This window comes from Mesorhizobium sp. WSM2240 (assembly GCF_040438645.1).
In the GTDB taxonomy this organism is placed as follows: Bacteria; Pseudomonadota; Alphaproteobacteria; order Rhizobiales; family Rhizobiaceae; genus Allomesorhizobium.
Map to the genome: position 1 here is coordinate 4174226 of NZ_CP159253.1, position 56930 is coordinate 4231155.

The window sequence follows — 56930 nt, forward strand, 5'->3', positions numbered from 1 at the left end:
AACTCTTGCCGGACGAGGTCCATCTGAAGGCGCTGCGCCTCAAGGTCGGCATGATCTTCCAGCAGTTCAACCTGTTCCCGCATCTGACCGCCGGCGGAAACGTCATGCTGTCGCAGATGGTGGTGAAGAAGACGCCCAAGCCCGAAGCCGAGGCCATGGCGAGGAAGATGCTCGACCGCGTCGGACTCGCCCACAAGTTCGAGGCCTTTCCCGAACAACTCTCCGGTGGTCAGCAGCAGCGCGTCGCGATCGCGCGCGCTCTCGCCATGCAACCGATCGCGCTCCTGTGCGACGAGATCACGTCGGCGCTCGACCCCGAACTCGTCGCCGAGGTGCTGGCCGTGGTCAAGGAACTCGCGGCCGACGGCATGACGCTATTGATGGTCACCCACGAGATGCGCTTCGCCCGCGACGTCTGCTCGCGCCTCGTCTTCATGCACCAGGGCCGGGTCCACGAAATCGGCCCGCCGCAAGAGGTCTTCACCACGCCAAAGACTCCGGAACTGCGCCAGTTCATCGGCGCGCAGTGACGGCGGTGGTCATCGGCGCTTTCCCCTCGCAAGCCTGCCACAAGCTTGTTGAGTCATTCTGCGGACCAGGAAACCCATAATAAGGTCGGCTTGTGGCGATTTCTCCACCCAGCGACATCGTTCTGGACGTGGCGCGGGCCGTAGAGCCCGCCGGCATCGAGGCGGCGCGCGCGCAGCTGGCGCGGCGCGGCGGCGCGGTCGGTGGAACGGCGGCCGCCTTTTCGCTCGGCGACATGCGAAATGCCGCCGCGCCAGATCGGGGCAAGTCTCCGGATACGTTCAAGCGCTTCGAGGCGATGGTGCTGGAAACCTTCATCCAGAACATGCTGCCGAAGAACGCCGAAAACGTCTACGGCAAGGGCGTCGCCGGCGACATGTGGAAATCCATGCTCGCGGGAAAGCTGGCCGACGCCATGGCCGAGCGCGGCGGCATCGGCATTTCGGACCGCATCCTCGGCGATCATTATGTCGAGGGCGAAAAGATGCTGCCGGTCGGCCCCGTTTCGGGAGGGCCGGAGCAGGCCGAAGCCGACCAGCAGGCGATGCTGTCGACGGCGCTGGTGCAGGAGATGCAGCGCAATGTCGCCCGCTCGCTTTTTGAAGACCGGGCCGACCCCGCCGAAACGAAATCCTGAACACGGGACCAATGATGTCGGACTACACGCAATTCGTTCAGAACCTGCCGGCCCGCACTGCTGCGCCGGAACCCGCACCCGCGCGGCCGGGGAATTTTTCCGCGCTGATCGGCCGCATCGAGGAAGCAGTCGAGGAGGAGACGGCGGCGATCCGCACCGATATCGGCTTCGACATCAAATCGTCGAACGCCCGCAAGAGCCGCTATCTCTACGAACTCACCCGCGCCATGAAGGGCGTCGGCGAAAGCGATTTCCTGGCCGAGCACCGCGACGGCATCAAGCGCCTGCGCGAAAAGCTCGCAACCAACGAAGCCGCGATCCGCGCGCATCTGAACGCGGTCAGTGAGGTCGCCAATCTGATGCAGAACGCCATCCAGCGCTCCGAGGCCGACGGCACCTACTCGGCCGGCGAATTCGGGTGGGCGCGTTGATAAAATTCATTGCCGCCGCGATCTGGATCTGCGTCGTCACTATCGGCGCCGTCATCTATTCGTTCCAGGCATCCGGCGCCAAATCCGAGGCAGGGCCGGCTCTCTTCGGCGGCCTCGACTATGTCAAAACCGACGTAATATCCGTCCCCATACTCAGGAATTCGAAGATCAACGGCTATTTCCTGGCGCGACTGGTCTATGTCGTGGACCCGGCCAAGCTCAAGCTGCTTTCAGTCCCAGCCGAAGCGATCCTGGTCGACGAGGTCTATTCCTATCTCTATTCCAACCCGCAGCTCGATTTCTCCGCCAACGAGACGCTCGATCTCGAGGCGTTCCGGGCTGGCATCCGCGACGCCATCAACGCCCGCGTTCAGGATGCGCTGATCGACGACATTCTGGTCGAGCAGATCGACTTCCTGTCCAAGGACGAGATCCGCGACAACTCGGTGCGCCGGCGAACCAAGGCGATCGAGGCGGGGAACAAAGCCGAGTTGCCCGCAGCTGCGCACTGACGGCTGCTACTTGTCGGTTCTGGCGCACACCAATCCGGCCAGCTTGCGTTGACGTAAACGTAAATGCAACGCTATAGGGAGGCGATTGCCGGTCGCGTTGGCTTGTGCCTTGGGCGGCTCTGGCGCACAACGAAACAGGCGCGTCGCGCGTATCGCAAACGAGGAGCAGATCATGGGCGTTCAGGAAATTGCCGACACGATGAAGCCGCGTGTCGAAGCCTCGAGCTTCGACCGCTCGGTCAAGTTCGACACCGGCTCGGACGGCGTGATCGTCATCGATGGCTCCACGATCTCGACGACCGACGCGCCCACCGACTGCACCATCAAGCTGTCGCTCGAAGATCTGGAATCGCTGGTCGCCGGCGATCTGAACCCGACCTCGGCCTTCATGACCGGCAAGATCAAGGTCGAAGGCGACATGTCGGTCGCCATGGCGCTCAGCCAGCTGTTGTAATCTGGATCGGGAGAACCGTTTGCCGGTTCTCCCGAATACGTTCAGGCGGCGAGCAGCGTCCGGCCGGATTTGAGCTTCCGGCCAGCTGCCCGCAAGGTTCCGGCCGCTCCGTCCAGCGCCCCTTCGCGGAGCTCGAGCGCCAGGAAGCGATGCTGCTCATACGGGCCAGGCATCGCCAGCCGACCTGTCTTCCCGGCCGAAAAGCCGAACCGTCCATAATAGGGTTCGTCGCCAACCAGAAGGATGATCCCGTGGCCGAGCCGCCTGGCTTCGGCAACGGCATGACGCATCAGCGCCGAACCGATGCCGGCGCTTTTCTGCGACGGGCAGACGGCCAGCGGCCCCAGCAAAAGGGCTGCCTCACCGCCCTCGCCCAACGCCACATCCCAAAGCCTGACTGTGCCGACCACCGTTCCCGCCGCATCGCGTGCGACCAAGGCCAGCCCTTCCGACGGGCGACGGCCGCGACGCAGCTTTTCCGACGATTTTTTCCGGCGCTTCGGCCCCATCGCGCGGTCGAGCAGAGCCTCGCGCGCGGGGATGTCCGCGGCAGATTCGGCAACGATGGCGAAGGCGTTGACGCTGCCTATCTCCCTTGTGGGGGAGATCAACCAATCACCGACAGCCCGGCCTTCAACAAAAGAATTAGAGAATTCCATTTCCGCAGTCCTTCACGAGCAGAAACTGTTCCACAAGCGAGCCCGCCGCCGGACAAAGCCGGCGACAGGGTGATCCGACAGGCGTGAGCCCGTCAGATCACGTAGGATCGGAGAGGCTCGAAGCCGTTGAAGGCGACCGAGGCGTAGGTCGTGGTGTAGGCGCCGGTTCCCTCGATCAGCACCTCGTCGCCGATGGTCAGCGACAGCGGCAGCGGATACGGCGTCTTCTCGTACATCACGTCGGCCGAATCGCAGGTCGGGCCGGCGAGCACGCAGGGCGCCACCTCGCCGCCGTCACGCGGCGTCACGATCGGGTAGCGGATCGCCTCGTCCATCGTCTCGGCCAAGCCGCCGAACTTGCCGATGTCGAGAAATACCCAACGCACATTGTCGTTGTCGGCCTTCTTCGAGATCAGCACGACTTCCGACTTGATGACGCCGGCATTGCCGACCATGCCGCGACCCGGCTCGATGATGGTTTCCGGGATGTTGTTGCCGAAATGCTTGCGCAGCGCCGAGAAGATTGCCTCGCCATACGCGCGGGCGACGGGAACATCCTTCAAATAGCGGGTCGGAAAACCGCCGCCCATATTGACCATCTTCAGGACGATGCCTTCGGCGGCGAGCGTCGCGAAAACCTGCTTGGCGTCGCCCAGCGCGCGGTCCCAGGCCGACAGGTCCGTCTGCTGCGAGCCGACATGGAAAGACACGCCATAGGCCTCGAGGCCGAGTTCGCGGGCGCGGCGCAGCACGTCGACCGCCATCGCCGGCACGCAGCCGAACTTGCGCGACAGCGGCCATTCGGCGCCCTCGCCGTCGGTCAAGACGCGGCAGAACACCCGTGCGCCCGGAGCGACGCGGGCGATCTTCTCGACCTCTTCGACGCAGTCCACGGCGAACAGCCGGATGCCCAGCTCATACGCGCGAAGAATGTCGCGCTCCTTCTTGATGGTGTTGCCGAAGGAGATACGCTCAGCAGGCGCACCGGCGTCCATCGCCATCTCGACTTCGGCAACCGACGCGGTGTCAAAGGACGAGCCTATCGAGGCAAGGAGGCGCAGGATCTCCGGCGCCGGGTTTGCCTTCACCGCGTAGTAGATCTTGGAATCGGGAAGTGCCTTCTCGAAGGCGCGGAAATTATCGCGCACGACGTCGAGGTCGACGACGAGGCAGGGGCCGTTCGGACGTCGGGTGGCGAGAAAGTCGAGGATGCGCTGCGTGGCCATAAGTCTCTCCAATCACGCCTTCCGGCGTGTGCAAGGGCTGCGGGACGCGGGCCTGCGGCCCAGCGAACACGCTGGTCAAACAAAGGCGGGACGGAAATTCATGGAACCAGCCGGTGGAGACCCCGGACCCATGAAACGCCGTCTCGCGGCGGTGAACCTTGGCCTTGCCCGGCTTTGGTTCGCTTTGTCTGCCTTGGCTTGGATTGGGAGAGACCCGCTCCGCACTGCCGGCAATGAAGGTGTGCCTCTTCAGTAACCCCGGTCTTTGGACAACCGGAAGAGAACCAGAAAGGCCCGCACCGTCGTTGCTTCAAGATGTCCTCGGTTTGGCGGTTGGCCGCTGAACCGACTGGAGGGGTTAGCTCCAGTTACCTTACCGATATCCCTCGCCATTCGAGGATCGGCGGACACCCACAGGCACGTGCGACTTTGGGCAAAGCGGATATATGAAACGCGTCTGTCACAATCAATAAAAATCGCGTTGCAGCTTGTAAAAATTTAAGGGTCGAACAATGCTGAACGGATTGTATTCCGACGGTGAACGATGACTGCCGCGCCTGATCCCTTCAACGCTTTCCTCGATCTGCCGCAAGTGCCTGTTCCGCATGCGAAATCCGGCTCCTTGGCGGGATTGCGGCTGGCGGTGAAAGACATTTTCGACGTCGCCGGTTACCGGACCGGCTGCGGCAACCCGCAGCGGCACGAGGAGGCCGCTCCTGCGGAAAAAACCGCGTCCGCCGTGCAGGTGATTCTCGACGCCGGCGCCGAATTCGTCGGCAAGACGCAGACCGACGAGCTCGCCTTCTCGCTGATGGGCCAGAACGCGCATTTTTCGCATCCGGTGAACCCGGCGGCGCCCGATCGTGTCACCGGCGGTTCGTCCTCGGGCTCGGCGGCGGCGGTCGCCGGCGGCCTCACCGACATCGCCACCGGCTCCGATACGGGCGGCTCGATCCGCGCACCGGCGAGCTTTTGCGGGCTGATCGGCCTGCGCACCACGCACGGCCGCATACCGCTCGACGGCACGATGCCGCTCGCTCCGAGCCTCGATACGTTCGGCTGGTTCGCGCGGGACATCGGGATTTACGAGAGGGTGGCGGAGGTGGTGCTGGGCTCGACTCCCTCCTCCTTTGCGGGGAGGGAGGGGCGTCAAGCCTTGGAACGCCCGCTCCGCCTCTCCGCTCTCGACTCCCTCGTCCTCGGCCCGGCCGAAGCCGACGAATACGGCCGCATGGAGGGGATCGTAGCAGCCGTCATCGGCGAGCCGGCGACCGTCCCTGCCCCCTCCCATTCCGTCGACGATCTCTACTGGTGCTTCCGCAAGCTCCAGGCCTATGAGGCCTGGGCGGCGCATGGCGACTGGATTTCGGCGTTGGATCGCAGGCTCGGTCCGGGCGTCAGGGACCGCTTCGAGTTCGGTGCGACGCTGGGCAGCGAAGTCGCCGCCGCCGAGACGCAGCGCCGAACTGCGTTTCGCGCCGAACTGGGTCGCCTGCTCGGGGATGACGGTCTTCTGGTCATGCCGACCGTTCCCGGCGCAGCCCCGCTCAAGAACTCCTCGCAGGAGGAGTTTCAGGCTTACCGCGAACGCGCGCTAAAACTGCTCTGCCTTTCCGGCCTTTCCGGCTTCCCGCAGATCACGCTGCCGATCGGCGAGGTTCACGGCGCACCTTTCGGAATTTCGCTGCTCGGGCCTGCCGGCAGCGATCTTGCCCTGATTAGGCTCGGCCGCGAAATCCTCGAAGCTGCAGGAAAGGCCTGAGTCAATGGACACGCTGACCCGCATGCGCGCTTTCATCGACGTCGTCGAGGCCGAAGGCTTCTCGGCCGCCGGCCGCAAAATCGGCCGTTCCAAGGCGCTCCTGTCCAAGTATGTCCGCGAACTGGAAGACGAACTCGGCGCGTTGCTGCTCAACCGTACGACCAGGCAGTTTTCGCTGACCGAGGCCGGCCACACCTATTACAAGCGGGCCTCCGAGATCGTCCGCGAGATCGACAATCTGGCCGACGTGGTACGCGAATCGTCTGGCGACGTGCGCGGCCGGATAAAGCTGTCGGCGCCGCGCACCTTTGCCGACGCGCCGATCGGGCAGTCGCTGATCGACTTCGCCAAAGAGCATCCGGACATCACTCTGGACATCAACCTCGACGACCGGTTTGTCGACCTTGTCGAGGAAGGATTCGACCTTGCGGTCCGCATCACGCGGCTGGAAAGTTCGTCGCTGATCGCGCGCCGGCTCGCGCCCTTTTCGGTGTGTCTCTGCGCCTCGCCCGAACTGATCGAGAAGCGTGGCAAGCCTAGCCGGCCGCAAGATCTGGCCAACCTGCCCTGCATCATCGACACCAATGGCCGCTGGCTGTCCAACTGGCCGTTCCTGGGCGATGGCGGCGAGGTGATGAGCGTCTCGGTTTCCGGGCCCATCGAAGTCAACAGCCCGATGGCGGCGCGCGCGGCCGCGATCGCAGGCCTCGGCTTCGTGATCCTGCCCGATTTCATCGCCGCGCCCGACATCGCCGACGGCAAGCTGGTCGCCATGCTTGGCGACCGCATCCTGCCGGGCGGTGGCATTTTCGCCGTCTATCCGCATCGCCGCTATCTCCCGGCAAAGGTCCGCGTCTTTGTCGATTTCCTGGTGCAGTGGTTCAAGACCCGGGATCGCGACTGAAGATTTTGCCCGGCGCCGGTCCCAATTTCGCCGGGTTTATGATAACTCTCCGGGGCTCTATCTTCACGGGAATCTGACGGACAATGCATCTGACAAAGCGAGCAGCGATTCTGGCTTCGGCGCTTGCCTTGGTTCTCGGCTCTTCAGCGCCCGCCCGCGTCCATCCGCATGTCTTCGCCGAAGCGCGGCTGGATGTGATGTTGAACCCCGACAAGACCGTCAAGTCGCTTCGCCATCTCTGGCGCTTCGACGATCTGTTCTCCTCGACCGTGCTGATGGAGTTCGACAAGAACGCCGATCTGAAGCTCGACGATGCCGAGCTGCAGGACGTGTCCAATACGGTTTACGCCTCGCTGGCCGAATACGATTACTTCCAGCTCGTCACCGCCGACGGCAAGGACGTCACGATGAAGCCGCCGCCCGTGCTGATTGCAAATTACGAGGCCGACCAGTTGATCATCCTGTTCGAATCCGAGCCGAAAGAACAGCTGAAGCTCGAGGGCAAGGTCGATTTCGGCATTTACGACCCGACCTTCTACACGGCGATTGACTTTGTCGAGGACGAGAACATGGCGGTGAGCGATCTGCCCCCGACCTGCACGCGCAGCGTCATCCGCCCCGACCCGGACGAGGCGATCGCCCAAAACCAGAGCAATCTCACAGACGCCTTCTTCAATGACCCTTCCGGCACCGATCTCAGCAAGATCTTCGCCACGAGGCTCGAACTCGACTGCCAAGGATGATCTCGTGAACAAGACCGCGACGCGCATCGTTTTCGCAATTCTCGCTCTGATCTATGTCCTCACCCATTTCCTCGGCCATGCCCACGCGCAAAGCTCGCTCGGCATCGGCGCCAACGAGGCGGTGGCGCCGTCGACCGGCCTGTTCGCCGGCTGGATGAACTGGATCAACGTCCAGCAGCAGGGTTTTTACCGCTCGCTGACGGGCGCGCTGAAGGGAATGCGTGAGGATGGCGGCCAAATCTGGCTACTTGTCGGCTTGTCTTTCGCCTACGGCATTTTCCACGCCGCCGGCCCCGGCCACGGCAAGGCGGTGATCTCGTCCTACATGCTGGCCAATGAAGTGGCTCTCCGGCGCGGCATCATGCTGTCCTTCGTGTCCGCCTTCCTGCAGGCGCTGACCGCCATCATGGTGATGATACTTGTCTTTCTGGTCCTGCGCGGCACGGCCGTGTCGATGACGGACGCGACGTGGTTCCTGGAAGTCGCCAGCTATGCGCTGATCACCCTCTTCGGCGCATGGCTCCTGTGGCGCAAGGCGGGGCCGCGGATCTTCGGCCTGTTCGGCGGCAATCCGGTGCGCAGCCTTTCCGCAGCCCATGCGCACGCGCATTCAGGCAAGGAACACGTCCACGACCATACCTGCTCGCATGATCACGATCATGCACATCACGGTCACGCGCACCATGATCATCACGACCACGCCCATCACAACCATGCCGCTCATTCGCATGCGGCGGGTGAGGTCTGCGCAACGTGCGGCCACTCGCACGCGCCCGACCCGGCAATGATCTCGGGCGACCGTTTCAACTGGAAAACTGCCTGGTCGGCTGTCGCCGCCGTCGGCCTGCGGCCCTGCTCCGGCGCACTGATCGTGCTCTCCTTCGCTTTCCTGAACGGGCTTTGGGCCGGTGGAGTACTGTCTGTGTTCGCCATGGCGCTCGGAACCGCGATCACCGTATCGGTCCTCGCCACCATCGCCGTGACCGCCAAGAACTGGGCGGTCGCAATCGCCGGCGACGGCCGCGCGGGAAACCGCGTCCACGCCACGATCGAGATCGCCGGCGCGGCCATGGTGTTCCTGCTAGGCCTTGCCTTGCTCGGCGCCAGCCTGAGCGCGTAGTTTCTCCGGCGCTTCGGCGGCGATTGGCAGAACCGTTCCTCCAATCGTCATACCGGCCAATGAGCGAAAACTGCCCCGTCATCCCGGGCCAGCGAAGCGAGGGCAGACCCGGGACCTATTGGCCCGAACATCGTCGAGCACGGCCCGGCCTTCACAGGCCGCTTTCTTCACGCCGCCCTGGCCGCGCTGTTCAATTTCTTTCCGCGGAAGGACGGCGGCAGTCGAGAGGTTGGCGCGGGCGGAAAAAAGTAAACCGTCCCCTGCTATCTGGGCGTGGCGATGATGGAGCGCGCCAGCGCCCCTCGATCTCAGCCGCCCAGTTCGTCCTCGATATGCGCGCGGATGATGTCGTCGAAACTCTGCTCCGCCGTGAATCCGAGTTCGCGCGCCCGCCGCGCCTCGAAGCGCGTCGGCCAGTTCTGGACGATGGCCCAGGTCGCCTCGTCCGGCACTTCGCGGATGAGCTTCGTCACCTCACTCCCTGCCACGCGTTCCAGTGCCTCGATCTGCTCGCCGACGGTCACGCCCACGCCCGGCATGGTCAAATTGCGACGCGGACCAATCAGCGCACCGTCGATGCCGGCCGCGCGGATCAGGAACTCCACGGCCGAACGCGGGCTGGCATGTGTGTGCACAACCGAACGCGGCACCGGCAGCACTGCCTCCTGCCCGCTCAATGGCTCGCGGATGATACTGGAGAAGAAGCCGGAAGCCGCTTTGTTGGGCTTGCCCGGGCGCACGCAGATCGTCGGCAGCCGGATGCCGACGCCGTCGAAGAAGCCGCGCCGCGTATAGTCGGCAAGCAGCGCCTCGGCCATCAGCTTCTGCGTACCGTAGGAGGTCATCGGCGTCGGGTGGAACTCATCGGGGATGACGTCCGGGAATGGCGCGCCGAAAACCGCGATCGACGAGGTAAAGACCACGCGCGGCTTGTAGCCGGCCAACCGGATGGCGTCGAACAAAGCGCGCGAACCGTCGAGATTGACGCGGTAGCCGAGATCGAAATTCGTTTCCGCCTCGCCCGAAACGACGCCCGCCAGATGGAAGATCATGTCCGGACGGTCGGCGATCAGCGCTTCGGAAGCGCCAGCCTCAGCAAGGTCGCCGGTGAAGGCGCGGACGAAAATCCCGTCCGACTGCGGCGTCTCCGGCGCGACGATGTCGTGAAGGTCGAGTGCGGCGATCGTCCGCCCGGCGATCTGCCGATCCTGCATAAGCCGCGTTACGAGCTTGCGTCCGACCATGCCGGCCGCACCGGTAATCAATATGCGCATTCAGTCACCTTTTCTCTGCTGGCTGCGGCCGCGCAGCCAGAACACCATGAAGAAAGCGGCGACGAACAGGATCGCCACCGCTCCCGCCGCGATCGTCGACACCTCGCCCACCGCCAGCATTATGCTCGGCAGGTAAAACGCCGTCAGGCCGAAGGCGAGCATTATGATTGCCGCCGCGACCAGCGTATTGCGGTTCTTGGGATCCATCATCGCGCTGCCGTCCGGCCGTGACGATGGTCGTGAATATGGTCGGCGTCGTGGGGACGATGCGCGTCGGCGCAGTGGCCGTATTCCGGCTCGACTGTCGCGTGGCTGATGCCGTGACTGCCGGCGAGGCGCTGTTTGATGGCGCTGACCGCCGCGTGGGCGTCCGCCCCCTCATCGAGGCAGGCGTGCAGCGTCGCGATGTTCTTCGAGCCGTCGAGCGACCAGACATGCATGTGATGGATTTCGCGGACGCCCGGGACGTGCGCCGCGATATCCCTGGCGATGTCGTCGCGGTCGAGGCTCGCGGGAACGCCTTCGAGAAGCAGATGTCCGACCTCGCGCACCAGCGACCATGCGCTCCGGAACAGGATCAGCGCGACCATCACCGAAAGAATCGGATCGATCGTGTACCAGCCCGTCATGAGAATGACGGTGGCTGCAACAAGTGCCGCCACCGAGCCGAGCAGGTCGCCCATGACATGCAGTATGGCGCCGCGCATGTTGAGGCTTTCGCGGTCGCCGCCATGCAGCACGAAGAAAGCCGCTATGTTGACCGCCAGCCCGACCAGTGCGACGACGAGCATCGGACCGCCGAGCACCGGCGAAGGCTCGTTGAGCCGGTGCCAGGCCTCGTAGACGATCCAGAGCGCGATCGCGAAAATGGCCAGCCCGTTGGTATAAGCAACCAGCGTCTTCACCCGGTCGAAGCCATAGGTCATGCGCGCCGTTGCGGCGCGGGTGGCGAGGTGGAAGGCATACCAGGCCAGCAGCAGCGACACCGAATCGGCGAGCATGTGGCCGGCATCGGCAAGCAGCGCCAGCGAACCGGTGAGCACGCCGCCGATCGCCTCGGCGACCATGAAGCCGGCCGTAAGAATGGCCGCGATCAGCACACGCGACTTGTCAGAGCCGTCCGCATGTGCGCCGGCATGGCTATGGCCGTGATCGTGATTGCCGCTCATACATTCGTCATCTGTTGTGCCACCGCTTCGGCGCAAAGCTCTTCGAGCCGCCGCTTCTGCCGGCCCTCGATGTCGAAGTTAGCCGGATCGAGCCATTCCTGATAGGCGCGTTTCAACGCAGGCCATTCCTTGTCGATGATCGAATACCACGCCGTGTCCCGGTTCTCGCCCTTCACGATAAGATGCTGTCGGAAGACGCCCTCGAACTGGAAGCCGAAGCGTTCGGCCGCCCGCTTCGACGGCTCGTTGGCATTGTTGCATTTCCATTCGTAGCGCCGATAGCCGAGATCGTCGAACGCGTATTTCATGAACAGGAACTGCGCCTCCGTCGCGGCGGGTTTGCGCGACACGAGCGGCCCCCAGTAGATGTTGCCGATCTCGATCACGCCGTAGGCCGGATCAATGCGCATCAGCGTCTGCCGCCCGGCGACCTTGCCACTGGACTTATCGATAACAGCGAAGAACAGCGGGTCCTCGCTCGCCGCCGACTTTTCCAGCCAGGGCTGGAAGGCGGCGCGGCTTTCCGGCGGATAATCGAACAGCCAGCGGAATCGATCCGCCGCATCCGGTACCGACGACGCCTCATAAAGCCCGTCGCCGTGTCTGGCGACATCGAGCGGCTCGAGCCGGACATAGCTGCCCTCCAGCACCCGCCGCTCGGGGCGCGGCCGCGGTCGCCAATTCTTCAGATCGTCCGACAAGGGCTGCTCCATTCCGTTGACATTTTCGGCGGGACGTTCACAAAAGCCCATTCGCGGCATAAGCACCAGATGGATGTGAGACATGCTCCAAACGATTGCGGCCTTCGACCGTCTCGGCGAGGAAAACGCCTTCGCCGTACTGGCGCGGGCGACGGCGCTGGCAAGCCAGGGCCGCGACATTATCAACCTTGGCATCGGCCAGCCGGATTTCCGCACACCGGAGCACATCGTCGAGGCGGCGATCAAGGCGCTGCGCGACGGGCATCACGGCTATACACCGGCCAACGGGCTCCTGGCGACGCGCGAAGCCGTGGTACGCCGCACCTTGGCTATGACCGGCATTGAGGTCTCGCCGGAATCGGTGATGATTCTGCCCGGCGGCAAGCCGACAATGTTCGCGGCCATAATGATGTTCGGCGAACCGGGCGCCGATATCCTCTATCCGGACCCGGGATTTCCGATCTACCGCTCGATGATCGAATTTACGGGCGCCATGCCCATTCCCGTGCCGATGCGCGAATCCAACGGTTTTGCTTTCTCGGCCGAGGAGACGCTGGCGCTGATTACGCCGCGGACACGGCTGCTGATCCTCAACTCGCCCGCAAACCCGACAGGCGGCGTGACGCCGCGGGCCGAGATCGAGAAGCTGGCCGCGGGGCTGGCGGCGCACCCGAACGTCGCGATCCTCTCCGACGAAATCTACGATGTCATGACCTATGACGGGGAGAAGCACTGCTCGCTGCTGCACTTCCCGGAAATCCGCGACCGTCTGATCGTGCTGAACGGCTGGTCGAAAACATGGGCAATGACCGGCTGGCGCATGGGATGGTCGATCTGGCCGAACTCGGCCGGGAGCGGCCATCTCTACGACAAGGTGCGCAAGCTCGCGGTGAATTGCTGGTCCTGCGTCAACGCGCCGAGCCAGTATGCCGGCATCGCCGCGATCGACGGGCCACAGGACGAGGTCGATAGCATGATGCGGGCCTTCGACCGGCGACGGAAGGTCGTCGTCGAAGGGCTGAACCACCTGCCCGGCGTCTCGTGCATCACGCCAAAGGGCGCGTTCTATGCCTTTCCGAATATCTCGGCGACCGGCTGGAAGGCGAAGAAGCTTGCCTCTGCGCTGCTCGAGGAAGCGGGCGTGGCTCTGATCGGCGGGCCGGATTTCGGCGTGCTCGGCGAAGGCTATGTCCGGTTGTCCTACGCCAATTCGGAAGAGAATATTTTGCGCGCGCTGGACAGGATGGCGGATTTCCTGAAGGCGCGGCCCGCGGCGGCGTAGCGAGCGAGCTATCGCGGCAGAACCGCCGTCGCTTCGATCTCGACCTTGGCGGCATCTTCCATCAGCGCCACCACCTGCACCATCGCCATCGCCGGATAGTGCTTGCCCATCACCGAGCGGTACGCCTCACCGATCTCGCGCAGATTGGCCAGATATTCCGTCTTGCTGGTCACATACCAGGTCATCTTGACGATGTGCTCGGGCCGCCCCCCCGCCTCCGCGACGATGTCGACGATGTTCTGCAGGGTCTGCCGCGTCTGCCCGGCGAGATCATGCGCCTCGAACACCTGGTCGCCGGTCCAGCCGATCTGGCCGCCGAGATAGATGGTTCGGCCCTCCGCGACGACACCGTTGGCGTAGCCCTTGGCGGCTTTCCAATTGGCCGGGTGGAGCACCTGGTGGACGGGATCAGCGATCATCAAATTCTCCAACGTCAGCATGCGGCGTCTCAGACGCCGAGATAGCGGTCCTGCAGTTCCGGCGTAAGTTCGTCCGGCTTGCCGGAAAAGACGGTCCTGCCCTTTTCCAGAACGAAGCAGCGGTCGGCGACGGGCAGGAGTTCGGCAAGCGTCTTGTCGACCACCAGGATCGACTGCCCATCCGCCTTCAGCCGCCTGATCGCCTCCCAGATGTCCTGCCGGATGACGGGCGCCAGGCCCTCGGTGGCCTCGTCGAGGATGAGCAGTTGCGGATTGGTCATCAGCGCGCGGCCGATTGCCAGCATCTGCTGCTCGCCGCCCGAAAGCGAATGCGCATACTGATCTTGTCGCTCCTCAAGCCGCGGAAAAAGCGCATTGATGCGCGCCAGTGTCCATGGCCCCTGCCGGGCCGCCGCGACCAGGTTCTCGCGCACCGTCAGATTGGGAAAGCAGCGCCTTCCTTCCGGCACCAGCCCGATGCCGAGCCGCGCGATGCGGTGCGGTGGCATGCCAGCAATGTCCTTGCCGATGAAACGTACCCTGCCTCCGCGCGGGCGGATCAGCCCGAGCACCGAGCTGATCGCCGTCGTCTTGCCCATGCCGTTGCGCCCCATCAGCGCCACGACCTCGCTCTGGCCGACCGAGAAGTCGACGCCGAACAGCGCCTGCGAGGCGCCGTAGAAGCTTTCCAGCCCGCTCACCTGAAGCAACGTCACGGCTGCTCTCCGAGGTAGGCGCGGCGCACTTCGGCGTCGCCGCGGATTTCCTCGACCGGGCCGGTCGCGATGATGCGGCCATAGACCAGCACCGAAATGCGGTCGGCGAGCGCGAAGACGACATCCATGTCGTGCTCGACCAGCAGGATTGGCGCCTCGTGCCGTAATCCGTCGAGAAAGCCTGTCAGCGTGCGCGAGCCTTCCGGTCCCATGCCGGCCATCGGCTCGTCGAGCAGGAACGCCTTCGGCCCAAGCGCCAGTGCGATGGCGATCTCCAACTGCCGGCGCTCGCCATGCGAAAGCTCGGCCGCAGGCACGTCGGCACGTGCGGCAAGCCCGGTGCGCTCCAGCATGGCCATTGCCGGCTCGGTCAGGCTCCTGTCCTTCATCACCGGGCGGAAGAAGCGGAAGCTCGATCCCTGCCGCGACTGGACGGCAAGCATGACATTGCGCAACGCCGAAAATTCCGGCGCCAGCGAGGAAATCTGGAAGCTGCGGCCGAGACCGCGGCGGGCGCGGGCTGCGACGCCGAGCGCGCCGATGTCCTCGCCCAGGAACACGATCTCGCCGCTGTCCGGTGTGATGCCGCCGGCGATCTGGTGGATCAGCGTCGTCTTGCCCGCGCCATTGGGGCCGATCAGCGCGTGGATCTCGCCCGGCCGAAGATCGAGGCTGACGCCGTCGGTCGCCTTCAGCGCGCCGAAGGATTTTCTGAGATCGCGGATCGACAGCACCGGCTCAGCCATGTTTAGCCTTTCCGGCGAGCACGCCGATCAGGCCGCCGCGCGCGAACAGCACCACGCCGAGCAGGATGAGGCCAAGGAAGAACTGCCAGCGCTCGGTCAGGCCGCCGAGCACGAATTCGAAAAGCACGAACAGCATCGCGCCGGCGACCGGGCCGAAAAGGCGTCCCGTACCGCCGAGGATGATCAGCACGATCAGTTCACCCGACATCTGCCACGACAGCATGGACGGGCTGACGAAGCGGTTCAAATCGGCCATCAGCGCGCCGGCAAGCCCGGTGATCGCAGCCGATATGGTGAAGGCCGCGAGCCTGATCCGGAACGGCGCGATGCCGACAGCGGCAAGGCGCATCTCGTTCTGCCGCCCGGCCTGCAGCGCCGCGCCGAAACGCGAGTCGCGAACAAGCGCAAACAGCGCCAGCGCCGCCAGGAGCAGGACATAGCAGATTAGGAAGAAAGTCAGCGGAACGGCGGTGCTCACACCGGGAAAGCCGTTGCGGACAACGATCGAAAGCCCGTCCTCGCCGCCATAGGCCGGCCAGGAGATCGCGAAATAATAGATCATCTGCGCGAAGGCGAGCGTGATCATGATGAAGTATACGCCCGCGGTCCGGAGGCTGATTGCGCCGATCGGCAGCGCCACCAGCGCCGAAACCAGCATCGCCGCCAGCCAGATCGCGGGCATCTGGTCGCTGCCTGAAAACTCGAACGGCCAGGTAAAAAGCGGCGTCTGGTTGAAGGCATGGCTTGAAAAGATGCCGGCGACGTAGCCTCCAATGCCGAAGAACGCCGCGTGGCCGAACGAGACCAGGCCGCCGAGGCCGAGCGCGAAATTGAGGCCGACGGCGGCAAGCGCCAGTATCGCCATGCGGGTCGCAAGCGTGATGTAGAACGGTTCTCTCAAAGCAATCGCCGCCATGGGAACGACCAGCAGCAGCCCCGCCAGCAGCAGGTTGATCGCCCTTTCGCGGCTCATCCGGCTGCTCATGCGGTTGCCGGAAACAGGCCCTTGGGCCTGAACGCCAGGATGAGCGCCATCACGATATAGATCAGCATCGAGGCGAGCGCCGCACCCGTTGTCGCACCGTCAGCGGGACCGAGAAAGACGGTGAAAAGCTTGGGCAGCAGGAAGCGGCCGAGCGTGTCGGTCAGGCCGACGAGCACCGCGCCGACCAGCGCGCCTTTGATTGAACCGATGCCGCCAATGACGATGACAACAAAGGCGAGGATCAGTACCGGCTCTCCCATGCCGACCTGCACCGATTGCAATGCGCCGACCAGAGCGCCGGCAAGGCCGGCGAGTGCTGCGCCGAGTGCGAAAACCATCGTGTAGAGCGTACCGATATCGACGCCGAGCGCCGCGATCATCTCGCGGTCCGACTGGCCGGCACGGATGCGCATGCCGAGCCGCGTCCGGGCAATCAGATAATAAAGCCCTATCGCGACGAGCACGCCGACGCCGATTATCGCCAGCCGGTAGAGCTGGTAGCGTGCGCCACCCGGAAGCTCGACCGCTCCGGCAAGCACGGGCGGAATGTCGAGATAGAGCGGAAACGAGCCGAACAGCCAGCGTGTGGCTTCCGAGAATATGAGGATCAGCGCAAAGGTGGCGAGCACCTGGTCGAGGTGGTCGCGGTCGTAGAGCCGCCTGATAACGGCGACCTCCACGATCGTGCCGGCCGCGGCGGCCGCCGCCAGGCTCGCCGCCAATCCTACCCAGAATGATCCGGTTGCCGCCGCCACCGCCGCGCAGGCAAAAGCGCCGATCATATAGAACGAGCCGTGCGCGAGATTGATCAGCCCCATCACGCCGAAGATCAGCGTCAGCCCGGCAGCCATCAGAAATAGCATGACGCCGAACTGCAGTCCGTTGAGCAGTTGCTCTATGATGAGGGCGGTTTGCACAGGCAGGTTCCGTTTCGGACGGGAAGCCCTTCACCGCCTCGCTTTCACTCGGCACTTCTCCCCACTTTGTGGGGGCGAGGGGCGCAGCTTTGGCGATTGGCGCTTCCTCTCCCCCCGGTAGGGGGAGAGTGGTTCGCGAAGCGAACCGGTGAGGGGGTTCTTTATTTCCTACATCTTGCACTGCTCGGCATACGCATCGCCGTGATTGGTGAAGGCCGTACCGACGATCTTGTTGGTCAAGACGTTGCCTTCCTTGACCACTTCGCGAACGTAGAGGTCCTGGATCGGATGGTTGTTGGTGTTGAACTTGAATTTGCCTCGCACGGAGTCGAACTGCGCTTCCTTCAGCGCGGCGCGGAACGCGTCGGCATCCTTCACGCTCGCCTTCTTCGAGGCGGAGACGATCAGGTTCGCGGTGTCGTAGGCCTGCGCGGCATAGACCGACGGGAGGCGATTGTATTCCTTCTGGAATGCCTCGACAAACGTCTTGTTGGCCGCGTTGTCCAGATCCTTCGACCATGAGGCCGAATTCTTCGCGCCGATCGCCGCGTCGCCGATCGCGCCCAGCACGTCCTGGCTGAACGAGAAGCCCGGTCCCATCAGCGGGATGCCGACGCCCGATTGTGCATATTGCTTGACGAAGGCGATGCCCATGCCGCCCGGCAGGAAGAAAAACACCGAGTCTGCGCCTGAAGCGCGGATCTGGGCGATCTCTGCGGCGTAGTCGGTCTGGCCGAGCTTGGTGTAGACCTCCCCGACCAGCTCACCCTTGTAATAGCGCTTGAAGCCGTTCAACGAATCCGTGCCCGCCGGATAGTTCGGCGCGAGGATGAACATCTTCTTGATGCCCTCGTTCTGGGCGTAATTGCCCATCGCCTCGTGGAAATTGTCGTTCTGGTAGGCGACGTTGAAATAATTCTCGTGGCACTTTTCGCCAGCCAGCGGCGAGGGACCGGCATTGGGCGACAGGTAGAATTTGCCCTGCGCAACCGCGTTCGGCACCACCGCCATTGCGAGGTTCGACCAGATGATGCCGGTCAAGAGATCGACCTGGTCGGACTGGATCATCTTGTCGGCGATCTGCACGGCCAGTTCCGGCTTCATCGCGTCGTCTTCGGTGACGACCTCGATTTCGGTGTCGCCAGCCAGCTTGAGCGCCAGCATGAGGCCGTCGCGCGCATCGACGCCGAGCCCGGCGCCGCCGCCCGAGAGCGTCGTGATCATGCCGACCTTCACAGGCTCGGCATAGGCGAGGCCGGATGTTGCGAGCGAAAGGCCCAGGAGGCCGGCAGCAATAATCTTCTTCATTCTCTTCTCCCGTTTAATGTTCTTATGTTCCCAAGCTTTACAGCTCTGTGCGAACTTTCCAGAGTTCCGGAAACAGTTCAACCTCAAGCATCTTGCGCAGGTAGGAAACGCCCGACGTTCCGCCCGTACCGCGCTTCAGGCCGATGATGCGCTCGACAGTGGTGACGTGGTTGAAGCGCCAGCGCCGGAAATAGTCCTCGAAATCGACTAGTTTCTCCGCCAATTCGTAGAGCATCCAGTGCTTTTCGGGTGCGAGGTAGACCTGCCGCCAGGCGGCGAGCACGGCATCGTTCGGTGTGCGCGTAGCGTGCCAGTCGGTGCGGGTGGCGTCCGCTCCTACATCGAAGCCCTGCCGAGAAAGCAGAAGCAGCGCTTCGTCATAGAGGCTCGGCTGGGCGAGGATTTTCTCGAGTTCGGCGACCACCTCCGGCCGGTGCGCATGCGGTTTGAGCATGGCGTCGTTGCGGTTGCCGGCCAGGAACTCGATCGCCCGATACTGGTAGGACTGGAAACCCGATGACTGGCCGAGCGAGCTGCGGAACTGGGTGTATTCGGACGGCGTCATCGTCCTGAGCACGTCCCACGCGCCGGTCAGTTGCTCGAATATCCGTGCCACGCGCGACAGCATCTTGAACGCCGGCTGCAGCCGGTCCTCGTGGATCGCCTTGGACGCCGAGCGGATCTCGTGGATGGCGAGCTTCATCCAAAGCTCCGAGGTCTGGTGCTGGATGATGAAGAGCAACTCGTCATGCGCGCCGGACAGCGGCGACTGCGCATGCAGTATTTTTTCCAGGTGCAGATAGTCGCCATAGGACATGCGCCCGCGAAATTCCATCTGGGCGCCTTCTGCGGCGGGATGGCGGGAGCCTGTCTGCGTCATGCGGCGTGTCCCAGATCAGCGGCGCGCGGCCGCTTCGCGTCAGTCATTACCCCAGAATTGCAGAACGATCATAAAGTTTCAAGCATGAAATTTTATGATTAAAATATCTTGCTAGCCCCGGCCGACATACGGCATTTTGGTCGCCATCACCGTCATGAACAGCACATTGGCGTCGAGCGGCAGGCTGGCCATGTGCACGACCGCGTCGGCGACACGCTGGACGTCCATGACCGGTTCCGGAGCCATCGTGCCGTTTGCCTGCGGCACGCCTACCGTCATCGGCCTGGCCATGTCCGTCAGCGCATTGCCGATGTCGATCTGGCCGCAGGCTATGTCGAACGGCCTGCCGTCGAGCGCCAGCGTCTTCGTCAGGCCGGTGATGGCGTGCTTTGTCGCCGTATAGGGAACGGAGCCGGGCCGCGGCGCATAGGCCGAAACCGAGCCGTTGTTGATGATGCGCCCGCCCATCGGCTGTTGCCGCCGCATCGCGCCGAACGCCGCGCGGGCGCACAGGAAAGAGCCGGTCAGATTGACGCCGACGACGTCGTTCCAGACCTCGACCGGGATTTCGTCGATGGTCGTCGACTTGTAGCCCATCCCAGCGTTGTTGAAGAGCAAGTCGACACGGCCGAATGTTTCCACGACAGTCGCGAAAAGACGATCCACCTGCTCGGGAACGGAGATGTCGCAGGCGACCGCGAGCGCCTTGGCCTCAGCGGCGCCGGCTTCGGCGACCGCTGCGTCAAGCACGTCCTTGCGCCGGCCGCAGAAAACCGTGTTCCAGCCATTGTTGAGAAGCGCCGTCGCTACTGATTTGCCTATGCCGGTGCCGGCTCCGGTGACGATCGCGGTCTTGCCGTTCTGCATGCGAATATCCTCCCTGGAAGAGAAGCATGGCATCGCAGATGAAGGATAATGTGGCAACCGACAAAAAGGGCGGTCATTGGCGACCGCCCTGATCTGGATCGAGCTTGGGAGGAGGATGAGCCGATCCGACTGATTAAAATGATGCGCTTGACCGGTTAACGAAAAGTTAACGCCAAATCATGAGCTCCAGATGGTTCCGGTCGCTGGCTTGGCCGGCGCTTCGCTCGCCGCTGTAACAGTGGCTTCGACGTGGTCGACCAAGGCATCCGGCAGCTTCAAGCGTCCGGCCAGCATGTCGAGATAGCCGCGCTCGGCGCGTGAATCCGGGTCGATCGCCAGACGCGAAGCCGTGTAGATCTCGACCTTCTGGGCATCCGTCTTGGCGGCCACAACCAGCGCGTCGAGGTCGAGCGGCGCTTCGATCTCAGCAAGCATGAACTCTTCGGCCTCGCTGCCTATTCCCGACAGACTGAGCTTGTCGGCGATTTTCCTGCGCTCGGTCTCATCAATATGCCCGTCGGACTTCGCCGCGGCGATCATGGCGCGCACGAGCGTCAGCGCGAATTCCTGCTCGCCCTGAGGCGCCTTCGAAGGATGGAAGCTCGTATCCTTGGGCGGCGGCAGCAGTTCGGGCTCGGCCGCCGCCTCCGCCGGCTGCTTGCCCTTCTGGTAATTCTGGTAGGCCTTGTAGGCGAGCCCGCCGATTGCCGCAAGACCGCCAAGCTTGAGCGCTGATCCCGTCACCGCGCGGCCGGCGCCCGTTCCAAGCAGCACCGCTACCAGCGCACCTGCGGCCAGCGGATTATCCTTAGCCATCTGCGTCGCCTTGCCGGCGTGGTCGCGGACCGTGGATTCCGTACCCGGAATTTTCGAGCCGAGCAGATCGTCGAGCAGCTTCTTGGGATCGAACATCAAAGGGCCTCCAGAAATAGTTTCCGGCACATGCCCGGGCCGGCTTCCGGTGCAGCGGAAGTAGGCAGCGGAACGCGACATTACAATGACGCTCCGCGTGGCGCGACCGGTCAGCTGCCGATATGGCGAAGGCCGCGCTTCTCCGCGATTTCCACCTGCCGCTGGCGCTCGGCGTAGCGGGCGCGGTCTTCGTCGGAACGCTGGTCATAACAATGCGGACAGGAGACGCCGGCGCTGAATTTCGGCGACAGGCGTTCCTCGGCGGTCAGCGGATGGCGGCAGGCGCGGCAAAGCTCCGATTGCCCGACTTCCAGGCCGTGCGAAACGGACACCCGCTCGTCGAAAACGAAACACTCCCCCTGCCACAAGCTCTCTTCCGCCGGCACCTCTTCGAGATATTTCAGGATGCCGCCCTTGAGGTGGAAAACATCTTCGAGGCCGAGCGATTTCACGTAGGCGGTGGCCTTCTCGCAGCGTATGCCGCCGGTGCAGAACATCGCGACCTTGCGGCCTTCGAGCTGATCACGATGGCTGGCAACCCATTGAGGAAACTCGCGAAAACTCTTAGTCTGCGGATCCACCGCACCCTGGAAGGTTCCGATCGACACCTCGTAGTCATTGCGCGTGTCGATGACGATCGTCTCTGAATCGGCGATCAGCGCGTTCCAGTCGGAGGGCGCGACATAGGCCCCCGCCCCTTGCAGCGGGTCGATGCCCTCGACGCCCATGGTGACGATTTCGCGTTTCAGCCTGACCTTCATGCGGTGGAATGGCATTTCGGCTGCTGCGCTGTATTTGACCTCCAGCCCAGTCAGTTCCGGCATCGCCTCCAGCCAGCCGATGAGTTCGGAAATCGCCTGTTCGCGGCCGGCCACGGTGCCGTTGATGCCTTCCGAGGCAAGCAGCAGCGTGCCCTTGATGCCGCGGCCGCAGCAGAAGGCGGCGAGCGGTGCGCGCAGTTCCTCGAACCGCCCGATCCGGCAGAACCGGTAGAGGGCGGCGACGCGGAAGCCGGGATTTACGGGCGAAGTGTCCATGGCGTGTGGATAAATCTCCGATGCGGGCAATTCAAGGCACGGTTTTATCGGTAGGAAATCAGCGGTTTGGCTTCAGCACATGGGCGCAACGCCGCGAAATTTGTTCACATCCGCCGGGGCGGGGCGAAAATCACGCGGATTGAAGCCAAGAAGGAAGGTACACCGCGCATGTTCACCGACGAAACCAGACGCGAAATCGCCGCCCTCGCCAAGAACCTCGAACTGGAGCCGGAAGCGCTGCTGGCGATCGCCGAGGTGGAGAGCGGCGGCAAGGGATTCGCCACTGTCGGCGGCAGGCCGGAGCCGCTGATCCGTTTCGAGGGTCATTATTTCGACCGGCGGCTGTCGCCGGCAAACCGGCAACGGGCTCGGGCGGACGGTCTGGCCTCGCCGGCGGCCGGCGCCGTCGCCAATCCGAAGACGCAGGCCGGACGCTGGGCGCTTCTCGCGAAAGCCTGCGCGATCGACGCCAGAGCGGCCAATGAAAGCGTATCCTGGGGCATCGGCCAGGTGATGGGCGCGCACTGGGCCTGGCTCGGGCTATGCCGATGTCGACGCGCTGGTCGCGGAGGCGAGATGCGGCGTCGCCGGGCAGATCCGGCTGATGGCGCGCTACATCGAAAAGGCCGGGCTTACGGCGGCGGTGCGCCGGCGCGACTGGGAGGCTTTCGCCCGCGGCTATATCGGACCGCAGTACCGGCGCTACGGCTACCACAGGAAGATCGCTGCGGCCTACCACCGCTTCCGTGCCGAGTCCGGGGAGCCCTTGCCGGAGAAAAGAAATACGGCACTCAGGATCCCGAAAAGCGCTGCCAGGAAAGCGCTTCCGGCGACGGCGATACCGACGAAGACGCAGGCGGTCAGGCCAGCGAAGCCGCGCTTCTGGAACGGGCTTGCGCGGACATTTTCAAGCTTCCTCGGGCGAGGCTGACCGGCCCGCTTTCGTGGACTTGGCGGGATGCTTCTGCTAATCCCGGCTGAAATCCCGAACGGCACAGAAGGCGCTCATGGCCAGCAAGACTGAAAAACTCCTGTCGCTCCTTGATGGCCAGCCGGTGATCCCGGTGCTGAAGATCGACAGGGTCGCCGACGCGGCGCCGCTGGCGCGGGCGCTTGCCCGTGGCGGCTTGCGCGTCATCGAGATCACGCTGCGAACCGCGGATGCGCTGGAATGCATCCGCCGGGCTGCGGGCGAGGTCGAAGAATCGATTGTCGGGGCAGGCACCATACTGGATGCGCGCCAGTTCGACGAAGCGGCGGCGGCCGGCTCGAAATTCATCGTCAGCCCGGGCGTCACGCGCGAATTGCTGGCGGCCGCCGGCGGCAGCGAGGTGCCGCTGCTGCCCGGCGCGATCACGCCGGGCGAAATCATGACGGCGCGTGAGGCAGGCCTAGACTTCCTGAAATTCTTCCCGGCCGAGCAGGCCGGCGGCGCGGCGTTCCTGAAATCGCTGGCCTCGCCTTTCGGCGGCATAAAATTCTGCCCGACCGGCGGGGTGACGGCCAAAAACGCGAACGACTACCTCGGCCTGCCCAACGTGATATGCGTCGGCGGCTCATGGGTCGCGCCCGACGATCTGGTGAAGGCCGGCAAATGGGACGCCATCGAGGCTTTGGCCCGGGAAGCCGCGACGCTGCGCAAGGGCTGACGTTCTCGATTCGAGTCGTCAGGCGTCGATCTTCCCCACCACTTCGATCTTCGGATTCCGGAATCCCATGGCGATCCACGCCCGAAGGAGCTTTGCGTAGAAGGACACGGTGTGGCTTTTCAGATTGGCGATGTCGTCGGGCAGCTTGGAAGCATCGGGCAGGTCGCCTGCCATCGTGCGCAACTCGGCTTTCGGCCGCGCCTCGTCCGGCCAGAGATGCAGATAGATGCTTAGCCAGTGCGCGCCCTTCATCTCCAGGAACACCGGCGTGTTGCAGCAGGTCGCAATGACACGCCGCGAACCCGCCTCGGCGGACAGCCGGAATTCACTCATGTGCTCCGCGCCGGACAGGATCCGGACTCGATCCTTGCGATATTCCGCACAAGGCGTCGCGCCGTAGGATGTAAGGATATTCCTTGCGCTGGGGAGGCTCGCTAGACGCTCCGCAGCAGCCCTGCAGCTGTTGCACAGGCATTCGGACACAAGGATCGCTGCTCCCAGCACTTCCAGGCGTGTCCGTCCGCAGTTGCATCCGATAATCGTAGTTCCGCTCATCTTGCATCATGCTCCGCGACTGAGGTGGCCGGATGCTTGCGCGTGGACCTTCGGCGGCCGGCTCATCTGCTGCCGATCACCATCCGGTTGCCTTCGCTGTCGCGAAATTCCGCGACCGTGCGGCCCGGCTGCCACGAAGCCTCTTGCGGCTCGGTGATGATTTCCACTCCATGCGATTTCAGGGCTTTGACGGTAGCTTCGACGTTGTCGTCGACCAGCACCAGGACCGGCTCCGCCGACGGCGCATCGTCCTTGCGCCTGACGAAATGCAACGTCGTTTCGGCGTCAGGGAATTTCAGCTCGATCCATCGCCAGTCGTCCTTGCCCATCGGGGCGTCGGCAGCGACCACGCAACCGAAATGGTCGGCGTAGAAATTCTTGGCGCGGTCCTGATCGAATACAGGAAGCTCGGCGAATTGTATGTGCATGGTGGATTCTCCTGTTCATCCCGAGGACGCCATGGCGACAAATTGCCTGGCGCGCGCTCTCCTTCGTCCAGCGCCGGACATTAATTTAAACTAGACCGTCCAGTACCGTATTGCGCAAAACTAGACTGTCCAGTACAATAGAGTCAATTGGAGTTTTGATTTCAGGGATTGGCGGTTTCGTGGCGGACTTGCCTTCAGCAAAAATGCAGATGGGAAACCATGCTTCGAACCGCTCGGCGCGCAAGCGCAAGGCGATCCTCGACGCCGCCACGGAGGTGTTTCTGAAGAGCGGCTATCTCGGCACCAATATGGACGAGATCGCAGCGCGTTCTGGGGTGTCGAAGCAGACTGTCTACAAGCATTTCTCGAGCAAGGAGGCGCTGTTTATCGAGATAGTGACCTCAATGACCGACGACGCCGGCGACATTGTCCGCAACGAAGTGGCCGAACTCGATGAAGGCGGCGATGTGGCGGAATACCTCGTCGACTATGCGTATCGGCAACTCACTGTGGTTCTGACGCCGCGCATCATGCAGTTGCGCCGCCTGGTGATCGGCGAGGTCAGCCGCTTTCCGGAACTGGCCAGGGTGCTCTATGAGCGCGGGCCGGCGCGCGCGCTGGCGACGCTTGCGGCAATGTTCGAGCGGCTCGCGGCACGCGGCATGCTCTCGATCGACGACCCTTCCGTCGCCGCGTCCCATTTCAACTGGCTGGTCATGTCCGCTCCCCTTAACCAAGCCATGCTGCTCGGCGACGAGGCGATACCGAAACCGGCGGAGCTTCGCCGGCATGCCGCCGAAGGCGTGCGCGTGTTCCTCGCTGCCTATGGCAGGCGGTGAGAGTTCGGGCGGCGGAAGGCCATGGTCCAAAAAATGATTGCGCCGGATAGCCTTCCTGCCGGCAACGACAACCGCGCTCGAAGGCGACATTCGCCACATAATTTCGCTGCAGAGCGGAGAGTGTCGGGAATCCATGCCGGAATGCCGAAGGATCGGGAACCGGTAGATAATCGCCCCAAGAACTTCCGTCGGTGCATTTGCCCGCTTAGCCAACAAAAAAGCGCCGGAGACCGGCGCTTTTTTGCAGCTTGCGATGCCGCTATTGGAAGCGGGCGACCGACAGGAATTCGACGGCTTTGCCGGAGAAGCGGTTGGCATCGGCGACCTGGTCGCCCTGCTGGAAGCCGGCGGTGTAGACGGCGCGCGGGGCGGTGCGCACGATGTTGTAGGCGAAGGACGGCGCGGTCGTGTTCTGCCCGGCCGTGGTGACATAGTCGCTGTGCAGCACCCAGCGCGCGGCCTGCGGCTGTGCCGCCACCACCACCGGCTTCGGATCCGGCTTGGTGTCGCGGGCGCTCGGCCGCGGCGATTTGCGCGTCGTCTTGACGCCGGAATCCATCGCCGAAGCCGCATCGGTTCCGGCGGGACGGCGGGCGACGGCCGCACGCGGCGTAACCGTCGTTGCGAGCGCGGCAACACGGGCGCCGTTGGATTTGATGACCGCTTCAAGCGCGGCTTTCGAATCGGCCGCGACCGTACCCGTGCTGGCCGGCTCGGGCCTTGCTGCAGGAACCACAGCAAGATCGAAAACCGCGTCTGCTTCGCTCGGACGCCTCGACGGCAGCGGCGCGAATGCGTCGGTGGCGCTCATCGGGCCCTCGTCGGCCGCGGCGGCCATGGCGAGCAGGACCTGATCGGTCCCGGAATCAGCCGCAGCGAGCACCGCCGCCGGCGGAGCGTAATCCGGACGGCGCGTCGGCAACGGGATGCCAAGGGCAAGCTCGGCCTTTGCGGCAGGCGTTTCCTCCGGCAGTGGCGCCGCTGCGGCTCCGAACGGAACCTGCTCGGCTTCCGCCAATGCGGCCACGGTCGGGCCGACCTCGCTGTCAGGACGCGGCGCGAGCATCGGCACCGGAACGCTGCGCGCAGGCAGCGCGGCGATAATGGTTTCGGGGGTCTCTTCGCGCGGCTCCTCAGCCTCGGCGATCTGCGGAATTTCGGTGCGCTGCGCCTGGTCGGGCGAAACGATCTGTATGCCCGGCAGCTGCTTTTTCTGGTCCTGCTGCTGCGGCTGCCGCTGTTCGGCCACGGCCTTCCTGGCGGCCTGGGGCTTTTCGACCCTCGGGCTTGCGGCCGCAACCACCGCGACCTCGCCGCTGCTCTCTTCTTCCTCGTCCGCGCCGCCGCCGAAGATCGCCGCGAAAAGATTGCTGGGCCTGCCGCGGCTGGAACTGGAGCTCGCGAGCGCCAGGGCCGTGGCTCCGCTCTTGCTACGCTGCTTATAGGAGGCGAGCGCCGTCTCGAAGCCCGGCAGCGGCTTGCCGTCTGTCGGCACATGCAGAGTCTTGCCGTTCGGGAAGACGGCGGCGAGTTCGCTGCGGCTCATACGCGGCCAATGGCGCACATTGCCGACGTCCATGTGAACGAAGGGCGAGCCCGAACGCGGATAGTAGCCGACGCCGCCACCCTGCGCCCTGAGGCCGGTATCTCGCAGCGTCTTCAGGCTGACGCCCGGAATATAGAAGTCCATCGCCTTGCCGAGCATATGCTGGCTCTTGTTGGCGACGCCCTTGCTGCGGCTGCGCAGCATCGAATTGGTGGCCGGCGAGCGGTAGGCGGAAACAACGTGGATATAGTCGCGCGCGCCGACAGCCTTATAGGTTTCCCAGACCAGATCGAGCAGGCGCGGATCCATCTTGGTCGGTTCGTTGCGGCGCCAGTCGCGCAGGAAGCGGTTGATCTGGTTGAGGCCGGACTGATCGTAGCGTCCATTGCGCTTGAAGGTGATCTCGGCCTTTTCCTTGGTGTGGATGAAATAGAGCTTCAGCGTCCGCGTTTCGGCGCTGGCGACGGGCACAGCCATCGTGAGGAACCCGATGGCGACCATGAAGCCTGCAAACCACCTTAGCCAGGCGGAGGTTTCGAGGTTTCGCCGGTTCGTGGGTCGTTCGGTGCTGATCAAATCAAAAGGCCTTCAGCCGTTTGTCCCCGGATTTGAAGCCCGGACGCGTAAAAGTGACGTCCGAATATCGATCCTAATGGTTAATCACAGCTTATTGAAGTCGAAATGCGGCAACGCCATGGCGATATCCCGGCAAAAATATCGAAGGAAGTTTATGGTAAACGGCGGCTTATAGACCGAAGCTTGCGCGGTGCTGGCCGGGTTTTTCTCAAGAGGCGAGCTTCTCGGAACGGCCCGTTTCCGGGTCGATTCCGTACTCCTTCAGTTTGCGATAGAGAGTCGAGCGGCCGATGCCGAGCCTGCGCGCGACCTCGCTCATCTGACCGTTATAGTGGTCGATGGCCGTCCTGATCATTTCCAGCTCGACGTCGGCCAGCGAGCGGACATTGCCGCGCTCGTCGAGCGCCTTCAGTATGCCGAACCGGATTTCAGCTTCCGGGCGAAGCGGCGGGGTCCTGCCTTCGGCGGGCGGGCGGGCCTCCAACGGGGCGGCAGCGGGTTCGGGCTCGACGCGGTCCAGATTGACGGTGCCCTCGACCTGCGCCCGGATCTGCGGGAACTCCTCCTCGGTCAGCGTATCGCCTTCGCACAGCACGGTTGCCCGGAAGATGGCGTTTTCGAGCTGCCTTATGTTGCCCGGCCAGTCATAGGCCTGAAGCATCGAAAGAGCGCGCGCCGAGATATCGGTAATGCGGCCGCGGGTCTCGGCAGGCGCGACGCGCCGCATGAAATGACGCACGAGATGCGGAATATCGTCGCGGCGGTCGCGCAGCGGCGGCACGAAGATCGGATAAACGTTGAGCCGGTAAAACAGATCCTCGCGGAATTTTCCGTCCTTGACCTGCTGCAGGAGGTTACGGTGGGTGGCCGAGATCAGTCTTATGTCGACCTTGACGGTCGAGCGCCCGCCGACCGGGTCGACCTCGCCGTCCTGCACCGCGCGCAAGAGCTTGACCTGCACCTCGAGCGGCAGGTCGCCGATCTCGTCGAGGAACAGCGTTCCCGAATGCGCCTCGACGAACTTGCCGGCGTGCTTTTCGGTCGCGCCCGTGAACGAGCCCTTCTCGTGGCCGAACAGGATGCTTTCGACCAGATTGTCGGGGATGGCGCCGCAATTGACCGTGACGAAGGGCTTTGAACGGCGTTCGCCGGAGCCCTGGATGGCACGGGCGACGAGTTCCTTGCCGACGCCCGATTCGCCCTCGATCAGGATCGGAATGTTGGAGGCAGCGGCCTTCTGCGCCAACCTGAGCACGCGGTCCATGGCCGGGCTGCGGGTGACGATGTCCTTGAAGGAGAGCGTGCCGCCGCCGCGTTTGGAGGAGCGCTTCGCCTCCATCTCGCGCGCCTCGACCTTGAGCGCATTGTCGATGGCGGTGCGCAGCCGATCCGGCGAGGCCGGCTTGACGACGAAGTCGAACGCGCCGTTGCGCATCGCCAGCACCACCGTCTCGATGCCGCCCTGCGCCGTCTGCACGATGACCGGCAACTGGATGCCGCGTTCGGCCATGGCCTTGAGCACGCCGATGCCGTCCAATCCGGGCATGGAAAGATCGAGGATGACCACCGCGACCGGGCGTGCTTCCGGGCCCTCCAGCAGCTTCAGCGCCGCCTCGCCGCCATCGGCGACGAGCGCGGAATGGCCGAATTTCGCGACCGCCGCTTCCAGCAGCCGCCGCTGCACCGGATCATCATCGACTATGAGTATGCAGGCTGCCATGAATGACATATTTGGTTAGGGGATGGCGAGTACGGGCGTTATTGCCGTCTGGATCATCCTGGCACAGGGTTCTAAATAAATGGCTTCGAAAAAGCCGGGAAATCGAGCGTTCGGGTTTACGCGGCGCATACTTGGAATCGGAAGGCGGACATCATGTCATTGAACCCCGGCGCAAAGGCCGCGGCCCTGGCGGCAAGCCAAGGGTCCGCCGCACTCGGAGACCTGCCCGAATGGGATCTCGGCGACCTCTATCCGGGCATGGAAGCGCCCGAGCTGAAGCGCGACCTTGCGAAGGCCGCTGAAGACGCGATCGCCTTCGAGGAGCGCTGGAAAGGCACGCTGGCGAGCGAAGCCTCGCGCGGCGCAGACGGTCGCCTGGGCCAAGCGCTGCGCGAATACGAAGCGATCGAGGAACTGATCGGCAAGATCGCCTCCTATGCCGGGCTGATCTATGCGGGCGACACCTCCGACCCGCAGCGCGCGAAGCTCTATGGGGACGTCCAGGAGAAGATGACCGATGCCAGCGCGCATCTGCTTTTCTTCGCGCTCGAACTGAACCTCGTCGACGACGCGTTGATTCTCGCCGCCCTCGACGCCGATCCGACCTTCGGCCATTACCGGCCCTGGGTGCTCGATCTGCGGAAAGACAAGCCCTATCAGCTCGAGGATCGCATCGAGCAGCTTTTCCACGAGAAGTCGGTCACCGGGCGGGGCGCCTGGAACCGGCTGTTCGACGAGACCATGACCGATCTGCGCTTCGAGGTCGGCGGCGAGGAATTGACGCTGGAGCCGACGCTGAACAAGCTTCAGGATCCCGACGGCGAGGTGCGCCGCACCGCCGCCGAGGCGCTGGCGAAGACCTTCAAGGAGAATCTGCGCACCTTCACGCTGATCACCAATACGCTGTCGAAGGACAAGGAGATCTCCGACCGCTGGCGCGGCTTCCAGGACATCGCCGATTCACGGCATCTCGCCAACCGGGTCGAGCGCAGCATCGTGGATGCGCTTGCCATGGCCGTTCGCGAGGCCTATCCGCGTCTGTCGCATCGCTACTATGCGATGAAGGCGCGCTGGCTCGGCATGGACACCATGAACCACTGGGACCGCAACGCGCCGCTGCCCGAAACACCGCAGGCGACCATCGGATGGGACGAAGCAAAAAACACGGTTCTGGCGGCCTATCACCGCTTTTCGCCGGACATGGCCGACATTGCGCGGAGATTCTTCGACCGCCGCTGGATCGACGCGCCGGTGCGACCGGGCAAGGCGCCGGGCGCATTCGCGCACCCGACAGTACCTTCGGCGCACCCTTATGTGCTCCTGAACTATATGGGCAAGCCGCGCGATGTGATGACACTGGCGCACGAGCTCGGCCACGGCGTGCACCAGGTGCTGGCCGGCGCGCAGGGGCCGCTCATGGCCTCGACGCCGCTGACGCTCGCCGAAACCGCCTCGGTGTTCGGCGAGATGCTGACCTTCCGCTCGCTGCTGGACAAGACCACCGACCGGCGCGAGCGCAAGGCCATGCTCGCCCAGAAGGTCGAGGATATGATCAACACGGTGGTGCGCCAGATCGCCTTCTACGAGTTCGAGCGCAAGGTGCACACCGAACGCAAGAATGGCGAACTGACCGCCGACCGGCTCGGCCAATTCTGGCTGGAGGTGCAGGCCGACAGCCTGGGCCCGGCGATCAGGCTGCGCGAGGGCTACGAGACGTTCTGGACCTATATTCCGCACTTCATCCACTCGCCGTTCTACGTCTATGCCTATGCATTCGGCGACTGCCTGGTGAACTCACTCTACGCCGTCTATCAGAACGCCGAGCGCGGCTTTCAGGAGAAGTATTTCGACATGCTGAAGGCTGGCGGCACCAAGCATCATTCCGAGATCCTGGCGCCGTTCGGGCTCGACGCCACGGATCCGGCCTTCTGGCAGATCGGCCTCGGAGTGATCGGCGACCTGATCGACGAATTGGAAGCGCTGGAGTGAACCGGCACGTAGCCACTCACCAGTCCTTGCGATCCATGCCACCCCCCTCTGTCCTGCCGGACCCCTCAAGGGAGGAGATCGGCCCTCCGCTCTCGATCCGCCAACCGTTCAACGCTAAAGGTTGGCGAAAACCGTCATGGCAGCTGATCCCTCCCTTTGAAGGAGGTGGGAAAGATCGAGGCGGAGCATGGACATGACCGCCGCGCAACAACCCTTCGTCCTTTTCCGCGACGATCCGGCCGGGCGCGAGGTGCTGTTCGAGCAGCCGAGCGAAATCATCGCCTCCGACACGGCGGAAAGCTTCTTCCCGGCGCTGCAAGCAGCGCAGGCCGCTCATGAATCCGGCAAGTGGCTGGCAGGCTATTTCTCCTATGAGGCGGGCTATCTGCTCGAGCCGAAGCTCCGGCCGCTTTTGCCGGTAGGCCGGCGCGCGCCGCTTGTCTGCCTGGGTGTATTCGACGGGCCGTCCGACACCCCCTGCCCGGCCGGCAGGCGCCGGCCAGCAACGGGCCGATCTTCGACGCCCGGGCAAGCTGGTCGTTCGAGGATTACCAGAAACGCTTCGCGCGGCTGCACCGGCATCTCCGCGAGGGCGATTGCTATCAGGCAAATCTGACTTTCCCGGTAAACGCGCAGTGGTCGGGCGAGGCGCTCGCGGCCTTCAATGCGCTGACCGCGCGCCAGCCGGTGAAGTACGGCGCGCTGGTTTCTCTGGGCGAGCCGCTCGTCCTGTCGCGCTCGCCCGAACTCTTCTTCGAAATCAGCCGCGATGGCTGGATCGAGACGCATCCTATGAAGGGTACCGCTCCGCGCGGCGCGACGAAAACGGAGGACGACGCGCAACGCGAATTCCTGCGCAACGATCCGAAGAACCAGGCGGAAAACCGCATGATCGTCGATCTGTTGCGAAACGACATTTCGCTGATCAGCGAGGTGGGTACGCTCGACGTGCCGGAGCTTTTCCGTATCGAGACCTACCCCACGGTCCACCAGATGGTGAGCAGGGTGCGCGCCAAGCTTTTGCCGGACCTTTCCATCGCGAACATCTTCGCCGCGCTGTTTCCATGCGGGTCGATCACCGGCGCGCCGAAAATCCGCGCCATGGAAATCCTGCACGCGCTGGAGGGAAAGCCGCGCGACGTCTATTGCGGCGCCATCGGCTGGATCGCGCCCGACGGGACGATGCGGTTCTCGGTGGCGATCCGCACCATCTCGCTCTTTCCGGGCGGCGAGGCGGTCTACAATATCGGCGGCGGCATAGTCTTCGATTCGACGGCCGAGGAGGAGTATGCGGAATGCCTTCTGAAAGCGCGGTTCGCGACGGGAACGGTGCCGGCTTCGAGCTGATCGAGACGCTGCGCTGGGAGCCTGCCCGCGGTTTCGTGCGGCTGGAGCGGCATATGGCGCGGCTGGCAGCCTCGGCTCGCGAATTGGGTTTCAGCATGTCCGAAACGGCGGTGGATCGCGCTCTCCGAAACGCCGTGGGCGGCAACGCGGCGCTGCGCGTTCGCCTGACGTTAGCGCAAGACGGTAAGCCTGAGATTACCACGCAGCCACACGCGCCGCTCGCGCCGGACGCCGTCTGGACGCTCAAAATTGCCGAAACGCGGCTGAATGCAAACGATCCGCTGCTGCACCACAAGACGACGCGCCGCGCCGTCTACGATGCGGCGCGCGCGGAATTTTCGCGCGAGGAGGCGGACGAGGTCATCCTGCTCAACCAGCATGGGCAGGTCTGCGAAGGCACGATCACCAACATTTTCGCGGATGTCGACGGCGTCCTGCTGACGCCGCCGTTGGGATGCGGCCTGCTGCCCGGCGTGCTTCGCGGCGAGTTGCTGGAAAGCGGCAAGGTCAGGGAAGCGGTGCTGACCGAGGAAGATCTGCACAGCGCGAACGCGATGTTCGTCGGCAATTCACTGCGCGGGTTGATCAGAGCAGGTTTCGGCGAAGCCGTTGACCAGTAGCGTCGCCGCGACTACGTTGTGTTACCTTGTACTCGGAGGCAAGACAATGGCCGCAAGCGAGACCTTGACCTTACGCATTTCCCCGGAGACCAAGCGAGAACTGGAGGATTATGCCCGAGCCACGCAGCGCTCAAGCGCCTTCATTGTCAAGGAGGCTCTCGAAGCGCATTTGGAGGAGCGCCGCGCCTATCTCGCGGCGATCGAAGAGGCTGAGCGCGAAGCGGACGAAGGAGTCTTCGTGTCGGGTGAGGCAGTTATAAAATGGATGCGGTCCTGGGGTAAAGACGACGAGTTGCCGACGCCGGAGCCTGATATCTTTCCAGAAGCCCGCAAATGAAGTTGAAGGTCCTTCCGCGAGCTGTCCGGGACCTGGAAAATATCCATGCCTACATCAACGCTGACAGCGCCGAAGCGGCGGAAGCTGTGATGCTGAAGCTCACGAAGTCACTGAACCTGATCACTTCCCGCCCGGAACTGGGGCGCCCCATACCGGAGTCGAGATCGAGGGAATGGTCCGTGCCGGGGCTACCCTACACCATACATTATCGCGTTCGCGGCGAGACTGTTGAAGTGCTTCGTGTTTTTCATACGCGCCGACAGCGGCCGCCGAGATGGATCGGATGACTCCACCCGTCCACACACCCTATGACGGCTCGTCGAAGCCGTTCAGCATCGGCCTGAAGCCGTTGAACCTCGCCGAATGGATAGAGGTCGGCGACGATCTGGACATGTATCTGGCCGAGAAGCGGCGGCTCTACGCGACGGCTCCCGACAAGGTTTTCGTCGAGGAGCCGGATACGCGGGAAGCGCAGCGCGAAGTGCTCGACCTCATCGAGGCGCATCTGGCCCGGCATCATCCCGAGTTGCTTGAGCGGCCGAGGGCCTCGGCCGGCTCAAATTCTGCGGAGATTGGTGGCGAGGCGCAAAATCGCGATGACGAGCAAAAGCCACCGCTCATGGCCGCATCCCTGCTCGTCCAGGAAGATTTGGTCCTGATGCGCAAGGGCGAGAACGGCTGGCGGCTGGCCGCGGGATCGCTGTGCTTTCCGTCATCCTGGTCGCTGGGCGAAAAATTCGGGCGGCCGCTGCATGAGATTCACACGCCTGTGCCGGGCTTCGGCAGCGGCACCCGCAACGCCGATCTTATAAGCCGCATGTTCGACAGCCTTCAGGGCCAGGCGGTGTTGCGCTGGAACTGGTCGCTGCAGGCCGGCAACGAGCTTTACCTGCCGTTCTCGCACCAGGAGCGCGTCGACCGCGGGACGAACCGGCCGTCGAAATTTTCAACCGATGAGATTGCGGCGCAGGCCTTCATCCGCGTCGAGCGGCAGACGCTGCGCAAGCTGCCGGTTTCGGGCGACATTCTTTTCACCATCCGCATCCATCTCGACCCGCTGGCGACGATCGAAAAACATCCCAAGCGCGCTTCGCTCGCCCTATCCTTTGCCGATCAGCTCGCGGGGCTCGACGAGGCGCAACTGGACTATAAGGGCCTGGCCGCCGATCGCGACAGGCTGGTTGCGGTGCTGCGAGGCATTTCAGGCGACCGCTAACCAGCCATTGTGGTTTTCGGCTTTATTGTGACGAGGAACTATGGTCTTCAACTCGACCATCGTCGAGATGCACGCGTAACGCGAACCAGGAGTGACTGAAGAATGGCGAAAGAAAAATGGCCCGTCCACGGTGAAATAACCGGCCCTGTGGTGATGATCGGCTTTGGATCGATCGGCCGCGGCACGCTGCCCCTCATCGAGCGCCATTTCAAATTCGACAAATCCCGTATCACCGTCATCGACCCGAGCGACGATGACCGGAAGCTGCTCGACGAACGCGGCATCGCCTTCCTGCACGAAGCGGTGACGAAGAAGAACTACAAGAAGCTGCTGACGCCGCTTCTGACCGAGGGCAGCGGCCAAGGGTTTTGCGTCAACCTTTCGGTCGACACATCCTCGCTGGATCTGATGAAGCTCTGCCGCAAGCTAGGCGTGCTCTACATCGATACGGTGGTCGAACCCTGGCTCGGTTTCTATTTCGACGCCAAGGCCGACAATGCCTCGCGTACCAATTATGCTCTGCGCGAAACCGTGCGCGAGGAAATCCGCAGCAATCCCGGCGGAACCACCGCGATCTCGTGCTGCGGGGCCAATCCCGGCATGGTGTCGTGGTTCGTCAAGCAGGCGCTGGTCAATCTCGCCAACGATCTCGGGCTTCAATTCGCCGAGCCGGCGGAAGGCGACCGCGAAGGCTGGGCGCGGCTGATGAAGCAAGCCGGGGTGAAGGGTATCCATATCGCCGAACGCGACACGCAGCGCACGAAGAATCCCAAGCCGATGAACGTGTTCTGGAATACCTGGTCGGTCGAGGGCTTCATCTCCGAGGGCCTGCAGCCGGCCGAGCTCGGCTGGGGCACGCACGAGAAGTGGATGCCGAAGAACGCCCGCAAGCAGAAGAAGGGATCCAAGGCGGCGATCTTCCTCGAACAGCCAGGCGCCAATACGCGGGTGCGGACCTGGTGCCCGACACCGGGCCAGCAATACGGATTCCTGGTGACACACAACGAGTCGATATCGATCGCCGACTATTTCACTGTGCGCAACGGCAAGGGAAAGGTCTCCTACCGCCCGACCTGCCACTACGCCTACCACCCCTGCAACGACGCGGTGCTGTCGCTGCATGAAATGTTCGGCGCCGCGGGCAAATCGCAGCCGGTCCACCATGTGCTCGACGAGAACGAACTGGTCGACGGCGTGGACGAACTTGGCGTGCTGCTCTACGGCCACGCCAAGAACGCCTACTGGTACGGCTCGCAGCTCTCGCTTGCCGAGGCGCGCAAGCTCGCGCCCTACCAGAACGCGACGGGCCTGCAGGTCACCTCGGCGGTTCTGGCCGGAATGGTCTGGGCGCTGGAAAACCCGCAGGCAGGCATCGTCGAAGCCGACGAGATGGACTATCGGCGCTGCCTCGAAGTGCAGTCGCCCTATCTCGGGCCGGTCAGAGGCTATTACACCGACTGGACGCCTCTGGAGGGCCGCCCCAGCCTGTTCCCGGAAGACCTCGACACGAAGGATCCCTGGCAGTTCCGCAACATACTGGTACGGTGAGCGATAAAGAGAATGGCGGCGGTGATGCCGCCATTCCTGTTTCCAGGCTCAGGCTACCGCGACAGAACCCGGATGCGGCTCAGGAACTCGCCGCGATCGACATAGCAACCGCGCAAATGGCGGCGTCCGGTATTGGGGTTGAACGCCTGTCGCCCGTGGAGCACGCGGCGATTGTCGAACACCGCCATCTCACCGGCTTTCAGCCGGTAGGCGATCATGAAACAGTCGCTGCGGATCATCGCCATCAGCTTGCGATACGCGGCATAGAACGATACCGCCGTTTCGGAAGGAAGGTCGATGATGTCGACCAGATGCGCATTGAAGCGCAGTTCGGTGACTTCGCCTTTGCTGTCCGTGACGATCACCGGAAACCGGCCCCTGATATCGTAGTCCGCGTCATGGAACCGGAACGGGATCTCGACTTCGCACAGCAGGCGGTAGGCTTCCGAGTCCTCGTCCTTCAGCGCCGCCGCGACGGCGAATCCGTCGGCGAAAGTCGATCCGCCGCCTTCCGCCCTGTTGGAAACGCAGTGCAGGAACTGATAGCCGGGCGGCACCTCCTGGTTGGCGAGATCGGTGTGCAGTGGCAGGGCGACGGGCGTATAAGCCAGATTGTTGGGGTTCGGCATCGACACAACTTCGAAAATCGTGCCGAAATTGGTTTGGCGCAGGAAAGCGATCCGCTCGGCAACCCACCGACCGGCGTCCGGATCGTCATCGAGACCGTCCACGATGGAAAGGCCAAATGCTGCGGTGGCTTTGAGCCAGGTAAGCAGGGCCGCATCGTCCTTCATAAGCGCCGGCGCGGCGTGACGCGGGACAGCCTCGAAGCGCAGCGATCCGTCCCAGAGCCGTGGTGCGATGTCGGCCGGGTCCTCCCGTGCGCGGCCTGGCCGGTGGGCATCGAAGAAACCCGCCGGCAACAGGTCCTCGCCGGCGTCCTTCGACCAAGTGATGGCTACGCCGTGCTCCGTCGCCTCGACATGGAGCGGCTTGAGCGACGGTTCGACACTGGTCAGATCGAAAATGCGTTCTTCTGTCTGCGGATGGAATGACGAAGGCGCGTTATCCTTCAGCCAGAGCCATGGGTAGGAGACGGTTTCGCCGGACGCGAATGTAACGGCGAGCCCGGCCTCCCGGGCTTTCACGGAAAGCATGGTGTTCATTGTGATGTCTCGTCAGCTGGAATTCACTTCTCGATGGAAAAGCTCGGCTCCAACCGCGGCGGCGGCCACCACAGGCTCGGCTTGCCGTAACGGTGCGATCCGGGATTGCGATTTGGTTCGGCGAGCATCGGGTTCGCTTCCGTTCGCCGGGAATGCTAATCTTCGCGCCAGAAGCTGCAAGCAAAATGTCTACGGGCGCGGTGGGACCGTGACAAATGCGAAACAGTTTTCGGGCAAACCCGGCGAAGCGGGACTCCGTGACGGCGAACGCCTTGATTTTCGGCCTGCGCCAAGCGACACAATCGCTATTTAAGGAGAGAGGATAATCGCCATGGTGCGCATCTTGTTTTCGGCCGGCTCGCTGGCGGCGCTCGCGTTCGTCTTGTCCGGCTGCATGACCGGCGGCCCGGTCGGAGGGCCATTGGCCGCCGCCCCGACAGGCGTGGAAGGCGAATGGCTGAGCACCGACGGCGTCGCGGTGTCGCGCTTCTCGGGCGGGGTGTTCCAGACGACCGCGCTCGACACCGGCAACAAGCTGGCCGACGGCAGCTATCAGATGGTGGACAATCGTAACGTCGCGATCACTGTCAAATCGCTCATTCGCCAGACGACCTCAAGTGTCAACTGCGCGCTGGTCGCTTCCAACCAGCTCAATTGCACAAGCTCCACCGGCCAGCAATTCGTCCTGACGAGGCGACCGGCGGTCGGCTGATCCGGCCCAGAGCTATCATGCCAAGTCATCTTGCGGCGCTCTTGCACGCCGCGCTAACCTCCCCGCGACCGAGGGAGGCTGCATGAGTGTGCATTTCGACGACCTTGAGACGCGAGAACCCGCCGAGCGCGAGGCGGCGCTGTTTGCCGCACTTCCGGGCTTCCTGCGCAGGGCGGTTTCGGCTGCGCCCGGGCTCGCTCGCTGGCTGGCCGATGTCGACCTGGAGACGGTGACGAATCGGGCAGCGCTCGCCCGTCTGCCGGTGCTCCGGAAATCCGAACTGATGGGGTTCCAGCAGGCCGATCCGCCCTTCGGCGGCTTCGCCGATGCAGCTGCATTGCGAAGCAACCGCGTGTTCCTGTCGCCCGGCCCGCTCTGGGAGCCGCAACTCGGGGCCGATGTAGCCGAAAACATCGCCCGCGCCTTCTTCGCCGCCGGCATCCGCGCCGGCGACATCGTCCACAACGCTTTCGCCTATCACATGACGCCCGGCGGCTTCCTGCTTGACGCCGGCGCGCGGGCACTGGGCTGCACGGTCTTCCCGGCCGGCACCGGCAATACCGACATGCAGGTCGAGGCGGCGGCGGCGCTGAAGCCAACGGTCTATTGCGGCACGCCGGATTTCCTGAAAGTCATGCTCGACCGCGCCGCCGAGACCGGCAAGGATCTGTCCTCGTTCCGGCTCGCGCTGGTGTCGGGCGGGGCGCTGTTTCCCTCGCTGCGCGCCGAATATTTTTCGCGCGGGGTACGGGTGTTCCAGTGCTACGCCACCGCCGAATTCGGCGTGATCGCCTATGAAAGCGCGGATGCAGACGGCTCGCCCAACCCCGGCATGATCCTCAACGAGAATCTGATCGTCGAGATCGTTCGCGCGGGCACCGGCGATCCTGTCGCCGAGGGCGAGGTCGGCGAGATCGTCGTCACGGGCTTCAACGCCGGGTATCCGCTGGTGCGGCTCGGAACCGGCGATATGTCGGCGATCCTTCCCGGCCTGTCGCCCTGCGGCCGCACCAATCTCCGCATCAAGGGCTGGATGGGCCGTGCAGACCAGCGCACCAAGGTCAAGGGCATGTTCGTCGACCCGGCGCAGATCGCAGAAGTCGTGCGGCGGCACCCTGAAATAGCCAAGGCGCGCCTGGCCGTCGTACGCGACGGCGATCGCGACGCGATGGTGCTGCATGTAGAGCCCAGCAACGGCGCCGCGCCCGACCTGGCCGCAATCGAGGCTTCGCTGCGCGAAATCACCAAGCTAGGCGGCGCGATTCGCCTGGCAGCGCCCGGCTCGCTAGCTAATGACGGCAAGGTCATTTCCGACGAGCGCGACTACAGCGCCTGAGCGCCGCAGGAGCCTTTCTGCGAGACGGGATTCCTCTTGCATCCGGCAAACCGCAATGTGAACATGGATCGAGAACCGTCCTACAGGAACGGTCCGGGAGTCACGACAAGCGCTCCGACAGGGGATCACTCGGGAGACTGAAATGAAGAAGTTCGCCGCCATCGCAGCCCTATCCGCATCGGCAGTCGCCATGTCGGCGGGCGCTTCCTTTGCCGACTACACGCTCAATATTCTACATATCAACGACTGGCACAGCCGCATCGAATCCAACAACAAATACGAATCGACCTGCTCGGCCGAGGAGGAAGGCAAGGGCGAGTGCATCGGCGGCGCGGCCCGCCTGGTCACGGCGATCGCCGACAGGCGCAAGGCGCTCGAAGGCCAGAACGTGCTCCTGCTCAACGGCGGCGACAATTTCCAGGGATCGCTGTTCTACGCCACCTACAAGGGCGCGGTGGAAGCCGAATTCCTCAACCAGATGAAGTTCGACGCTATGACCGTCGGCAACCACGAATTCGACGACGGCGAGGAAGCGCTGGTTCCGTTTCTCGACGTGATCAAGTTCCCGGTGCTCTCCGCCAATGTCCAGGCGAATGCGCAGTCCAAGGTCGGCGACCGCATCAAGCCGTCGATCACCCTCGATGTCGGTGGCCAGAAGATCGGCATCGTAGGCGCGGTCACCACCGACACGCCCGAAGTCGCCTCGCCCGGTCCGAACATCACGATCGAGGACGATATCAAGACGATCACCGCCGAGGTCGAGAAACTGAAGGCTGCCGGCGTCAACAAGATCATCGCGCTCACCCATGTCGGCTATCCGCGCGACAAGGAGATGATCGCCAAGATTCCGGGCGTGGACGTGGTTGTGGGCGGGCACTCGCACTCGCTCTTGTCCAACACCGACGACAAGGCAGAAGGCCCCTACCCGACCATGGTCGACAACCCGGAAGGCTACAAGGTTCCGGTGACGCAGGCGGCGTCCTATTCCAAATATCTCGGCGAGTTCACGGTGACCTTTGATGACAACGGCGTCGTCAAGGAGGCCAAGGGCGATCCGCTCTATCTCGACAATTCGATCAAGCCGGACGAAGCCGTTCTGGCGCGCATCAAGGAACTCGGCGCGCCGATCGAGGAATTGAAGAACAAGGAGGTCGCCGAGACGACGGCGGCGATCGACGGCAGCCGCGAGACCTGCCGCGCCCAGGAATGCGAGATGGGCAACCTGATCGCGGACGCCATGATCGACCGCACGAAGGACCAGGGCGTGACAATTGCCATCCAGAATGGCGGCGGCATCCGCGCCTCCATCGACGCCGGCAAGGTGACGATGGGAGAAGTGCTGACGGTGCTGCCGTTCCAGAACACGCTGGCGACGTTCCAGCTCTCGGGCAAGGACCTCAAGGCCTCAATCGAAGCCGGGCTTTCCGAGATCGAGGAAGGCAAGGGCAAGTTCCCGCAGGTGGCCGGCCTGAAATACTCCTTCGACAAGTCAGTCGCGCCCAACGAGGGGCGGCTGAAGTCGCTCGAAGTGATGGAAGGAGGCGCATGGGTTCCGATCGATGAGGCCAAGACCTACACGATCGCCACCAACAATTTCGTGCGAGCCGGCGGCGACGGCTACAAGCTGTTCGCCGAGAATGCCCAGAACGCCTACGATTACGGTCCGAGCCTGGAGCAGGTGGTCGCCGATTATCTCGCCGCGAACCAACCTTATACGCCGAAACTCGAAGGACGCATCACCGAGGTGGCGGCCACAGCGGCGGCAGCACCCGCTGAACCGGCCCCGGCTGCAGAAGCTCCGAAGGCCGCTGAGGTGGCCCCGGCGGAAGCGGCCCCGGCGGCAGAGCCCACCCCCGCAGTCGCAACAGCGCCGGCGCCCGATGCCGAAATCAAGATGCCAGACCTGCCGGCCGCCTCCGGCGAGATCGCCACGGCCGCGCCGAAGGTCGAAGCCGCACCTGAAACCGCAGCTGCTGCCCCTGCCGCTGAGCCCGCTCCGGCGGCCGAGCCCGCAAAGCCGGCCGAACCGGAAGTCGCGGCCGCGCCCGTAGCAGCCGCGCCTGCGGCGGCTGCCATACCCGACAGCCATGTTGTCGCCCCCGGAGACAATTACTGGGACATCGCCGAGAAGATCTATGGCGACGGCTTCAAGTGGAAGGGGCTCGCAGACGCCAACCCGGAATACAAGCCCAACAGGCTGCCGGTCGGTGCGACGCTGAAAGTTCCGCCGGCAAGCTGAGCGTCCCGCCCAAAACGAAAGCCCGTCCGAAACATCCGGGCGGGCTTTTTCGCAGCTCTAGCCGGGTGCTGCCTGCGGCCAGACGCAGCATTGTATTCCACGGTCATGCGGCTAGGTTCCGGCCGTTACCGGAGAAGCGCCGAATGGATGCCGCGAAAACCAGCAATACACCGAAAGCCCAAGGCGGCAGCCAATTGCCGGCCGGGCATCCTGCGCTGAAATCGCCAAGGATCGGCGTGATGCTCGTCAATCTCGGCACGCCGGACGGCACCGATTTTCGTTCGATGTGGCGCTACCTCAGGGAGTTTCTTTCCGATCCGCGCGTCATCGAATTGCCCCGCATAGCCTGGTATCCAATCCTGTACGGCATCGTGCTGAACACCAGGCCGAAAAAATCCGGCGCGAACTACCGCAAGATCTGGAACCGTGAGCGCGACGAATCTCCGCTGCGCACCTATACGCGCTCGCAGAGCGAGAAGCTTGCCGAGGCATTGCGCGGCGAACCGCAAATCATCGTCGACTGGGCGATGCGCTACGGCAGCCCGTCCACGAAAAGCGTCGCCGATCGCCTGGTGACGGAGGGTTGCGACCGCCTGCTGATCCTGCCCCTCTATCCGCAATACTCGGCAACGACGACGGCGACTGCCAACGACAAGCTGTTTGCCGCCCTGGCGAAAATGCGTCGGCAGCCGGCGATCCGCAGCGTGCCGGCCTATTACGACGATCCCGTTTACATCGACGCCATCGCGCGCTCGATCGAGGCTCACCTGGCTTCTCTCGACTTCGAGCCGGAGGTTGTGATCGCCTCCTATCACGGGATTCCGAAACCCTATTCCGACAAGGGCGATCCCTATTACTGGCACTGCCTCGAGACGACGCGGCTGGTGCGCGAGCGGCTGGGCTTGGGAGAAGAAAAACTGATCACCACCTTCCAGTCGCGTTTCGGCGCGCAGGAGTGGCTGCAGCCCTATACCGACAAGACCGTCGAACGGCTCGCGCGGGAAGGCGTGAAGTCGATCGCCATCGTCAATCCCGGCTTCTCGTCGGACTGCATCGAGACGCTGGAGGAGATCGCGGTGGAGGCGCGCGAGATCTTCCTGCATGCGGGCGGCGCGAACTTCGCCCACATCCCCTGCCTCAACAACAGCCCCGGCGGCATGGCGGTGATCGAGAGCCTGGTGCGCAGGGAACTGTCTGGCTGGATCTGACGTGCTTGAGCGCAATTCCTGCCCGGCGCTCAACCGACGATTGACGAACACGCGATTGTAACCATACGAAATCCCACTTAAGTGTTTGCGGGACGATGGCCCTGCGCTGTTGCAAAGGCAGGGCCGGTCAACACAGGGGGAGCTTTCATGCCGTTCACCGGCCTCGACATCATCATTCCGGTCCTCGTTGTTCTCGTCTTGCTGGTGCTGTTCACCGGCATAAAGACCGTCGCTCAGGGCTACAATTATACGGTCGAGCGCTTCGGTCGCTACACCAGAACGCTGACGCCCGGGCTTAACCTGATCATTCCCTTCATCGATCGCATCGGCACCAAGATGAACATGATGGAGCAGGTGCTGGACGTGCCGACCCAGGACGTCATCACCCGCGACAACGCCATCGTCGCGGTCGACGGCGTGGCCTTCTACCAGGTGCTCAATGCGCCGCAGGCGGCTTATCAGGTTTCGGGCCTGCAGAACGCTATCCTCAATCTTACCATGACCAATATCCGCTCGGTTATGGGCTCGATGGACCTGGACGAGTTGCTGTCCAACCGCGATACGATCAACGAGCGCCTGCTGCGCATCGTCGATGAGGCGGCGAGCCCGTGGGGCATCAAGATGACCCGCATCGAGATAAAGGACATCAACCCTCCCACCAACATGGTGGAGTCGATGGCGCGCCAGATGATGGCGGAGCGGGACAAGCGCGCGCAGATTCTCGCGGCTGAGGGCCTGAAGCAGGCGCAGGTTTTGGAAGCCGAGGGCCGCAAGGAAGCCGCTTTCCGCGACGCCGAGGCGCGCGAACGGTCGGCCGAGGCCGAGGCGCGCGCCACCCAGGTCGTCTCCGAGGCGATCGCCAGGGGCGACGTGCAGGCACTAAACTATTTCGTCGCCCTCAAATACACCGAGGCAATGGCCAAAATCGGCTCCGCCAACAACAGCAAGGTCGTGCTGCTGCCGATCGAGGCCGCTTCGCTGATCGGTTCGCTGGGCGGCATCGGCGCCATCGCACAAGAGGTCTTCCGCAGCGAAGGCACGGCGGGCGCTCAGCGTCAGGCGGCGAGGCCGCCGGTGGTGCGGCCCGAGCAGGGTTGAGGATAGAGCGATGCTCGAAAGTATCTTTGTCGAACTCGGACCATGGAACTGGATTGTTCTTGGCTTCGTGCTGCTCGCCATGGAAATTCTCGTTCCCGGCGTTTTCCTGCTTTGGATCGGCATTGCCGCGCTGATCATCGGCGCAAATTCGCTGCTGATGTGGGATGCCGCGTTCTGGGTCTGGGAGGTGCAGGTCATCTCCTTTCTCGCGCTGGCGCTGGTCTCGGCCTATGTAGGCAACAGGGTGATGGGCGGCAGGAACACGGTGAGCGACCAGCCGCTGCTCAATTTGCGCGGCGAACAGTTGATCGGGCGCACCGCCACGCTGACGGAGCCGATCCGCGAAGGACGCGGGCGCATCCAGCTCGGCGACACGTTGTGGCGAGTATCAGGCCCTGATTTGCCCTCCGGCACCCGGGTCAGGGTCAAGGCCGCTTCGGACTCGGAACTGATCGTCGAGGCGATCTGAGCCTTTTAGGCTGCGCCGATCCTCAGCAGGTCGTGCAGATGCACGAGGCCGATTGTGCGGCCATCCTCGACGACCATCAGGCTGGTGATCGACGAGGAATTGATCGTCTGCAGCGCGGTGGCGACGATCGTTTCAGGCCCAACCGACTTCGGCTCTTTGGTCATCACCTCTTCCACCGTCATAGCAAGAAGGTTGCTGCCGAGGTGGCGCCTGATGTCGCCGTCGGTGATGACGCCCCTGAGCGCCCCGTCCGCGGCTATAACGCCGACGCAGCCAAAACCTTTCTGTGAAATCTCACGGATGGCTTCTGGCATGGCCGCGCCAAGCGGGACGAGCGGAAGTTCGTCGCCGGTGTGCATGATCTCACGCACCTGCGTGAGGTTGGCGCCGAGTTGGCCGCCCGGATGGAAGGTGCGGAAATGGTCGGGCGTGAAGCCTCTCGCCTCGAGCAGCGCTATCGCCAGCGCATCGCCGACGACGAGCTGCAGCAGTGTCGAAGTGGTCGGCGCCAGCCCGTGCGGGCAGGCTTCGGCAGCGCGCGGCAGGCTTATCACCACGTCCGCCTGGCGTGCCAGCGCGGAAGCGTGCCCGGCGGTGACGGCGATCAGCGGAATAAGGAAGCGGCGCGAATAGGCGATAATGCCCTTTAACTCGGAGGTTTCGCCCGACCACGAAATGGCGACAATGGCGTCGTCGCGCGCGATCATGCCGAGATCGCCGTGATTGGCCTCGGAGGGGTGGACGAAGAAGGCGGGCGTGCCGGTCGAGGCGAGCGTGGCGGCGATTTTGGAACCGATATGGCCGCTCTTGCCGACGCCGGTTACGATCACCCGACCATTGATCTGCGACAGGAGTTCGACGGCTTCGGCGAACGGTTCGGCGACGCCGTTCTCCAGAGCGTCCGCGAGCGCGGCCACGCCTGCCTGTTCGGTGCGGACGGTGCGCAGCGCGGATGCGATCGACGCCTCCCGCTCGGGCTTCCGCTTCTTCAAGGTTTCAACATGCATGGACGATGCGCTTAGCGTTTTGCCGCGCGGCTGTCCAACATTTATCGCGTCGCTCGACAGCTCGATAACGCCGCCTCAACTCTCCATTAACCATCGCCATTTACGGTTCGGTAAGCATGGCGCCAGCGCGCCTTTCAGCCAGCCAGGTGACGATGCCGCGGGTTCGCCCAGTATTGACAAGAAGCGGGCCTCGCCCGGCAGCCGGTTTCCGGCTGCTGTCGGCGAGTGCGGCCGCATTGTTTTGGGCAGCGCCGGCTCATGCCCAGGAGAGCGGCCTCCGCGGCGCTGTCGCCGAAACCGAGATTACCGGTTCGCTGCTGCCGCGCGCTCCCGACCAGACGGAAATCGAGCCCATCCAGCCTTTTCCCCGCTACGTCCCGGTGAGCCCCGGCGCGGTGGCGGACGAGACCGCAGCCGGGAGCGACAGCATTTTCGCACCGGACGTCGCCGACGATCCTTTCGCGGACGACCCGCCCATTCCGTCCCGCGTGCCGACGACCGCCAGGCGGCGAGTCGAGGAGGCGCGGGCGCGGCCGCAGACGGCATCGGAGCGGCGCGCGGCGGAAACTGCCGAAAACGACACGCTCGATGAGGATATCACCGGCACGGAGCGTGTCGACACGATCGATTCGGCGGAAGATCTGGTGCTCGACGAGGGCGCGGGGCGGGTCGAGGCGATCGAAGGTCTCGACGGGATCAAAGAGGACAATCCCTTCGCGGCAACCGGCATCCGCGTCGGGACGTTCATCATACGTCCGACGCTTGAACAGGGCGTGACTGCGACATCCAACGCCGATGCCAGCAGCGGCGGCGAGCCTGCCACGCTTTCGGAAACGACCTTGCGGCTCAACGCGATATCGGACTGGAGCCGCCACACTGCGACAATCGACGCCTATGGCAATTTCCGGAAGACGATTTCAGGCGACGAGATAGACGAGACCAAAGGCGGCATCGACGCGGCGCTGGTGCTGGACCTCGGCAACGACTATCGCGCGCGAGCTGAACTCGGCTACGAGGCCGGCCCGGAATCGGCGTCGTCGCCTGTGGTAATCGAAGGCACGGCGTCGCAGCCGCTGCGCCAGACCTTTAATGCAAGCCTCGGGCTCGAAAAGGATGTGGGCAAGGCCCGTTTCGGCATTACCGGCCTTGTCGAGCATCAAACCTATGGCGATGCGGATCTGTCGAGCGGCGGGACGCTTTCGCAGGAAGACCGCGACTTCACACTTGGCGCCGTCGTGCTGCGCGGCGGCTACGAGATTTCGCCCGCGCTGACCCCCTTCGTCGAAGCGGAATTCGGCCGGCGGCAATATACGATGGAAGAAGATGCCAGCGGCTTCCAGCGGTCTTCGGACCGGGTCGGCGCACGGGCGGGGCTGGAACTCGACCTGACCGAAAAGCTCACCGGCGAATTCTCGGCGGGTTGGATAAGGGAAACGTTCGACGACGATCGGCTGGATCCGCTTTCCGGCCCAACATTGAACGCTGACCTCGCCTGGTCGCCCGAGCGCGGCACGGTCGTCAATCTTTCCGCGGCGACTTCCGTGGAGGGCACCACGACCGCGGGTGAAAGCGGCTCGATCCTGCATGCGGCGCGCTTGGGAATCGAGCGCGAAATCCGCGCCAATCTGACGGCAAACGCCTCGGTCGGCGCGGGCTATCGCGACTACGCCGAATCCGATGGCCACGATCTGATTCTTAGCGCCGAAGCTGGTGCTACATGGTGGCTGAACCGCTATGCCGGCCTGAGCGGCCGGCTGCGCCACGAGACGATGGACAGCAATCTGCCCGACCGGGAATACGAGGCCAACAGCGTCTTTCTAGGCCTGAAACTGCAGCGGTGACTAGGCTATCGTGCTATCTCGCGGCGTTCAAGCGGCCGGATTTCGGCGAGCAGCGCCTCGATCGTGCCGGACATGCTCTCGTGCATGTCGGCGCGCCATAGCGCGAACGCGACATTCGCCTCGATGAAACCTTCCGGCGAGCCGCAGTCGAAGGTGCGTCCCCGATAGTGATAGCCGAAGAAGGGCTGCTGCTTTTCCAGCTTCAGCATGGCGTCGGTAAGCTGGATTTCATTGCCGGCGCCCCGCTCCTGCCCTTCCAGCACCTTGAATATCTCGGGTTGGAGGATGTAGCGGCCGTTAATGTAGAGATTGGACGGCGCGGTTCCAGCCTTCGGCTTCTCGACCATGCCGGTGATCTCGAAGCCCGTATGGATGTCCTTGCCCTTGCCGACGATGCCGTATTTGTGGGTTTCGGCCGGATCGCATTCCTGCACGGCGATGATGTTGTTGCCGGTCTCGGCGTAGAGATCGACCATGGCCTTCAGGCAGCTCTTGTCGGCCTGCATGATCATGTCGGGCAAAAGCAGCGCGAAAGGCTCGTCGCCGACAAGGTCGCGCGCGCACCAGACGGCGTGGCCGAGGCCGAGCGGAACCTGCTGCCGGGTGAAGCTGGTCTGGCCCGGGCCTGGCTGCAGGCGCTGAAGATGTGCGAGCTGGTCGTCCTTGCCGCGCTGCGCCAGCGTATCATAGAGCTCGAACTGCAGATCGAAATGATCCTCGATGACACCCTTGTTGCGGCCGGTCACGAAGATGAAGTGCTCGATGCCGGCTTCGCGGGCCTCGTCCACGACATACTGGATCACCGGCTTGTCGACGATGGTCAGCATTTCCTTGGGGATCGATTTCGTCGCTGGGAGAAAGCGCGTGCCGAGGCCGGCGACCGGGAAGACTGCTTTGCGGACTTTTTTCATGCGCGCAATTATCCGTTCCTATGGACCGGCTGCAATCACAAAGAATGACATGTTGATGCCGGAATTGAATATTAGAGCGAAAAATCGAATTTCAGTGTGGGGCGATCAAGCGTTCCGGCCGATTTTGGTTCCTGCGGCGCTATGGTAAACCGATTGATAACCGGCTTCGACGAAAATGAGTCTTCCGCACGCTTTCAAGGAGGAAAAGATGCTCGTTCGCAAGACCGCAATTCGCCTGGGGAGCGTCTTGACGGCTGCCGGTTTTTCGCTCGCCCTACTCTTCTCGGCCGGCCCTGCTTCAGCCGACGCAGGGTTCCAACAGTGGGTCGCCAGTTTCCGGACCACGGCTACTAAAAGCGGCGTCTCGGGCGCGACCTACGACCGCGCCTTCCGGGGTGTCACCGCTATCGATCCCGAGGTTCTCGAGAAGGCTCGCTATCAGCCCGAGTTCACCGCGCCGGTATGGGATTATTTCGACAATCGCGTTCATGAGAACTCGGTCGCGGTCGGCCGCGAAATGGCGCGCAAATGGAAACCGTGGCTCGACCGCATCGAGGCGAAATTCGGCGTTGATCGTCATATCCTCCTGGCGATCTGGTCGATGGAATCGAACTACGGGGAGATTCTGAAGAACGACAAGGTGATGCGCAATGTCGTGCGCTCGCTCGCCACGCTCGCCTATGCCGACAAGAGGCGCGCCAAATTCGCGCGCACCCAGCTGCTCGCGGCGCTTAAAATCCTGCAGAGCGGCGACATAGATGAGAGCCACCTCACCGGCTCCTGGGCCGGGGCTATGGGCCACACACAGTTCATCCCGACCTCCTACCAGGCCTACGCGGTCGACGCCGACGGCAACGGCCGGCGTGACATCTGGACCTCGGTGCCGGACGCGCTGGCGACCGCCGCCAATCTCCTGCGCAAGAACGGCTGGCAGAGCGGAAAGACTTGGGGCTATGAGGTCAGCCTGCCGGCGGGCCGGAAATTCCCCAGCGGCTCCATGTCGCTCGCCAAGTGGCAGAGCATCGGCGTTGTCCGCGCCAGCGGCAAGCCGTTCCGCAACGGCTCCGACGAGGCCGAACTGAAGGTGCCGGATGGTCGCGGCGGACCGGCATTCCTGATGACCAGGAACTTCTCGGTTCTCAAGCGCTACAACAACGCCGACAAATATGCGCTGGCCGTCGGCCTGCTCGCCGATGAAATCGCCGGCTATGGCGGCCTTGTGCAGGACTGGAAGCGACCGTTCACGAAACTGTCTTTCGAGGAAAAGCAGGAGCTTCAGAAGAGGCTGTCCGCCCACGGCTATTACGACGGCAAGTTCGATGGCAAGATCGGCGAAGGCTCCCGCTCGGCGATCAAGGCTTTCCAGGCTCAGTTGGGCCTGGAACCGGACGGTCACCCGAGCATGGAGGTGCTGTCGACGCTCAGGCAGCGCTAGCGCACATTCGTTCCGGGTGGAACCGGAAGGGCACTGACCTATTTGATTTGGGCGTATTGAAGATTCGCAACGCCTGCGGATCTTCACTACTGATTATCCTCCTAGCGGGAGAAGATATTGCAATCGCATCAGCGCATCTGGTTCGCCGCGCGGCGCTTGTTTGCCCTGATGGTCGCGCTCGCGGTTTTGGTCACCGGCATTTCGATTGCAGCGCCGATTCAGGTCGCTGCGCAGGAATATCGTCCGTGGCTGCGCAATCTTTGGGTCGTTCCGCGCAGGGAGCGGCGGGTCATCCGGCGGGCGGTGCCGCAGCGCGAGGTACCCGGCGCAAGACGGAATGCCATCCGCAGAAGCACCGGCCAAGCTCGTAAGTCGGTTGCCCGACACAATGTCGAGAGGGCGGCGGAACCGGAAGTACAGGCCGTCGAGAAGCTTGCCGACGCCAAGGTCGTGTTGGTGGTCGGCGATTTTCTCGCCAGCGGGCTGGCCGAGGGGCTGGCCGAAGCTTATGCCGAAAACCCGCGCGTGAAAGTGGTCGACAGGTCGAACGGCTCGTCTGGTTTCGTGCGCGACGACTTCTTCGACTGGCCGGGCGAAATCGCCGGCATCATCGAGGCGGAAAAGCCTGCGGCGATCATCGTGATGCTCGGCTCCAACGACCGCCAGCAAATCAAGGTGCGGGGCGAACGCGAGCCGATCAGATCCGAAGGGTGGACCCGGGAATACACATTGCGCACGGAGAAGTTCGGCAAGGCTATCGCGGACGGCAAAGTGCCATTCATCTGGGTCGGCATGCCGGCTTTCAAATCCTCGAAGCTGACGTCGGACATGCTCGCCTTCAACGACATCTACCGTGCTTCCGCGGAGAGCGCCGGTGCGGAATTCGTCGACATCTGGGACGGCTTCGTCGACGAGAACGGCGCCTTCGTGGCCACCGGACCGGATGTCAACGGGCAGCCGGTTCGGCTACGCGCAAGCGACGGCATCAACATGACGGCGGCAGGAAAGCGAAAGCTGGCCTTTTACGCCGAAAAGCCTCTGAACAAGGTATTGGGCGAAACCACCGGCCCGGAACCGGTCGCATTGGCGCCGGCGACGCTGCCGGCCGTTGCACCCGGTGCGCCAAGCGGCGCGCCGGTCGACCGCACCGTTCCGATTTCACTCGCCGATCCGCAACTCGACGGCGGGACCGAGCTGCTCGGCGCTCAGGCGCCTCAGAAGCGCGAGGCCCGCTCGCCCGGCGAAAGGCTGGCGATCGAGGGTGTGGCGCCCGATGCGGCGCCAGGCAGGGCCGACGACTTTTCGCGGCCACGCAAGCCACTTATTCCGACGGCCACGCCAGACAGCGCCGATACGACGACCGCTATCGGCCGCTGAGCGGGAGGATACCTGCCTGAGCGCCTATCTTGGCAGGACGCTGGCGCCCATCAGCGCTTCGTCGATCGAGCGGGCGGCCTGGCGGCCTTCGCGTATCGCCCACACAACGAGTGACTGGCCGCGGCGGACATCACCGGCGGCGTAGAGCTTGTCAACGCTGGTCCTATAATCGAGATCGTTGGCCCGGACATTGGTCGAGCGCCGCGCATCGGTGCCGATGGCAAGCTTTCCTTCCAGCTCCTTGACGACGCCGTCGCGGAACGGGCCGGCGAAGCCAATGGCGATGAAGGCAAGGTCGGCGCGGATGACGAATTCAGTGCCGGCGATCGGCTGGCGCTTCTCGTCGACCTCGCAGCACCTCACGCCCGTGAGCTGCCCTTCCTCGCCGATGAATTCCAGTGTCGCTACCTGGAATTCGCGCTCGGCGCCCTCCGCCTGGCTGGACGAGGTGCGCATCTTGGTCGCCCAATAGGGCCATACCGCGAGCTTGTTTTCCCTTTCCGGCGGCTGCGGCCTGATGTCGAGCTGGGTGACGCGCACCGCACCCTGGCGGAAGGCAGTGCCGACGCAATCGGAAGCCGTGTCGCCGCCGCCTACAACAACAACATGCTGGCCTGCAGCCACGATCGGCTTTTCCGGCCATGCGACCGACTGGATGTCCTCGCCGCCGACGCGCTTGTTCTGCTGGACGAGATAGGGCATCGCGTCATGCACGCCATCGAGGTCGTCGCCGGGAATGCCGGCCGCCCGCGGAGTTTCGGAACCGCCGCAATAGAGAACCGCATCGTATTCGGCGAGCAGTTCCTCAACTGGTCTGTCGATGCCGACATTGACTCCGCAATGGAAGGTCACGCCCTCGCCCTGCATCTGCTCGACGCGCCGGTCGATGAAATGCTTCTCCATCTTGAAGTCGGGAATGCCGAAGCGCATAAGCCCGCCGGGGCGGCTCTCGCGCTCATAGACATGGACGTCGTGCCCGGCCCGGCCGAGCTGCTGCGCCGCCGCCATGCCGGCCGGGCCGGAGCCGATAACAGCGACGCGCTTGCCGGTCTTCTTCTCGGCCGGATAGGGCCGGATATGGCCGAGTTCATAAGCCTTGTCGGCGATCGCCTGCTCAATGGTTTTGATCGCGACGGGAATGTCCTCGAGGTTCAGCGTGCAGGCTTCCTCGCACGGCGCCGGGCAGATGCGGCCGGTGAACTCCGGAAAATTGTTGGTCGAGTGGAGGTTGCGGATCGCGTTGTCCCAATCGCCGGCATAGACGAGGTCGTTCCAGTCCGGGATCTGGTTGTGGATCGGGCAGCCGGTCGGGCCATGGCAGAACGGTATGCCGCAATCCATGCAGCGAGCGGCCTGTTTCTCGACCTCCTTGTCCGACATCGGCAGGGTGAATTCGCGGAAATGCCGGATGCGGTCGGAAGCCGGCTGGTACTTGTGCACCTGCCGGTCGATCTCGAGAAAGCCTGTTACCTTGCCCATACTTCAGTTCCCACAGTCCAACGGCGGGCTACCGCCGCACCCGTTAACCCCATCCGGCCACAATGGCAACCGTCGGGGATCGGGCTCGAAATTGCTGTTGATTGGAAGGCGCCGGGAAGCTCGTCCTCTCGGCAACCAGCGCGTCACTCCGCCGCCACGCTCATCCGCAGCCGCTCCATCTCCTGGAGCGCGCGGCGATACTCGACCGGCATCACTTTGCGGAATTTCGGCCGGTAGCTAGCCCAGTTCTCGAGGATCTCCTTGCCGCGCGTCGAGCCTGTGTAGTGCACATGGTTCGAGATGAGCAGATGGAGGCGTTCCTCGTCATGGCTCGTCATGTCGCCGGAGACGTCGACGCGGCCCTTGTGGTCGAGGTCGCCGCCATGATGGTGCAGCTTCTCCAGCATGTCGTCTTCCTCGGGGACGGGCTCGAGTTCGACCATCGCCATGTTGCAGCGCTTGGCGAAATCGCCCGCTTCGTCGAGCACATAGGCGACGCCGCCCGACATGCCAGCCGCGAAGTTGCGCCCGGTCTGGCCGATGACCACGACCACGCCGCCCGTCATGTACTCGCAGCCATGGTCACCGACGCCTTCGACGACCGCGACGGCGCCCGAATTGCGAACGGCGAAGCGTTCTCCAGCGACGCCGCGGAAATAGCACTCGCCTTCGGTCGCGCCGTAGAGAACGGTGTTGCCGACGATGATGGAGTCTTCGGCGACGATCTTCGCATCGTCGGGCGGGCGGATGACGATACGGCCGCCCGACAGGCCCTTGCCGACGTAATCGTTGCCGTCGCCGATCAGCTCGAACGAGATGCCGCGCGCCAGGAACGCGCCGAAGGACTGGCCCGCCGTGCCGGTCAGCTTCACCGAGATCGTGTCGTCGCGCAGCCCCTTGTGCTTGTAGCGCTTGGCCACCTCGCCCGAAAGCATCGCGCCGGTCGAGCGATCCACATTGCGGATGTCGACCTCGATCTTGACCGGCAGCTTCGATTCCAGAGCCGGCCTGGCGAGTTCGATCAGCTTGCGGTCGAGCACGTCGTCGATCGGATGCTTCTGGCGCTCGGTCCAGTGCGTCGCGTCGCGCGGCGCCTCGGGCTTGTAGAAGACGCGGCTGAAATCGAGACCCTGAGCTTTCCAGTGCTCAATCACGGCCCGCTTTTCCAGGAGATCGGTATCGCCGACGATCTGGTCGAGATGGGTGAAGCCCATTTCGGCCAGCAGCCCACGCACCTCTTCCGCGACATAGAAGAAGAAGTTGATGACGTGCTCGGGCGTGCCCTTGAAGCGCTTGCGCAGCACCGGATCCTGGGTCGCGACGCCGACCGGGCAGGTGTTGAGGTGGCACTTGCGCATCATGATGCAGCCGGCAGCGATCAGCGGCGCGGTGGAGAAACCGAACTCGTCCGCGCCAAGCAGCGCACCGATGATCACGTCGCGGCCGGTGCGCAATCCGCCATCGACCTGCAGCGCCACTCGGCTTCGCAGGCCGTTCAGCACCAGCGTCTGGTGCGTCTCCGCAAGACCCATCTCCCAGGGCGAACCGGCATGCTTAAGCGAGGTGAGCGGCGAAGCGCCGGTGCCGCCATCGTAACCGGAGATAGTGATGTGGTCGGCGCGTGCCTTGGCGACGCCGGCGGCAACCGTGCCGACGCCCACCTCCGAGACCAGCTTGACCGAGACATCCGCCTCGGGGTTGACGTTCTTCAGGTCGAAGATCAGCTGCGCCAGATCCTCGATCGAATAGATGTCGTGATGCGGCGGCGGCGAAATCAGCCCGACGCCCGGCGTCGAATGGCGGACCTTGGCGATGGTCGCGTCGACCTTGTGGCCGGGCAGTTGTCCGCCCTCGCCAGGTTTTGCACCTTGCGCGACCTTGATCTGCATGACGTCGGAGTTGACCAGATATTCCGCTGTCACGCCGAACCGACCCGAGGCGACCTGCTTGATGGCCGAGCGTTCCGGATTGCGGCCGCCGCCGGGCAGCGGCAGGTAGCGATCCGGCTCCTCGCCGCCTTCGCCGGTGTTCGACTTGCCGCCAATCTGGTTCATGGCGCGCGCCAGCGTGGTATGCGCCTCTCTGGAGATCGAGCCGAACGACATGGCGCCGGTCGAGAAGCGCTTAACGATCTCGGCCGCCGGCATGACCTCCTCGATCGGCACAGGCTTGCGCCCGCTCTCCTCGGCGGTCTTGATCTTGAACAATCCGCGAATGGTCTGTGCGTGCGCCGTGTGGCTGTCGATCTGGGCGGAATATTCCTTGAACGTGTCCCACGAACCCTGACGCACAGCATGCTGCAGCGAGGCGACCGCATCGGGCGACCAGATATGGGCCTCGCCGCGCATCCGGAACAGATATTCGCCGCCGACTTCCAGCGCGTTGCGCAGCACCGGATCATTGCCGAAGGCGTCGTGATGCCGGCTGACCGTCTCGGCCGCGACCTCTTCCAGGCCGACGCCCTCGATCATCGTCGCGGTGCCGGTGAAGTATTTGTCGACGAAATCGGTCCGCAGGCCGACGGCGTCGAAAATCTGCGCGCCGCAATAGGACTGGTAGGTCGAGATGCCCATCTTGGACATAACCTTGAGGATGCCCTTGCCGATCGACTTGATATAGCGCGAGACGACCTCGCTCGCATCGACTTCGGCCGGCATCTCGCCGCGCTTGTGCATGTCGAGCAGAGTGTCGAAAGCGAGATAGGGATTGATAGCTTCCGCGCCATAGCCGGCGAGGCAGCAAAAATGATGGATCTCGCGCGGCTCGCCGGATTCGACCACGAGACCGACTGAAGTGCGCAGACCCTTGCGGATAAGGTGGTGATGTACGGCCGCCGTCGCCAGCAGCGCCGGGATGGCGATGCGGTCGGGGCCGATCTGGCGATCCGACAGGATGATGATGTTGTAGCCGCCGGCGACCGCCGCTTCGGCGCGCTCGCACAACCGCTCGACGGCGCCCTGCATGCCGGCGGCGCCTTCCGCCGTCGAATAGGTGACGTCGATCGTCTTGGTGTCGAACCGGTCCTCGGTGTGGCCAATCGAGCGGATCTTTTCGAGATCGGCATTGGTAAGGATCGGCTGGCGAACTTCGAGCCGCTTGCGACGTGACGATCCGACGAGATCGAAGATGTTAGGCCGCGGACCGATGAACGAAACCAGGCTCATCACCAGCTCTTCGCGGATCGGATCGATCGGTGGATTGGTGACCTGGGCGAAGTTCTGCTTGAAATAGGTGTAGAGCAGCTTCGACCGGTCCGACATCGCCGAAATCGGCGTGTCGGTGCCCATGGAGCCTACCGCCTCCTGGCCCGTCGTCGCCATCGGCGACATCAGAAGCTTGGTGTCTTCCTGCGTGTAGCCGAAGGCCTGCTGGCGGTCGAGCAGCGACACGTCCTTGCGCAGCGCGCGCGGCTCGACCGACTTCAGCTCTTCCAGAATGAGCTGCGTGTTGGACAGCCACTTCTTGTAGGGATGCTTGCCCGCGATCTCCGACTTGATCTCCTCGTCGGAAATGATCCGGCCCTTCACGAGGTCGATCAGCAGCATCTTGCCGGGCTGCAGCCGCCACTTCCTGACGATCTTCTCCTCCGGCACGGTGAATGCGCCGGCTTCCGACGCCATGATGACCCGGTCGTCGTCGGTCACGATATAACGAGCGGGGCGCAGGCCGTTGCGGTCGAGGGTCGCGCCGATCTGCCGGCCGTCAGTGAAGGCGACGGCGGCAGGGCCATCCCACGGCTCCATCAAGGCCGCGTGGTATTCGTAGAAAGCCTTGCGGTCTTCATCCATGAGCTTGTTGCCGGCCCAGGCCTCCGGGATCAGCATCATCATGGAATGCGCGAGCGAATAGCCGCCCTGGAACAGGAATTCGAGCGCATTGTCGAAGCAGGCCGTGTCCGACTGCCCCTCATAGGAGATCGGCCACAGCTTGGAGATGTTGTTGCCGAACAACTCGGAATCGACTGAGGCCTGGCGCGCCGCCATCCAGTTGTTGTTGCCGCGCACCGTGTTGATCTCGCCATTGTGCGCGACCATGCGGTAGGGATGCGCCAGCTTCCACGACGGGAAGGTGTTGGTCGAAAAGCGCTGGTGGA

At 63.6% G+C, this 56930-nt stretch carries 52 protein-coding genes and 2 pseudogenes (2 of these 54 running past the window's edge); 29 read left to right on the top strand and 25 right to left on the bottom strand.

Annotation, left to right across the window (positions count from 1 at the left end; all coding sequences use genetic code 11):
* From ABVK50_RS20645 to ABVK50_RS20665, 5 genes are all read left to right on the top strand, one after another.
* On the top strand, positions 1-530 hold the 3' portion of the coding sequence (locus ABVK50_RS20645) for an amino acid ABC transporter ATP-binding protein (RefSeq protein ID WP_353644808.1). Its footprint begins 196 nt before the window's first position; only the last 530 of its 726 coding nucleotides appear in the window; its start codon lies beyond the left edge, outside the window; its stop codon occupies positions 528-530.
* A 92-nt stretch (positions 531-622) separates the two neighbouring features.
* The gene (locus ABVK50_RS20650; protein ID WP_353644807.1) at positions 623-1165 is read left to right on the top strand and encodes a rod-binding protein; all 543 of its coding nucleotides are present in this window, start codon (positions 623-625) and stop codon (positions 1163-1165) included.
* Between the two features lie 14 nt (positions 1166-1179).
* Positions 1180-1596: a hypothetical protein gene (locus ABVK50_RS20655; protein ID WP_353644806.1), complete on the top strand. Its 417-nt coding sequence runs from the start codon at positions 1180-1182 to the stop codon at positions 1594-1596.
* On the top strand, positions 1593-2108 hold the full coding sequence (locus ABVK50_RS20660; protein WP_353644805.1) for a hypothetical protein: 516 nt from the start codon (positions 1593-1595) through the stop codon (positions 2106-2108). The genes ABVK50_RS20655 and ABVK50_RS20660 overlap by 4 nt, the downstream gene beginning before the upstream one ends.
* A 172-nt stretch (positions 2109-2280) precedes the next feature.
* A complete protein-coding gene (locus tag ABVK50_RS20665) occupies positions 2281-2562 on the top strand; it encodes an SCP2 sterol-binding domain-containing protein (protein ID WP_353644804.1) in 282 nt (93 codons plus the stop codon).
* Between the two features lie 41 nt (positions 2563-2603).
* On the opposite strand, the gene ABVK50_RS20670 is transcribed toward ABVK50_RS20665, so the two are convergent.
* Both ABVK50_RS20670 and odc2 read right to left on the bottom strand, forming a co-directional pair.
* Complete coding sequence (locus ABVK50_RS20670; RefSeq protein WP_353646964.1) at positions 2604-3173, bottom strand: N-acetyltransferase; 570 nt, start codon at positions 3171-3173, stop codon at positions 2604-2606.
* Positions 3174-3313: 140 nt separating this feature from the next.
* Positions 3314-4447: an ornithine/lysine decarboxylase gene (gene odc2, locus ABVK50_RS20675; protein ID WP_353644802.1), complete on the bottom strand. Its 1134-nt coding sequence runs from the start codon at positions 4445-4447 to the stop codon at positions 3314-3316.
* Between the two features lie 544 nt (positions 4448-4991).
* Here odc2 and ABVK50_RS20680 point away from each other — a divergent pair.
* From ABVK50_RS20680 to ABVK50_RS20695, 4 genes are all read left to right on the top strand, one after another.
* Positions 4992-6209, top strand: coding sequence for an amidase (locus ABVK50_RS20680; RefSeq protein WP_353644801.1), 1218 nt, complete (start codon positions 4992-4994; stop codon positions 6207-6209).
* A 4-nt stretch (positions 6210-6213) separates the two neighbouring features.
* The gene (locus ABVK50_RS20685; protein WP_353644800.1) at positions 6214-7113 is read left to right on the top strand and encodes a LysR family transcriptional regulator; all 900 of its coding nucleotides are present in this window, start codon (positions 6214-6216) and stop codon (positions 7111-7113) included.
* Positions 7114-7196: 83 nt separating this feature from the next.
* Positions 7197-7856: a DUF1007 family protein gene (locus ABVK50_RS20690; protein WP_353644799.1), complete on the top strand. Its 660-nt coding sequence runs from the start codon at positions 7197-7199 to the stop codon at positions 7854-7856.
* Between the two features lie 4 nt (positions 7857-7860).
* Positions 7861-8976: a nickel/cobalt transporter gene (locus ABVK50_RS20695; protein WP_353644798.1), complete on the top strand. Its 1116-nt coding sequence runs from the start codon at positions 7861-7863 to the stop codon at positions 8974-8976.
* A gap of 308 nt (positions 8977-9284) precedes the next feature.
* Here ABVK50_RS20695 and denD read toward each other — a convergent pair whose 3' ends face one another.
* From denD to ABVK50_RS20715, 4 genes are read right to left on the bottom strand one after another with little or no spacing between them, the layout of a single operon-like run.
* Positions 9285-10250 carry a D-erythronate dehydrogenase gene (gene denD, locus ABVK50_RS20700; RefSeq protein WP_353644797.1) on the bottom strand — a complete coding sequence of 322 codons (966 nt, stop codon included), beginning with the start codon at positions 10248-10250 and terminating at the stop codon, positions 9285-9287.
* The gene (locus ABVK50_RS20705) at positions 10251-10460 is read right to left on the bottom strand and encodes a hypothetical protein (protein WP_353644796.1); all 210 of its coding nucleotides are present in this window, start codon (positions 10458-10460) and stop codon (positions 10251-10253) included.
* On the bottom strand, positions 10457-11419 hold the full coding sequence (locus ABVK50_RS20710; protein WP_353644795.1) for a cation diffusion facilitator family transporter: 963 nt from the start codon (positions 11417-11419) through the stop codon (positions 10457-10459). The genes ABVK50_RS20705 and ABVK50_RS20710 overlap by 4 nt, the downstream gene beginning before the upstream one ends.
* A complete protein-coding gene (locus tag ABVK50_RS20715) occupies positions 11416-12120 on the bottom strand; it encodes a GNAT family protein (RefSeq protein WP_353644794.1) in 705 nt (234 codons plus the stop codon). The genes ABVK50_RS20710 and ABVK50_RS20715 overlap by 4 nt, the downstream gene beginning before the upstream one ends.
* Before the next feature lie 82 nt (positions 12121-12202).
* On the opposite strand from ABVK50_RS20715, the gene ABVK50_RS20720 reads away from it, so the two are divergent.
* The gene (locus ABVK50_RS20720; RefSeq protein WP_353644793.1) at positions 12203-13402 is read left to right on the top strand and encodes a pyridoxal phosphate-dependent aminotransferase; all 1200 of its coding nucleotides are present in this window, start codon (positions 12203-12205) and stop codon (positions 13400-13402) included.
* A gap of 8 nt (positions 13403-13410) precedes the next feature.
* On the opposite strand, the gene ABVK50_RS20725 is transcribed toward ABVK50_RS20720, so the two are convergent.
* From ABVK50_RS20725 to ABVK50_RS20770, 10 genes are all read right to left on the bottom strand, one after another.
* Positions 13411-13821 (bottom strand): RidA family protein, encoded by a 411-nt coding sequence (locus ABVK50_RS20725; RefSeq protein ID WP_353644792.1) that lies wholly within the window; start codon positions 13819-13821, stop codon positions 13411-13413.
* A 29-nt stretch (positions 13822-13850) separates the two neighbouring features.
* The gene (locus ABVK50_RS20730) at positions 13851-14537 is read right to left on the bottom strand and encodes an ABC transporter ATP-binding protein (protein WP_353644791.1); all 687 of its coding nucleotides are present in this window, start codon (positions 14535-14537) and stop codon (positions 13851-13853) included.
* The gene (locus tag ABVK50_RS20735) at positions 14534-15283 is read right to left on the bottom strand and encodes an ABC transporter ATP-binding protein (RefSeq protein ID WP_353644790.1); all 750 of its coding nucleotides are present in this window, start codon (positions 15281-15283) and stop codon (positions 14534-14536) included. The genes ABVK50_RS20730 and ABVK50_RS20735 overlap by 4 nt, the downstream gene beginning before the upstream one ends.
* The gene (locus ABVK50_RS20740) at positions 15276-16256 is read right to left on the bottom strand and encodes a branched-chain amino acid ABC transporter permease (RefSeq protein ID WP_353644789.1); all 981 of its coding nucleotides are present in this window, start codon (positions 16254-16256) and stop codon (positions 15276-15278) included. The genes ABVK50_RS20735 and ABVK50_RS20740 overlap by 8 nt, the downstream gene beginning before the upstream one ends.
* A gap of 8 nt (positions 16257-16264) precedes the next feature.
* The gene (locus ABVK50_RS20745) at positions 16265-17185 is read right to left on the bottom strand and encodes a branched-chain amino acid ABC transporter permease (RefSeq protein WP_353644788.1); all 921 of its coding nucleotides are present in this window, start codon (positions 17183-17185) and stop codon (positions 16265-16267) included.
* 168 nt (positions 17186-17353) lie between these two features.
* Positions 17354-18493, bottom strand: a complete 1140-nt coding sequence (locus ABVK50_RS20750) for an ABC transporter substrate-binding protein (protein ID WP_353644787.1) — start codon at positions 18491-18493, stop codon at positions 17354-17356.
* Positions 18494-18530: 37 nt separating this feature from the next.
* Positions 18531-19373: a tryptophan 2,3-dioxygenase gene (kynA, locus tag ABVK50_RS20755; protein ID WP_353644786.1), complete on the bottom strand. Its 843-nt coding sequence runs from the start codon at positions 19371-19373 to the stop codon at positions 18531-18533.
* Between the two features lie 111 nt (positions 19374-19484).
* Positions 19485-20240 (bottom strand): SDR family oxidoreductase, encoded by a 756-nt coding sequence (locus ABVK50_RS20760; RefSeq protein WP_353644785.1) that lies wholly within the window; start codon positions 20238-20240, stop codon positions 19485-19487.
* A 177-nt stretch (positions 20241-20417) separates the two neighbouring features.
* Positions 20418-21152, bottom strand: a complete 735-nt coding sequence (locus ABVK50_RS20765; RefSeq protein ID WP_353644784.1) for a tellurite resistance TerB family protein — start codon at positions 21150-21152, stop codon at positions 20418-20420.
* Between the two features lie 110 nt (positions 21153-21262).
* On the bottom strand, positions 21263-22189 hold the full coding sequence (locus tag ABVK50_RS20770) for a rhodanese-related sulfurtransferase (protein WP_353644783.1): 927 nt from the start codon (positions 22187-22189) through the stop codon (positions 21263-21265).
* Between the two features lie 168 nt (positions 22190-22357).
* On the opposite strand from ABVK50_RS20770, the pseudogene ABVK50_RS20775 reads away from it, so the two are divergent.
* Together ABVK50_RS20775 and ABVK50_RS20780 are read left to right on the top strand one after the other, a co-directional pair.
* Positions 22358-22949 (top strand): annotated as a pseudogene (locus ABVK50_RS20775) (N-acetylmuramidase family protein); the annotation flags it as partial.
* 247 nt (positions 22950-23196) lie between these two features.
* Positions 23197-23838 carry a 2-dehydro-3-deoxy-phosphogluconate aldolase gene (locus tag ABVK50_RS20780; protein ID WP_353644782.1) on the top strand — a complete coding sequence of 214 codons (642 nt, stop codon included), beginning with the start codon at positions 23197-23199 and terminating at the stop codon, positions 23836-23838.
* Positions 23839-23856: 18 nt separating this feature from the next.
* On the opposite strand, the gene ABVK50_RS20785 is transcribed toward ABVK50_RS20780, so the two are convergent.
* The gene (locus ABVK50_RS20785) at positions 23857-24393 is read right to left on the bottom strand and encodes a DUF6151 family protein (RefSeq protein WP_353644781.1); all 537 of its coding nucleotides are present in this window, start codon (positions 24391-24393) and stop codon (positions 23857-23859) included.
* 62 nt (positions 24394-24455) lie between these two features.
* The gene (locus ABVK50_RS20790) at positions 24456-24821 is read right to left on the bottom strand and encodes a VOC family protein (RefSeq protein WP_353644780.1); all 366 of its coding nucleotides are present in this window, start codon (positions 24819-24821) and stop codon (positions 24456-24458) included.
* Between the two features lie 209 nt (positions 24822-25030).
* On the opposite strand from ABVK50_RS20790, the gene ABVK50_RS20795 reads away from it, so the two are divergent.
* Positions 25031-25660, top strand: coding sequence for a TetR/AcrR family transcriptional regulator (locus ABVK50_RS20795; RefSeq protein ID WP_353644779.1), 630 nt, complete (start codon positions 25031-25033; stop codon positions 25658-25660).
* Positions 25661-25919: 259 nt separating this feature from the next.
* Here the strand turns inward: ABVK50_RS20795 and ABVK50_RS20800 are convergent, their stop codons facing one another.
* Both ABVK50_RS20800 and ABVK50_RS20805 read right to left on the bottom strand, forming a co-directional pair.
* Positions 25920-27707 carry a DUF882 domain-containing protein gene (locus tag ABVK50_RS20800; RefSeq protein WP_353644778.1) on the bottom strand — a complete coding sequence of 596 codons (1788 nt, stop codon included), beginning with the start codon at positions 27705-27707 and terminating at the stop codon, positions 25920-25922.
* 283 nt (positions 27708-27990) lie between these two features.
* A complete protein-coding gene (locus ABVK50_RS20805; protein WP_353644777.1) occupies positions 27991-29502 on the bottom strand; it encodes a sigma-54 dependent transcriptional regulator in 1512 nt (503 codons plus the stop codon).
* 153 nt (positions 29503-29655) lie between these two features.
* Between ABVK50_RS20805 and ABVK50_RS20810 the strand changes: the two genes are divergently transcribed.
* The 7 genes and pseudogenes from ABVK50_RS20810 (at position 29656) to ABVK50_RS20840 (ending at position 36559) form a co-directional block, all read left to right on the top strand.
* The gene (locus tag ABVK50_RS20810) at positions 29656-31491 is read left to right on the top strand and encodes a M3 family oligoendopeptidase (protein WP_353644776.1); all 1836 of its coding nucleotides are present in this window, start codon (positions 29656-29658) and stop codon (positions 31489-31491) included.
* 193 nt (positions 31492-31684) lie between these two features.
* Positions 31685-32838 (top strand): annotated as a pseudogene (locus ABVK50_RS20815) (aminodeoxychorismate synthase component I).
* Positions 32787-33458 carry an aminotransferase class IV family protein gene (locus ABVK50_RS20820; protein WP_353644774.1) on the top strand — a complete coding sequence of 224 codons (672 nt, stop codon included), beginning with the start codon at positions 32787-32789 and terminating at the stop codon, positions 33456-33458. Before ABVK50_RS20815 ends, ABVK50_RS20820 begins: the two are co-directional and overlap by 52 nt.
* Positions 33459-33504: 46 nt before the next feature.
* The gene (locus ABVK50_RS20825; protein WP_353644773.1) at positions 33505-33795 is read left to right on the top strand and encodes a ribbon-helix-helix domain-containing protein; all 291 of its coding nucleotides are present in this window, start codon (positions 33505-33507) and stop codon (positions 33793-33795) included.
* Positions 33792-34082 carry a type II toxin-antitoxin system RelE/ParE family toxin gene (locus tag ABVK50_RS20830; protein WP_353644772.1) on the top strand — a complete coding sequence of 97 codons (291 nt, stop codon included), beginning with the start codon at positions 33792-33794 and terminating at the stop codon, positions 34080-34082. Before ABVK50_RS20825 ends, ABVK50_RS20830 begins: the two co-directional genes overlap by 4 nt.
* The gene (locus tag ABVK50_RS20835; protein ID WP_353644771.1) at positions 34079-35011 is read left to right on the top strand and encodes a DUF3445 domain-containing protein; all 933 of its coding nucleotides are present in this window, start codon (positions 34079-34081) and stop codon (positions 35009-35011) included. Before ABVK50_RS20830 ends, ABVK50_RS20835 begins: the two co-directional genes overlap by 4 nt.
* Before the next feature lie 102 nt (positions 35012-35113).
* Entirely contained in the window at positions 35114-36559 is a 1446-nt protein-coding gene (locus ABVK50_RS20840) for a homospermidine synthase (protein WP_353644770.1), read from the top strand.
* A 53-nt stretch (positions 36560-36612) separates the two neighbouring features.
* Here the strand turns inward: ABVK50_RS20840 and ABVK50_RS20845 are convergent, their stop codons facing one another.
* Positions 36613-37725: a TauD/TfdA family dioxygenase gene (locus tag ABVK50_RS20845; protein ID WP_353644769.1), complete on the bottom strand. Its 1113-nt coding sequence runs from the start codon at positions 37723-37725 to the stop codon at positions 36613-36615.
* A 331-nt stretch (positions 37726-38056) separates the two neighbouring features.
* Here ABVK50_RS20845 and ABVK50_RS20850 point away from each other — a divergent pair, with 331 nt between their 5' ends.
* The 6 genes from ABVK50_RS20850 (at position 38057) to ABVK50_RS20875 (ending at position 44787) form a co-directional block, all read left to right on the top strand.
* Positions 38057-38437, top strand: coding sequence for a hypothetical protein (locus tag ABVK50_RS20850; protein WP_353644768.1), 381 nt, complete (start codon positions 38057-38059; stop codon positions 38435-38437).
* 82 nt (positions 38438-38519) lie between these two features.
* Positions 38520-39773, top strand: coding sequence for an AMP-binding protein (locus ABVK50_RS20855; protein WP_353644767.1), 1254 nt, complete (start codon positions 38520-38522; stop codon positions 39771-39773).
* Between the two features lie 142 nt (positions 39774-39915).
* Complete coding sequence (locus ABVK50_RS20860) at positions 39916-42012, top strand: 5'-nucleotidase C-terminal domain-containing protein (RefSeq protein ID WP_353644766.1); 2097 nt, start codon at positions 39916-39918, stop codon at positions 42010-42012.
* A gap of 143 nt (positions 42013-42155) precedes the next feature.
* On the top strand, positions 42156-43220 hold the full coding sequence (gene hemH / locus ABVK50_RS20865) for a ferrochelatase (protein WP_353644765.1): 1065 nt from the start codon (positions 42156-42158) through the stop codon (positions 43218-43220).
* 147 nt (positions 43221-43367) lie between these two features.
* Complete coding sequence (locus ABVK50_RS20870) at positions 43368-44318, top strand: SPFH domain-containing protein (protein WP_353644764.1); 951 nt, start codon at positions 43368-43370, stop codon at positions 44316-44318.
* A 10-nt stretch (positions 44319-44328) separates the two neighbouring features.
* The gene (locus ABVK50_RS20875; RefSeq protein ID WP_353644763.1) at positions 44329-44787 is read left to right on the top strand and encodes an NfeD family protein; all 459 of its coding nucleotides are present in this window, start codon (positions 44329-44331) and stop codon (positions 44785-44787) included.
* Positions 44788-44792: 5 nt separating this feature from the next.
* On the opposite strand, the gene ABVK50_RS20880 is transcribed toward ABVK50_RS20875, so the two are convergent.
* Complete coding sequence (locus tag ABVK50_RS20880) at positions 44793-45794, bottom strand: KpsF/GutQ family sugar-phosphate isomerase (RefSeq protein WP_353644762.1); 1002 nt, start codon at positions 45792-45794, stop codon at positions 44793-44795.
* Between the two features lie 236 nt (positions 45795-46030).
* On the opposite strand from ABVK50_RS20880, the gene ABVK50_RS20885 reads away from it, so the two are divergent.
* Positions 46031-47635: an outer membrane beta-barrel protein gene (locus ABVK50_RS20885; RefSeq protein WP_353646965.1), complete on the top strand. Its 1605-nt coding sequence runs from the start codon at positions 46031-46033 to the stop codon at positions 47633-47635.
* 5 nt (positions 47636-47640) lie between these two features.
* Here ABVK50_RS20885 and galU read toward each other — a convergent pair whose 3' ends face one another.
* Positions 47641-48546, bottom strand: a complete 906-nt coding sequence (gene galU / locus ABVK50_RS20890) for a UTP--glucose-1-phosphate uridylyltransferase GalU (protein ID WP_353644760.1) — start codon at positions 48544-48546, stop codon at positions 47641-47643.
* Between the two features lie 208 nt (positions 48547-48754).
* On the opposite strand from galU, the gene ABVK50_RS20895 reads away from it, so the two are divergent.
* Both ABVK50_RS20895 and ABVK50_RS20900 read left to right on the top strand, forming a co-directional pair.
* Positions 48755-49981, top strand: coding sequence for a lytic murein transglycosylase (locus ABVK50_RS20895; protein ID WP_353644759.1), 1227 nt, complete (start codon positions 48755-48757; stop codon positions 49979-49981).
* Positions 49982-50098: 117 nt separating this feature from the next.
* Positions 50099-51358 (top strand): DUF459 domain-containing protein, encoded by a 1260-nt coding sequence (locus tag ABVK50_RS20900; RefSeq protein WP_353644758.1) that lies wholly within the window; start codon positions 50099-50101, stop codon positions 51356-51358.
* A 24-nt stretch (positions 51359-51382) separates the two neighbouring features.
* On the opposite strand, the gene ABVK50_RS20905 is transcribed toward ABVK50_RS20900, so the two are convergent.
* On the bottom strand, positions 51383-52837 hold the full coding sequence (locus ABVK50_RS20905) for a glutamate synthase subunit beta (RefSeq protein WP_353644757.1): 1455 nt from the start codon (positions 52835-52837) through the stop codon (positions 51383-51385).
* A gap of 143 nt (positions 52838-52980) precedes the next feature.
* On the bottom strand, positions 52981-56930 hold the 3' portion of the coding sequence (gltB, locus tag ABVK50_RS20910) for a glutamate synthase large subunit (RefSeq protein ID WP_353644756.1). 754 nt of this gene lie beyond the right edge of the window; only the last 3950 of its 4704 coding nucleotides appear in the window; the start codon falls outside the window, past its right edge; it ends in the stop codon at positions 52981-52983.

Bases quoted from the DNA above. Each gene is read 5' to 3' on its own strand.
- ABVK50_RS20655 (WP_353644806.1), top strand. From the start codon at position 1,180: ATGTCGGACTACACGCAATTCGTTCAGAACCTGCCGGCCCGCACTGCT.
- ABVK50_RS20665 (WP_353644804.1), top strand. From the start codon at position 2,281: ATGGGCGTTCAGGAAATTGCCGACACGATGAAGCCGCGTGTCGAAGCC.
- odc2 (WP_353644802.1), bottom strand. From the start codon at position 4,447: ATGGCCACGCAGCGCATCCTCGACTTTCTCGCCACCCGACGTCCGAAC.
- ABVK50_RS20680 (WP_353644801.1), top strand. From the start codon at position 4,992: ATGACTGCCGCGCCTGATCCCTTCAACGCTTTCCTCGATCTGCCGCAA.
- ABVK50_RS20685 (WP_353644800.1), top strand. From the start codon at position 6,214: ATGGACACGCTGACCCGCATGCGCGCTTTCATCGACGTCGTCGAGGCC.
- ABVK50_RS20690 (WP_353644799.1), top strand. From the start codon at position 7,197: ATGCATCTGACAAAGCGAGCAGCGATTCTGGCTTCGGCGCTTGCCTTG.
- denD (WP_353644797.1), bottom strand. From the start codon at position 10,250: ATGCGCATATTGATTACCGGTGCGGCCGGCATGGTCGGACGCAAGCTC.
- ABVK50_RS20705 (WP_353644796.1), bottom strand. From the start codon at position 10,460: ATGATGGATCCCAAGAACCGCAATACGCTGGTCGCGGCGGCAATCATA.
- ABVK50_RS20710 (WP_353644795.1), bottom strand. From the start codon at position 11,419: ATGAGCGGCAATCACGATCACGGCCATAGCCATGCCGGCGCACATGCG.
- ABVK50_RS20720 (WP_353644793.1), top strand. From the start codon at position 12,203: ATGCTCCAAACGATTGCGGCCTTCGACCGTCTCGGCGAGGAAAACGCC.
- ABVK50_RS20725 (WP_353644792.1), bottom strand. From the start codon at position 13,821: ATGATCGCTGATCCCGTCCACCAGGTGCTCCACCCGGCCAATTGGAAA.
- ABVK50_RS20735 (WP_353644790.1), bottom strand. From the start codon at position 15,283: ATGGCTGAGCCGGTGCTGTCGATCCGCGATCTCAGAAAATCCTTCGGC.
- ABVK50_RS20740 (WP_353644789.1), bottom strand. From the start codon at position 16,256: ATGAGCCGCGAAAGGGCGATCAACCTGCTGCTGGCGGGGCTGCTGCTG.
- ABVK50_RS20750 (WP_353644787.1), bottom strand. From the start codon at position 18,493: ATGAAGAAGATTATTGCTGCCGGCCTCCTGGGCCTTTCGCTCGCAACA.
- kynA (WP_353644786.1), bottom strand. From the start codon at position 19,373: ATGACGCAGACAGGCTCCCGCCATCCCGCCGCAGAAGGCGCCCAGATG.
- ABVK50_RS20760 (WP_353644785.1), bottom strand. From the start codon at position 20,240: ATGCAGAACGGCAAGACCGCGATCGTCACCGGAGCCGGCACCGGCATA.
- ABVK50_RS20765 (WP_353644784.1), bottom strand. From the start codon at position 21,152: ATGTTCGATCCCAAGAAGCTGCTCGACGATCTGCTCGGCTCGAAAATT.
- ABVK50_RS20770 (WP_353644783.1), bottom strand. From the start codon at position 22,189: ATGGACACTTCGCCCGTAAATCCCGGCTTCCGCGTCGCCGCCCTCTAC.
- ABVK50_RS20780 (WP_353644782.1), top strand. From the start codon at position 23,197: ATGGCCAGCAAGACTGAAAAACTCCTGTCGCTCCTTGATGGCCAGCCG.
- ABVK50_RS20785 (WP_353644781.1), bottom strand. From the start codon at position 24,393: ATGAGCGGAACTACGATTATCGGATGCAACTGCGGACGGACACGCCTG.
- ABVK50_RS20790 (WP_353644780.1), bottom strand. From the start codon at position 24,821: ATGCACATACAATTCGCCGAGCTTCCTGTATTCGATCAGGACCGCGCC.
- ABVK50_RS20795 (WP_353644779.1), top strand. From the start codon at position 25,031: ATGGGAAACCATGCTTCGAACCGCTCGGCGCGCAAGCGCAAGGCGATC.
- ABVK50_RS20800 (WP_353644778.1), bottom strand. From the start codon at position 27,707: ATGGTCGCCATCGGGTTCCTCACGATGGCTGTGCCCGTCGCCAGCGCC.
- ABVK50_RS20805 (WP_353644777.1), bottom strand. From the start codon at position 29,502: ATGGCAGCCTGCATACTCATAGTCGATGATGATCCGGTGCAGCGGCGG.
- ABVK50_RS20810 (WP_353644776.1), top strand. From the start codon at position 29,656: ATGTCATTGAACCCCGGCGCAAAGGCCGCGGCCCTGGCGGCAAGCCAA.
- ABVK50_RS20820 (WP_353644774.1), top strand. From the start codon at position 32,787: ATGCCTTCTGAAAGCGCGGTTCGCGACGGGAACGGTGCCGGCTTCGAG.
- ABVK50_RS20825 (WP_353644773.1), top strand. From the start codon at position 33,505: ATGGCCGCAAGCGAGACCTTGACCTTACGCATTTCCCCGGAGACCAAG.
- ABVK50_RS20830 (WP_353644772.1), top strand. From the start codon at position 33,792: ATGAAGTTGAAGGTCCTTCCGCGAGCTGTCCGGGACCTGGAAAATATC.
- ABVK50_RS20835 (WP_353644771.1), top strand. From the start codon at position 34,079: ATGACTCCACCCGTCCACACACCCTATGACGGCTCGTCGAAGCCGTTC.
- ABVK50_RS20840 (WP_353644770.1), top strand. From the start codon at position 35,114: ATGGCGAAAGAAAAATGGCCCGTCCACGGTGAAATAACCGGCCCTGTG.
- ABVK50_RS20845 (WP_353644769.1), bottom strand. From the start codon at position 37,725: ATGAACACCATGCTTTCCGTGAAAGCCCGGGAGGCCGGGCTCGCCGTT.
- ABVK50_RS20850 (WP_353644768.1), top strand. From the start codon at position 38,057: ATGGTGCGCATCTTGTTTTCGGCCGGCTCGCTGGCGGCGCTCGCGTTC.
- ABVK50_RS20855 (WP_353644767.1), top strand. From the start codon at position 38,520: ATGAGTGTGCATTTCGACGACCTTGAGACGCGAGAACCCGCCGAGCGC.
- ABVK50_RS20860 (WP_353644766.1), top strand. From the start codon at position 39,916: ATGAAGAAGTTCGCCGCCATCGCAGCCCTATCCGCATCGGCAGTCGCC.
- hemH (WP_353644765.1), top strand. From the start codon at position 42,156: ATGGATGCCGCGAAAACCAGCAATACACCGAAAGCCCAAGGCGGCAGC.
- ABVK50_RS20870 (WP_353644764.1), top strand. From the start codon at position 43,368: ATGCCGTTCACCGGCCTCGACATCATCATTCCGGTCCTCGTTGTTCTC.
- ABVK50_RS20875 (WP_353644763.1), top strand. From the start codon at position 44,329: ATGCTCGAAAGTATCTTTGTCGAACTCGGACCATGGAACTGGATTGTT.
- ABVK50_RS20880 (WP_353644762.1), bottom strand. From the start codon at position 45,794: ATGCATGTTGAAACCTTGAAGAAGCGGAAGCCCGAGCGGGAGGCGTCG.
- galU (WP_353644760.1), bottom strand. From the start codon at position 48,546: ATGAAAAAAGTCCGCAAAGCAGTCTTCCCGGTCGCCGGCCTCGGCACG.
- ABVK50_RS20895 (WP_353644759.1), top strand. From the start codon at position 48,755: ATGCTCGTTCGCAAGACCGCAATTCGCCTGGGGAGCGTCTTGACGGCT.
- ABVK50_RS20905 (WP_353644757.1), bottom strand. From the start codon at position 52,837: ATGGGCAAGGTAACAGGCTTTCTCGAGATCGACCGGCAGGTGCACAAG.